Annotated in this window: 46 protein-coding genes and 1 tRNA gene (2 of these 47 only partly in view); 26 read left to right on the top strand and 21 right to left on the bottom strand. The window is 56.2% G+C overall.

Annotated elements, in window-relative coordinates:
• Positions 1-1,109: the 3' portion of a ligand-gated channel protein gene (locus tag E0L16_RS06725; RefSeq protein WP_047367964.1), read on the top strand. The gene continues 877 nt to the left of window position 1, outside the view; only the last 1,109 of its 1,986 coding nucleotides appear in the window; the start codon falls outside the window, past its left edge; the stop codon is at positions 1,107-1,109.
• Between the two features lie 54 nt (positions 1,110-1,163).
• On the opposite strand, the gene E0L16_RS06720 is transcribed toward E0L16_RS06725, so the two are convergent.
• Together E0L16_RS06720 and yieE are read right to left on the bottom strand one after the other, a co-directional pair.
• Complete coding sequence (locus E0L16_RS06720) at positions 1,164-2,633, bottom strand: amino acid permease (protein ID WP_063450324.1); 1,470 nt, start codon at positions 2,631-2,633, stop codon at positions 1,164-1,166.
• A 180-nt stretch (positions 2,634-2,813) separates the two neighbouring features.
• Entirely contained in the window at positions 2,814-3,680 is an 867-nt protein-coding gene (yieE, locus tag E0L16_RS06715; RefSeq protein ID WP_063943443.1) for a DNA-binding transcriptional regulator YeiE, read from the bottom strand.
• Between the two features lie 97 nt (positions 3,681-3,777).
• Between yieE and E0L16_RS06710 the strand changes: the two genes are divergently transcribed.
• Both E0L16_RS06710 and nfo read left to right on the top strand, forming a co-directional pair.
• Positions 3,778-4,824 (top strand): YeiH family protein, encoded by a 1,047-nt coding sequence (locus tag E0L16_RS06710; protein WP_131636576.1) that lies wholly within the window; start codon positions 3,778-3,780, stop codon positions 4,822-4,824.
• A 64-nt stretch (positions 4,825-4,888) separates the two neighbouring features.
• Positions 4,889-5,746, top strand: coding sequence for a deoxyribonuclease IV (gene nfo / locus E0L16_RS06705; RefSeq protein ID WP_131636575.1), 858 nt, complete (start codon positions 4,889-4,891; stop codon positions 5,744-5,746).
• Positions 5,747-5,820: 74 nt separating this feature from the next.
• Here nfo and fruA read toward each other — a convergent pair whose 3' ends face one another.
• The 3 genes from fruA to fruB are packed head-to-tail and all read right to left on the bottom strand — an operon-like array spanning position 5,821 to position 9,591.
• Positions 5,821-7,506, bottom strand: coding sequence for a PTS fructose transporter subunit IIBC (gene fruA / locus E0L16_RS06700; RefSeq protein WP_063868295.1), 1,686 nt, complete (start codon positions 7,504-7,506; stop codon positions 5,821-5,823).
• Between the two features lie 16 nt (positions 7,507-7,522).
• Complete coding sequence (gene fruK / locus E0L16_RS06695; protein WP_063450329.1) at positions 7,523-8,461, bottom strand: 1-phosphofructokinase; 939 nt, start codon at positions 8,459-8,461, stop codon at positions 7,523-7,525.
• Entirely contained in the window at positions 8,461-9,591 is a 1,131-nt protein-coding gene (fruB, locus tag E0L16_RS06690) for a fused PTS fructose transporter subunit IIA/HPr protein (protein ID WP_131636574.1), read from the bottom strand. Before fruB ends, fruK begins: the two co-directional genes overlap by 1 nt.
• Positions 9,592-9,612: 21 nt before the next feature.
• Here fruB and E0L16_RS22000 point away from each other — a divergent pair, with 21 nt between their 5' ends.
• Together E0L16_RS22000 and setB are read left to right on the top strand one after the other, a co-directional pair.
• Complete coding sequence (locus E0L16_RS22000; protein WP_165498399.1) at positions 9,613-9,846, top strand: hypothetical protein; 234 nt, start codon at positions 9,613-9,615, stop codon at positions 9,844-9,846.
• Positions 9,847-9,949: 103 nt separating this feature from the next.
• Positions 9,950-11,131 (top strand): sugar efflux transporter SetB, encoded by a 1,182-nt coding sequence (gene setB / locus E0L16_RS06685; RefSeq protein WP_063450331.1) that lies wholly within the window; start codon positions 9,950-9,952, stop codon positions 11,129-11,131.
• Here setB and E0L16_RS06680 read toward each other — a convergent pair.
• Positions 11,128-11,382 carry a YkgJ family cysteine cluster protein gene (locus E0L16_RS06680; protein WP_131636573.1) on the bottom strand — a complete coding sequence of 85 codons (255 nt, stop codon included), beginning with the start codon at positions 11,380-11,382 and terminating at the stop codon, positions 11,128-11,130. The two genes, setB and E0L16_RS06680, sit on opposite strands and share 4 nt — an antisense overlap.
• A gap of 164 nt (positions 11,383-11,546) precedes the next feature.
• Here E0L16_RS06680 and yeiP point away from each other — a divergent pair, with 164 nt between their 5' ends.
• On the top strand, positions 11,547-12,119 hold the full coding sequence (gene yeiP, locus E0L16_RS06675) for an elongation factor P-like protein YeiP (RefSeq protein WP_014884579.1): 573 nt from the start codon (positions 11,547-11,549) through the stop codon (positions 12,117-12,119).
• Between the two features lie 115 nt (positions 12,120-12,234).
• Here yeiP and uxuA read toward each other — a convergent pair whose 3' ends face one another.
• On the bottom strand, positions 12,235-13,425 hold the full coding sequence (gene uxuA, locus E0L16_RS06670; RefSeq protein ID WP_131636572.1) for a mannonate dehydratase: 1,191 nt from the start codon (positions 13,423-13,425) through the stop codon (positions 12,235-12,237).
• 205 nt (positions 13,426-13,630) lie between these two features.
• Between uxuA and E0L16_RS06665 the strand changes: the two genes are divergently transcribed.
• The 9 genes from E0L16_RS06665 (at position 13,631) to yejF (ending at position 25,222) form a co-directional block, all read left to right on the top strand.
• Entirely contained in the window at positions 13,631-15,097 is a 1,467-nt protein-coding gene (locus E0L16_RS06665; RefSeq protein WP_131636571.1) for a mannitol dehydrogenase family protein, read from the top strand.
• A 123-nt stretch (positions 15,098-15,220) separates the two neighbouring features.
• On the top strand, positions 15,221-16,207 hold the full coding sequence (locus tag E0L16_RS06660; protein WP_131636570.1) for a CobW family GTP-binding protein: 987 nt from the start codon (positions 15,221-15,223) through the stop codon (positions 16,205-16,207).
• 33 nt (positions 16,208-16,240) lie between these two features.
• A complete protein-coding gene (locus E0L16_RS06655) occupies positions 16,241-16,954 on the top strand; it encodes a phosphatase PAP2 family protein (protein WP_131636569.1) in 714 nt (237 codons plus the stop codon).
• A gap of 415 nt (positions 16,955-17,369) precedes the next feature.
• Positions 17,370-17,939 (top strand): bifunctional murein DD-endopeptidase/murein LD-carboxypeptidase, encoded by a 570-nt coding sequence (gene mepS, locus E0L16_RS06650; protein WP_003859364.1) that lies wholly within the window; start codon positions 17,370-17,372, stop codon positions 17,937-17,939.
• Between the two features lie 128 nt (positions 17,940-18,067).
• A complete protein-coding gene (locus tag E0L16_RS06645; RefSeq protein ID WP_063868286.1) occupies positions 18,068-19,621 on the top strand; it encodes a cyclic di-GMP phosphodiesterase in 1,554 nt (517 codons plus the stop codon).
• Positions 19,622-19,696: 75 nt separating this feature from the next.
• Positions 19,697-21,502 (top strand): extracellular solute-binding protein, encoded by a 1,806-nt coding sequence (locus tag E0L16_RS06640; protein WP_131636594.1) that lies wholly within the window; start codon positions 19,697-19,699, stop codon positions 21,500-21,502.
• A 9-nt stretch (positions 21,503-21,511) separates the two neighbouring features.
• Positions 21,512-22,606, top strand: a complete 1,095-nt coding sequence (locus E0L16_RS06635; RefSeq protein ID WP_131636568.1) for a microcin C ABC transporter permease YejB — start codon at positions 21,512-21,514, stop codon at positions 22,604-22,606.
• Positions 22,606-23,631, top strand: a complete 1,026-nt coding sequence (locus E0L16_RS06630; RefSeq protein ID WP_107533400.1) for a microcin C ABC transporter permease — start codon at positions 22,606-22,608, stop codon at positions 23,629-23,631. The genes E0L16_RS06635 and E0L16_RS06630 overlap by 1 nt, the downstream gene beginning before the upstream one ends.
• A 1-nt stretch (position 23,632) precedes the next feature.
• Positions 23,633-25,222, top strand: coding sequence for a microcin C ABC transporter ATP-binding protein YejF (yejF, locus tag E0L16_RS06625; RefSeq protein WP_131636567.1), 1,590 nt, complete (start codon positions 23,633-23,635; stop codon positions 25,220-25,222).
• Between the two features lie 3 nt (positions 25,223-25,225).
• Here the strand turns inward: yejF and E0L16_RS06620 are convergent, their stop codons facing one another.
• The 3 genes from E0L16_RS06620 to rsuA all read right to left on the bottom strand — a co-directional run bounded on the left by E0L16_RS06620 (position 25,226) and on the right by rsuA (position 27,769).
• Positions 25,226-25,570 (bottom strand): YejG family protein, encoded by a 345-nt coding sequence (locus tag E0L16_RS06620; RefSeq protein WP_003859372.1) that lies wholly within the window; start codon positions 25,568-25,570, stop codon positions 25,226-25,228.
• A 276-nt stretch (positions 25,571-25,846) separates the two neighbouring features.
• On the bottom strand, positions 25,847-27,046 hold the full coding sequence (locus E0L16_RS06615) for a Bcr/CflA family multidrug efflux MFS transporter (RefSeq protein WP_063868273.1): 1,200 nt from the start codon (positions 27,044-27,046) through the stop codon (positions 25,847-25,849).
• A 15-nt stretch (positions 27,047-27,061) separates the two neighbouring features.
• Positions 27,062-27,769 carry a 16S rRNA pseudouridine(516) synthase RsuA gene (gene rsuA, locus E0L16_RS06610; protein WP_063868272.1) on the bottom strand — a complete coding sequence of 236 codons (708 nt, stop codon included), beginning with the start codon at positions 27,767-27,769 and terminating at the stop codon, positions 27,062-27,064.
• A gap of 151 nt (positions 27,770-27,920) precedes the next feature.
• On the opposite strand from rsuA, the gene radD reads away from it, so the two are divergent.
• Both radD and rplY read left to right on the top strand, forming a co-directional pair.
• Positions 27,921-29,681, top strand: coding sequence for a DNA repair helicase RadD (radD, locus tag E0L16_RS06605; RefSeq protein ID WP_131636566.1), 1,761 nt, complete (start codon positions 27,921-27,923; stop codon positions 29,679-29,681).
• Positions 29,682-29,806: 125 nt separating this feature from the next.
• Positions 29,807-30,091: a 50S ribosomal protein L25 gene (gene rplY, locus E0L16_RS06600; protein ID WP_063450345.1), complete on the top strand. Its 285-nt coding sequence runs from the start codon at positions 29,807-29,809 to the stop codon at positions 30,089-30,091.
• 51 nt (positions 30,092-30,142) lie between these two features.
• On the opposite strand, the gene yejK is transcribed toward rplY, so the two are convergent.
• Positions 30,143-31,150 carry a nucleoid-associated protein YejK gene (gene yejK / locus E0L16_RS06595; RefSeq protein ID WP_131636565.1) on the bottom strand — a complete coding sequence of 336 codons (1,008 nt, stop codon included), beginning with the start codon at positions 31,148-31,150 and terminating at the stop codon, positions 30,143-30,145.
• 134 nt (positions 31,151-31,284) lie between these two features.
• Between yejK and E0L16_RS06590 the strand changes: the two genes are divergently transcribed.
• The 3 genes from E0L16_RS06590 to E0L16_RS06580 all read left to right on the top strand — a co-directional run bounded on the left by E0L16_RS06590 (position 31,285) and on the right by E0L16_RS06580 (position 33,442).
• Positions 31,285-31,512, top strand: coding sequence for a YejL family protein (locus tag E0L16_RS06590; protein ID WP_063450346.1), 228 nt, complete (start codon positions 31,285-31,287; stop codon positions 31,510-31,512).
• A gap of 19 nt (positions 31,513-31,531) precedes the next feature.
• Entirely contained in the window at positions 31,532-33,292 is a 1,761-nt protein-coding gene (gene yejM / locus E0L16_RS06585) for an LPS biosynthesis-modulating metalloenzyme YejM (protein WP_063450347.1), read from the top strand.
• A 73-nt stretch (positions 33,293-33,365) separates the two neighbouring features.
• A tRNA-Pro gene (locus E0L16_RS06580) sits at positions 33,366-33,442 on the top strand.
• A 68-nt stretch (positions 33,443-33,510) separates the two neighbouring features.
• On the opposite strand, the gene E0L16_RS06575 is transcribed toward E0L16_RS06580, so the two are convergent.
• On the bottom strand, positions 33,511-33,771 hold the full coding sequence (locus E0L16_RS06575) for a DUF2534 family protein (RefSeq protein ID WP_045343803.1): 261 nt from the start codon (positions 33,769-33,771) through the stop codon (positions 33,511-33,513).
• Positions 33,772-33,974: 203 nt separating this feature from the next.
• Here E0L16_RS06575 and eco point away from each other — a divergent pair, with 203 nt between their 5' ends.
• Complete coding sequence (gene eco, locus E0L16_RS06570; protein WP_102750725.1) at positions 33,975-34,484, top strand: serine protease inhibitor ecotin; 510 nt, start codon at positions 33,975-33,977, stop codon at positions 34,482-34,484.
• A gap of 42 nt (positions 34,485-34,526) precedes the next feature.
• On the opposite strand, the gene mqo is transcribed toward eco, so the two are convergent.
• Positions 34,527-36,176, bottom strand: a complete 1,650-nt coding sequence (gene mqo, locus E0L16_RS06565) for a malate dehydrogenase (quinone) (protein ID WP_102750726.1) — start codon at positions 36,174-36,176, stop codon at positions 34,527-34,529.
• Between the two features lie 241 nt (positions 36,177-36,417).
• Between mqo and E0L16_RS06560 the strand changes: the two genes are divergently transcribed.
• A complete protein-coding gene (locus tag E0L16_RS06560; RefSeq protein WP_131636564.1) occupies positions 36,418-37,659 on the top strand; it encodes a SulP family inorganic anion transporter in 1,242 nt (413 codons plus the stop codon).
• On the opposite strand, the gene mgtE is transcribed toward E0L16_RS06560, so the two are convergent.
• From mgtE to E0L16_RS06530, 6 genes are all read right to left on the bottom strand, one after another.
• On the bottom strand, positions 37,622-39,058 hold the full coding sequence (gene mgtE / locus E0L16_RS06555; RefSeq protein WP_131636563.1) for a magnesium transporter: 1,437 nt from the start codon (positions 39,056-39,058) through the stop codon (positions 37,622-37,624). The genes E0L16_RS06560 and mgtE overlap by 38 nt on opposite strands.
• 139 nt (positions 39,059-39,197) lie before the next feature.
• Entirely contained in the window at positions 39,198-40,841 is a 1,644-nt protein-coding gene (locus E0L16_RS06550) for a multidrug ABC transporter permease/ATP-binding protein (RefSeq protein ID WP_063450352.1), read from the bottom strand.
• A 76-nt stretch (positions 40,842-40,917) separates the two neighbouring features.
• Entirely contained in the window at positions 40,918-41,568 is a 651-nt protein-coding gene (gene alkB, locus E0L16_RS06545; protein WP_131636562.1) for a DNA oxidative demethylase AlkB, read from the bottom strand.
• Positions 41,568-42,626 carry a bifunctional DNA-binding transcriptional regulator/O6-methylguanine-DNA methyltransferase Ada gene (gene ada, locus E0L16_RS06540; RefSeq protein ID WP_131636561.1) on the bottom strand — a complete coding sequence of 353 codons (1,059 nt, stop codon included), beginning with the start codon at positions 42,624-42,626 and terminating at the stop codon, positions 41,568-41,570. The genes alkB and ada overlap by 1 nt, the downstream gene beginning before the upstream one ends.
• Positions 42,627-42,698: 72 nt before the next feature.
• A complete protein-coding gene (gene apbE, locus E0L16_RS06535; RefSeq protein WP_131636560.1) occupies positions 42,699-43,754 on the bottom strand; it encodes an FAD:protein FMN transferase ApbE in 1,056 nt (351 codons plus the stop codon).
• 114 nt (positions 43,755-43,868) lie between these two features.
• A complete protein-coding gene (locus tag E0L16_RS06530; protein WP_063450356.1) occupies positions 43,869-44,960 on the bottom strand; it encodes a porin OmpC in 1,092 nt (363 codons plus the stop codon).
• A 745-nt stretch (positions 44,961-45,705) separates the two neighbouring features.
• Between E0L16_RS06530 and rcsD the strand changes: the two genes are divergently transcribed.
• Together rcsD and rcsB are read left to right on the top strand one after the other, a co-directional pair.
• Positions 45,706-48,378, top strand: coding sequence for a phosphotransferase RcsD (rcsD, locus tag E0L16_RS06525; protein WP_063450357.1), 2,673 nt, complete (start codon positions 45,706-45,708; stop codon positions 48,376-48,378).
• 16 nt (positions 48,379-48,394) lie between these two features.
• Entirely contained in the window at positions 48,395-49,045 is a 651-nt protein-coding gene (rcsB, locus tag E0L16_RS06520) for a response regulator transcription factor RcsB (protein ID WP_003859405.1), read from the top strand.
• 84 nt (positions 49,046-49,129) lie between these two features.
• On the opposite strand, the gene rcsC is transcribed toward rcsB, so the two are convergent.
• Both rcsC and gyrA read right to left on the bottom strand, forming a co-directional pair.
• A complete protein-coding gene (rcsC, locus tag E0L16_RS06515; RefSeq protein ID WP_102750732.1) occupies positions 49,130-51,976 on the bottom strand; it encodes a two-component system sensor histidine kinase RcsC in 2,847 nt (948 codons plus the stop codon).
• Between the two features lie 134 nt (positions 51,977-52,110).
• A complete protein-coding gene (gyrA, locus tag E0L16_RS06510; RefSeq protein ID WP_112791567.1) occupies positions 52,111-54,747 on the bottom strand; it encodes a DNA topoisomerase (ATP-hydrolyzing) subunit A in 2,637 nt (878 codons plus the stop codon).
• 146 nt (positions 54,748-54,893) lie between these two features.
• Between gyrA and ubiG the strand changes: the two genes are divergently transcribed.
• Together ubiG and nrdA are read left to right on the top strand one after the other, a co-directional pair.
• On the top strand, positions 54,894-55,622 hold the full coding sequence (ubiG, locus tag E0L16_RS06505; RefSeq protein WP_131636559.1) for a bifunctional 2-polyprenyl-6-hydroxyphenol methylase/3-demethylubiquinol 3-O-methyltransferase UbiG: 729 nt from the start codon (positions 54,894-54,896) through the stop codon (positions 55,620-55,622).
• 348 nt (positions 55,623-55,970) lie between these two features.
• Positions 55,971-57,671 carry the 5' portion of a class 1a ribonucleoside-diphosphate reductase subunit alpha gene (gene nrdA, locus E0L16_RS06500; protein WP_023300610.1) on the top strand. It continues 585 nt past the right edge of the window, so only the first 1,701 of its 2,286 coding nucleotides appear in the window; its start codon is at positions 55,971-55,973; its stop codon lies off the right edge, out of view.

Genomic DNA, 57,671 nt, shown 5'->3' with positions numbered 1-57,671 from the left:
ATTACGACGACTTCAATACCACCAGCTATATCCAGCAGGAAGAGACCAATAATCCAGGTCGCAAAATGCGCTCGTATAACACCACCTTCAACAACCAGAACCAGATTTTCCTCGGCGATCATACGTTGACCCTCGGCGGGCAGTATCGGTATGAGAAACTGCGTGACAAGGGCAATCAGCTGGAAGCGGCGGACGGCCTGAACAAACTGACGCGCTGGAGCTGGGCCCTGTTTGCCGAAGATGAATGGTCAATGACGGAAAGCTTTACGTTGACCGGCGGCCTGCGTATGGACAAAGACCAAAACTACGGGACGAACTGGACGCCGCGCGGTTACGGCGTATGGCACCTGGCCGATCACTGGACGTTGAAAGGCGGGGTTTCGGCTGGCTATCGTGCGCCGGATCTGCGTCAGTCGTCTGCCAGCTGGGGCCAGGTAACGGGTGGCGGCCGTCTTGACGGTATCATCGTCGGCAACCCGGATCTGAAACCAGAGAAGAGCCTGAGCGAAGAGCTCGCCCTGCTCTGGGATAACAACGATAACCTGAATGCCGGCGTGACGCTGTTCAATACCGACTTCAAGGACAAGATTACGGAAGTTCGCCGCTGTAACAGCAGCGCCGATCCCGCCTGTACGATTGGCGATCACAGCTATGATTTCGTGAGCGACCGGGTCAACGTGGATAAAGCCAACATGCGCGGCGTGGAGTCCTCCTTCGGGTGGAAAATCTCGCGCGATGTAAACTGGACCGCAAACTATACCTATACCGAATCCGAGCAGAAGAGCGGTCAGTTCTCAGGCAAGCCGCTGAACAAGATGCCGAAGCACATGTTCAACACCACCCTGGACTGGCAGGCGACGCCCGACGTCGGTTTCTGGAGCCGTCTGAACCTTCGCGGTAAAACGTCTGAGTACCTGAGCCGCACGTCAATGTCACAGGGCACGCCGTCCTACACTCAGGTTGATGTTGGTCTGCGCTACAACGCGAACAAAAACCTGTTGGTTACCGCCGGTGTGTATAACGTGCTTGATAAGCAGATTGACTACGACACGTATGACACCGTGCTGGACGGGCGTCGCTATACGGTTGGCATGACTTACAGCTTCTGATCTGCCCATAAAAAAGCCCGCTCGGTTGAGCGGGCTTAAAGAGAGGAAGTGCGGTTATTGCTTAAATCGTTCAGGGAAATCCATTTCACTGTAGCGAACGAAGCGTGTTCCTTTCGTCAGCTTGTAGCCAAACCAGATGAGCAGGAACAGCGGGATACCAATGTAGGTGGCCGTAACGGCGCCCCAGTCAATGGTGTCCGCAAGGAAGGCCTCATAGTTCTGACCCAGAGTAATGATCAGGCACAGAACGAAGGCGAAAATCGGCCCCAGCGGGAAGAACCCTGAACGGTACGGCAGGTTATTCAGATCATGACCCTGCATGACGTAGCCGCGACGGAAACGGTAGTGGCTGATGGCAATACCCAGCCAGGCGATGAAGCCCGTCATACCGGAAGTGTTAAGCAGCCACAGGTACACCGTCTGGTTGCCGAACATGGAGGTCAGGAAGCACAGACCCGCAATCACCGTGGTCGCATACAGCGCGTTGCGCGGCACGCCACCGCGAGACAGTTTCGAGAAGATACGCGGCGCTTTGCCGTCGCAGGCCAGGGTATAGAGCATACGGGTGGAGGCGTACATGCCGGAGTTACCCGCAGACAGTACCGCCGTCAGGATCACCGCGTTCATCACCGCCGCCGCAGAGAGCAGGCCCGCGTGCTGGAAGACCAGGGTGAACGGGCTGACGCTGATGTCTTTCACATCGTTACGCAGCAGGCTTGGATCGGTATACGGAATGATCAGGCTGATAATCAGGATAGCGAACACGTAGAACAGCAGAATACGCCAGAACACCTGACGCACCGCGCGCGGAATGGTCTTCTCCGGGTTTTCGGATTCACCGGCCGCGATACCAATCAGCTCCGTGCCCTGGAAGGAGAAGCCGACAATCATCGCCACGCCAATCATCGCCGAGAAGCCCCCGGCAAACGGCGCGTCGCCAATGGTCCAGTTACTCCAGCCCGCCGGTTCGGCCCCTTTGAAAATACCAACGATCATCGCCACACCGACGACGATAAAGATGATGACGGTTGCCACTTTAATCAAAGAGAACCAGTATTCCGCTTCGCCAAACCCGCGCACGGAGATGTAGTTCAGCAGGAAGATAACGGCCAGGAACAGCGCGCTCCAGATCCAGCCAGGCGTGTCCGGGAACCACCAGGTCATCACCAGCTGTGCGGCGACGAGGTCCACGGCGATAGTCACCGCCCAGTTGTACCAGTAGTTCCAGCCCAGCGCGAAGCCGAAGCCTTCCTCAACGTATTTTTGTCCGTAGGTCGAAAACGACCCCGATACCGGCATGTAGGCCGCCAGTTCGCCCAGGCTGGTCATCAGGAAGTAGACCATCAGGCCAATCAGGATATAAGAGAATAGTGCCCCACCCGGGCCGGCTGCCGAAATCGTTGCGCCAGAGGCAACGAAAAGACCTGTACCGATGGATCCGCCAATGGCGATCATCGTCAGGTGACGCGCCTTGAGTTCGCGACGTAGCGCGGGCGCTTCTGTGGTTTTAGTTTCTGAAACCATGTGAAAATGCTGTCCATTCAATAAATGAGGCGCGATTGTAGCAGACGATCCGCGTTCCTTCCGGCAGAAATGCTCAGTTATAAGAGAGCTTCATGACTCGGCCAGGATTATAAGTAAAGCATAAAAATGTGGGGTGGTAAGCGAACATAGCCCCGGTAAGCGAAGCGCCACCGGGAAATGTTAAATGGCGCAGTAGCGCAGAAAGCGCTGGAGCGAACTGGAAAGGTGTTTCTGACGATGATGGATGCACCACAATGTACGCACCAGCTTCGGCAGCGGAACGGGGATCTCAACCAGCGAGCCGGTTTCCAGCTGTTCGGCAATCACCCGACGGGAGAGACAGCTGATGCCCAGACCATGACGCACGGCGTGCTTGATGGCCTCCGAGTTACCTAGCTCCATTCCCAGCTGGAACTGCGGCAGATGGGACAACAGCAGATAATCGACGATTTCACGCGTACCGGAGCCCTGCTCGCGCAGGATCCACTGGGCCTGCGCCAGCCGTTCCAGCGTGACCTCGCCCTGTAACAGAGAGGAGGCCGGGGAAGCGAATACCACCAGCTCATCCTCCAGCCAGGGTTCCGCAATGATATCCACGTTGTGGCAGGGCCCTTCGATAAGCCCGATGTCCACGCGGAAATCAATGACCGCGTTAATGACGTCCTGGCTGTTGCCGACGCTCATCTCCAGCGGCAGGGTCGGAAAATCACGGCGGTAGCGGGCGATCACTTCCGGCAGAATGTAGTTACCGATCGTGCTGCTGGCAAAAACGCGAATAGCGCCGTTGTCCTCGCGGAACAGCTGCTCGATCTCCGTCGCCTGCTCCAGCAGCGCCAGCGCGCGCGGGTACAGCAGTCGGCCATGTTCGTTCACCACCAGCCGCTTCCCTACCCTGTCGAAAAGCTGGACGCCCAGCTGCCCTTCCAGATCAGTCAAGGCCGCACTGACGGCGGACTGCGAGAGCGCCAACATTTGTGACGCCTGGGTCGTCGAGCCGCTTTTAAGCACTTCGGCAAAAACTTCCAGCTGACGCAATGTAATGTGCATGGTTGCTTACCACTTATAAAGATTGATTATAAATATATAATCAATTTTATTTTTAAGCCAGAGCGCCGTAACCTTTAGCCAGACAAAGGAGAAGGTTATGTCAGAAATCACCTTACAACATCATCGTACAGTGTGGCACTTCGCGCCGGGTCTCGCGCTCAGCGCCGTAGTTACCGGGGTTGCCTTATGGGGCGGCAGTATACCGGCGGTTGCCGGCGCAGGGTTCAGCGCCTTAACGCTGGCCATTCTGCTCGGCATGGTGGTGGGGAATACCGTTTATCCGCACCTCTGGAAATCCTGCGACGGCGGCGTGATTTTCGCCAAGCAGCATCTATTACGTCTCGGGATTATCCTTTACGGCTTCCGACTCACCTTTTCGCAGATTGCGGACGTGGGCGTCAGCGGGATTGCCATTGACGTCCTGACCCTTACCAGCACCTTTTTACTGGCGTGCTTCATTGGCCAGAAGATCTTTGGGCTGGACAAACAGACCAGCTGGCTGATCGGCGCGGGCAGCAGCATCTGCGGCGCCGCCGCGGTGCTGGCGACGGAGCCGGTCGTTAAGGCCGAAGCCAGTAAAGTGACGGTCGCCGTTGCAACGGTGGTCATCTTCGGTACGCTGGCGATCTTCCTCTATCCGGCCATGTACCCGCTGGTGGCGCACTGGTTTAGCCCGGAAACCTACGGCATCTATATCGGCTCAACCATGCACGAAGTGGCGCAGGTGGTGGCGGCAGGTCACGCCATCAATCCGGAAGCGGAAAACGCGGCGGTCATCGCCAAAATGCTGCGCGTGATGATGCTGGCCCCGTTCCTGATTTTCCTCGCGGCGCGGGTTAAGCAGCTGGCTCCGGCAGGCGGCAGCGAGAAAAGCAAAATCACCATCCCCTGGTTTGCGATCCTGTTCATCGTGGTCGCTATCTTCAACTCCTTCCACCTGCTGCCAAACGCGGTGGTGGAGATGCTGGTGACGCTCGATACGGTGCTGCTGGCGATGGCGATGGCGGCGCTGGGGGTGACCACTCACGTCAGCGCGCTGAAAAAAGCCGGTGCGAAACCGCTGCTGATGGCGCTGGTGCTCTTCATCTGGCTGATTGTGGGCGGCGGCGCGATTAACCTTGCCGTGCACAGCCTGATGGCATAAACCATCTCGTCCTTCTCCTGTTAACCCGTTATCATAGGCGTTTCGGGTTAACAGGAGTCTTTTCATGAAATATGTTGGAGCGCACGTTAGCGCTGCCGGTGGCCTTGCGAATGCCGCCATTCGCGCCGCTGAAATCGAGGCGACCGCTTTCGCCCTGTTCACCAAAAATCAGCGCCAGTGGCGCGCAGCGCCCCTCACCGCAGAAGTGATTGACGATTTCAAAGCCGCCTGTGAAAAATACCATTACGGGCCGGGCCAAATCCTTCCCCACGACAGCTATCTGATTAACCTCGGGCATCCGGTGCAGGAAGCGCTGGATAAATCCCGCGAGGCGTTCCTTGATGAAGTGCAGCGCTGCGAACAGCTGGGGCTGACGCTGCTGAACTTCCATCCGGGAAGTCATCTGATGCAGATTGACGAAGACGCCTGTCTGGCGCGCATTGCCGAGTCGATCAACATGACGCTGGATAAAACCCAGGGCGTGACGGCGGTGATCGAGAATACCGCCGGTCAGGGCAGCAACCTCGGCTTTATGTTTGAGCATCTGGCGGCGATCATCGACGGCGTGGAGGATAAATCCCGCGTGGGCGTGTGCATTGATACCTGCCACGCGTTTGCCGCCGGGTATGACCTGCGCACCACCGAGGCCACGAAAAATACCTTCGAGGAGTTCGAGCGCGTTGTTGGCTTTAAATATCTTCGCGGTATGCACTTAAACGATGCGAAAAGCGGGTTCGGCAGCCGCGTTGACCGTCACCACAGCCTGGGCGAAGGCAATATCGGCCACGATGCGTTCCGCTTCATCATGCAGGACGCCCGCTTCGACGGCATTCCGATGGTGCTGGAAACCATTAATCCGGACATCTGGGCGGAAGAGATTGCCTGGCTGAAGGCCCAGCAGACCGCTGAACAGGCGGCATAAAAAAAGCCGGGCGCTTAACGCGACCCGGCTTTTTTGTAGGTCGGGTAAGGCGAAACCGCCACCCGACACCTCATTCAGGCTGCTTTTGCTACCGCTTCCGCTTCCGGACGCTTCAGCACCGCGTAAGACAGACCCGCCACCAGCGTACCGGCGACAATCGCCAGCAGATAACCCAGCACCGGAGTAATCGCGCCAGGGATCAGCAGAACGAACAGACCGCCGTGCGGTGCCATCAGCTTCGCGCCAACCGCCATGGAGATAGCGCCAGTGACCGCGCCGCCCACGATACAGCAGGGCAGAACGCGCATTGGATCGCGCGCCGCAAACGGGATTGCGCCTTCGGTGATGAAGCACAGGCCCAGCACCAGCGCCGCTTTGCCGCCTTCCTGCTGCGCTTTATCGAACTTACGACGGGCAATGAGCGTCGCCAGGCCGAGCGCCAGCGGTGGCACCATACCTGCCGCCATGATCGCCGCCATCGGCGCGTAGGTCTGGGTACTCAGCAGGCCAACGCCAAAGGCATAAGCCGCTTTGTTTACCGGACCACCCATGTCGGTACACATCATACCGCCCAGGATAGCGCCCAGCAGAACCGCGTTCGCCGTTCCCATGGTTTGCAGCCAGTGGGTCAAGCCTTCCAGAATGCCCGCGACCGGTTTACCAATCAGGTAGATCATCGCCAGGCCCACGACCAGGCTTGAGATCAGCGGAATGATCAGGATAGGTTTCAGCGCTTCCATACTCTGCGGCAGCTTCAGCTTCGAGCTGATCAGCTTCGCCACGTAACCCGCAAGGAAACCGGCAATGATACCGCCGATAAAGCCAGAACCTGTGCTCACGGCCAGCATACCGCCGATAAGACCCGGGGTCAGGCCCGGACGGTCAGCAATGGAGAAGGCGATAAAGCCCGCCAGCACCGGCACCATCAGCGCGAACGCGGAGCCGCCGCCAATCTGCATCAACGCCGCCGCCAGCGTGCCCGGCTCTTTAAACGCCTCGATACCAAAGGCGAAGGAGAGCGCAATGCACAGGCCGCCCGCTACCACCATCGGCAGCATGTAAGACACGCCCGTTAACAGGTGACGATAGGCACCCGCAGACTCTTTCTTGCCTTCGGCTGGCGTTTTCGCCGCACCGGTTGCCTGATAAGGTTTGGCTTCCGCCAGCGCTTTATCAAACTCCTGCGCGGTTTTCTTCAGCGCCAGGCCGGTAGAGGTGCGGTACATCGGCTTACCGGCAAACTTCGCCAGATCCACTTCGATATCGGCCGCCACAATCACCAGATCGGCTTCTGCCACCTCTTCCGGCGTGATGGCATTGCCTGCGCCCACAGAGCCGCGGGTTTCAACCTTCACCCACCAGCCGCGTTTTTTCGCTTCGGTTTCAATGGCTTCAGCCGCCATAAAGGTATGAGCCACGCCTGTCGGGCACGCCGTTACCGCGACAATGCGTTTCGGGCCAGTGGCAGCAACCGGCGCCGCCTCAACGGGGGCGCTGTAGACCGTCGCATGGCCTTTTGCTTCGCTCAGAAACAGTTCAGGGTGAGCCACCGCGCGATTAATATCGCCCAGCCACACCTTTTTGCCGTTCAGGGCGCTGTCAGCGGGGATTTTGTCACCCAGAACAATCGCCATTTCGGCATCACCCGGGTTATCAATGATATCCAGGTGCGCTTTTTGTGCCGCCGCGCCCAGCAGGGTCTTCGCCATATAGGCACGAGCCTGTCCGAGACCGGAGTCAATGATCAGCAGCGTTTTCATTATTCCTCTCCTGCTGTTAGTTAAAAGGTTTTAAGTCAACGCGCGCCATCATCGCGGCTAACTGGGTACGATCGGTAATGCCGACGTTGCTCTGGCTCACGGCCAGGGCCGCCACGGCGGTAGCAAGACGTAAGGTGTGTTCGCTGGATTCGCGCATCAGCAGGCCATAGATCAGGCCGCCAACCATTGAATCCCCGGCACCCACGGTGCTGACCACTTCCATTGACGGCGGTTTGGCAATCCACTCCCCGGAGGCGTTCACCCACAGGGCACCTTCTGCGCCAAGCGAAATCACCACGTGAGCAATACCCTGCTCGCGCAGCGCATGGGCAGCTTCAATCACATCTTTTAATTCTGGCAGCTTACGGCCCGCCCAGATCTCCAGTTCACGGCGGTTAGGCTTAACCAGCCACGGAGAGGCTTTCAGACCGGCGACCAGCGCGTCACGGCTGCTGTCGAAAATAATGCACGGGCACTGGCTGCGCAGGCGCGTCATCCAGTCGGTGAACGCTTCCGGGCTGACGCCGGACGGCAGGCTGCCGCTGACGCACACCATGTCAAACTGGCCCAGCCAGCTCAGGGAATCGGCAACGAAGCGCTCCCAGTCAGCCGGCGTCACTTCGAAGCCGGAGAAGTTCAGATCGGTCACTTCACCGTCTTTCTCGGTCAGCTTAACGTTGATGCGGGTACGGCCCTGCACAACCTGAAAACGGTTGGCGATGCCCAGCTCGCTGAACAGCTGCTGAAAGCCGTCCTGGTTATCTTTGCCGAGGAAGCCGCCAACGGTGACGTCGATGCCGAGATCTTTCAGCACTTTCGCCACGTTAATGCCTTTCCCTGCGGCATGCAGGCCGGTAGTCCGAACCAGGTTGACTTCGCCACGCTCAATTTCCGGGCAGAAGCCCACCAGATCGTAAGCCGGGTTCAGCGTAATGGTTGCAACACGTCTGCTCATTATGCGCCCTCCCCCAGACCGGCCGCGATGGCATCGCCAATCGCCTTCAGCGCCTGTTCAGCATCTGCACCCTGCGCGGTGAAACGCAGACGATGGCCTTTCTTCACGCCCAGCGCGACAACTTTCATCAGGCTGCGCCCGTTGGCAGGTTTACCCGAACCGTCCAGATTGGTCACGGTGATCTCACTTTCAAATTGTTTGATGGTATTCACCAGCATGGTGCCCGGACGGGCATGCAGGCCGTGTTCGTTACGCACCACGTACTCTGCGCTCAGCAGGTCGTCCGTCAGCGCATCGTCGCTGGTCAACAGGGCCAGCACCGTCGCCGCGTCGGCGTTCAGCAGTTTTTCAGCTTTATTGTTCAGCAGCAGATCGCTCAGACGCTTCAGCACGGCAACCGGCTGGTCGTCAGCCATGGCGACAGTCACCAGCATCGCGGCGCGCTCGCCGTCTGTCTCAAAAGCAACAGCCGCCCGGCTGACGGCGATAGCGCTACGCAGGTTGCCTTCAGCACTGTCGTTCAGCCAGATGCCCTGCCCCAGGTTTAAAGGCTTATCATTGATGGTGCGCGTCACAAAAGTGGTATCCGCCGCCCCCACCTCTTTCAGTCGAGCCGCGTTCAGCGCCTGGAGCGTCAACAGATCGGACGCCACGACGTCCAGCGTCAGGGTTTCATTGTCCAGCTTCAGTGCTTCGCTCTGTTTTTCGCCCATCAGCAAAGCACGCAGCTCTTCAGCCGTGGTCGCAGATTTAAGCTGTTCCGCCACGGCATCATCGCTCAGCACGTGCGTCAGCTGACGCAGCAGGCCCAGGTGTTCATCACCGCTGGCCGCGATGCCGATCGCCACGTAAGCCACCTGACCCTCGCCCCACAGTACGCCCTGCGGGAACTGGAAGACCTGCACGCCGGTTTTCAGCACCTGATCGCGGGTGTCGGTGGTGCCGTGTGGGATAGCAATACCGTTACCGAGGAACGTGGACGTCTGCTGCTCGCGCGCCAGCATGCCGTTGACGTAGCCGTCAGCCACGTTGCCTGCCTGCACGAGCGCAGCAGCAACCTGGCGAATAGCCTCTTCTTTATTCCCGGCCTGTTCGCCCGGGTGGATATCCTGAACAGATAACTGGAACATGATTCTCCTCTCCTGCTGAAATTGAATCGTTTCAGCTTAACTGAGAAAATAAGCGCTAAACTGCTTCATCTCGACGTGCAAGATAGCGCTGAAACGTTTCAAGAAGTCTTGTCTTTTCTACAACAGGTTGCAAGAAAAGTTACATTTCTTGTTGCAGAATTTAGAAGTGCAGCACATTTCTTCTTCAGCTCAGGGGAATTTGCTGATGTTCAGCAAACAGGTTCAGCACGCTTCAGCGAGGCGGCGCGAAAGTGAAATGCCATTTTGATTTTTTGTAGCAATCTTGACTTTACCCTCTGTTTATTTAATGACGGGCGGCGTAAACTCCGCCTCTCTCTGTTACTCGCAAAGACTGAACATGCATAACACCCCCGCTGCCGCCTCACCAAAGCCCTTTGATTTGACGTCAACGGCGTTTTTGATTGTTGCTTTCCTCACCGGTATTGCCGGTGCGTTACAAACGCCTACGCTGAGCCTGTTTCTGACCAACGAAGTTCACGCCCGTCCGGCGATGGTCGGCTTCTTCTTTACCGGGAGCGCCATCATTGGCATTTTCGTCAGCCAGTTTCTTGCCGGTCGTTCAGACAGAAAAGGCGATCGCAAAAGCCTGATCGTTTTTTGCTGCCTGCTCGGGGTGTTTGCCTGTCTGCTGTTTGCCTGGAACCGTAACTACTTCATTCTGCTGTTTGTGGGCGTCTTCCTGAGCAGCTTCGGCTCTACCGCCAACCCGCAGATGTTCGCCCTTGCCCGTGAGCACGCGGACCGCACCGGGCGGGAAGCGGTGATGTTCAGCTCCATACTGCGTGCTCAGGTGTCGCTGGCCTGGGTAATTGGTCCCCCGCTCGCCTACGCGCTGGCGATGGGTTTTGGCTTTACGGTGATGTACCTCAGCGCAGCCGTGGCCTTCGTGGTGTGCGGCGCGATGGTCTGGTTCTTCCTGCCCTCCATGCGTAAAGAGCCGAAAGTGGCGACCGGCACGCTGGAGGCGCCGCGACGTAACCGGCGCGACGCGCTGCTGTTATTCATTATCTGTACCCTGATGTGGGGAACGAACAGCCTCTATATCATTAATATGCCGCTGTTTATTATTGATGAGCTGCATCTGCCGGAGAAGCTGGCCGGGATCATGATGGGAACCGCCGCAGGGCTTGAAATCCCAACCATGCTGATTGCGGGCTATTACGCGAAGCGCTTCGGCAAGCGCTTTTTGATGCGCATCGCCGCCGCTGCCGGGCTGCTGTTTTATGTCGGTATGCTGACGGTCCATACGCCAGCGCTGCTTCTTGCTTTACAGCTGCTGAACGCCATTTACATCGGCATTCTGGCCGGTATCGGCATGCTCTATTTCCAGGATCTGATGCCGGGTCAGGCGGGCTCTGCCACCACCCTTTATACAAATACCACCCGTGTGGGCTGGATTATTGCAGGCTCACTGGCAGGCGTGGTGGCTGAAATCTGGAACTATCACACGGTGTTCTGGATTGCGCTGGTGATGTGCGTCCTGACGCTGAGCTGCCTGACGCGCATAAAAGACGTTTAAGGCGCGGTGAGCGCTTCCAGCTTAAGCAGATAAGTAATGGCCTGCTGGCGCGTACTGCCGCACATTTCGGCGGTTGGCTGTAGCCCGGAGCACACTTTCGGGCGTAACGGCGAGCCAAAGATCATGCACAGGTTGGATTCCGAGAGCTGAACGCAGCGGGTATTGGCAGGCTTGCCGTCCGGCATGCCTGGAATGGGACTTGAGATGGACGGTGCGGTACAGCACGCGCCACAATCGGAACGACAATCCATACATGCTCTCTGTGGGTGGCAAATGCCCGCGTGGTCGGGCATTGCGCGCACAGTAACACCTTTTATGTATTGATAGCAAAAGCCACGAATTCCGCTTGCCTGAAAGGCCGCGCGCGAGTAATTTGGCGCGATATTTTTTACCTCCCGTATACAGGATTACTGCAATGCCAAGAGCGAACGAAATTAAGAAAGGTATGGTACTGAATTACAACGGCAAACTGCTGATTGTGAAAGATATCGACATTCAGGCACCAAGCGCCCGTGGCGCAGCAACGCTGTACAAAATGCGTTTCGCCGACGTCCGTACCGGCCTGAAAGTGGAAGAACGTTTCAAAGGTGACGATATCGTGGATACCGTGACCCTGACCCGCCGCTACGTTGATTTCTCATATGTCGACGGTAACGAATACGTGTTCATGGATAAAGAAGATTACACCCCGTATATCTTCACCAAAGACCAGATCGAAGAAGAGCTGCTGTTTATTCCTGAAGGTGGAATGCCGGACATGCAGGTGCTGACCTGGGATGGCGTGCTGCTGGCGCTGGAGCTGCCGCAGACCGTTGATCTGGAAATCGTGGAAACGGCGCCGGGCATCAAAGGCGCGTCTGCAAGCGCGCGTAACAAACCGGCTACCCTGACGACCGGTCTGGTCGTACAGGTGCCTGAATACCTGTCAGCGGGCGAGAAGATCCGCATCCATATCGAAGAAAAACGCTATATGGGTCGCGCTGACTGATAGTGGCGTTTGCCGGGTGGCGGCTTCGCCTTACCCGGCCTACAAATACACAAAAACCGGCTTCAGAGCCGGTTTTTCGTAGGCCCGGTAAGCGAAGCGCCACGGGCAATTCCGTTTACAGAAGCTCAGGATATTTGGTCATTTTCAGCGCCAGCTCAATACCGCGCACTTCCGCCATGCCCTTCAGACGACCAATCGCCGAATAGCCCGGATTCGTTTTCTTGCGCAGATCGTCCAGCATCTGGTGCCCGTGATCCGGACGGAACGGGATAGGACGCACATCGCCCGCCTGTTTACGCCGTACTTCTTCAGCCAGAATGGCATCTACCACCGCAACCATATTCACGTCACCGCCAAGATGCGCGGCTTCGTGGAAGGTTTTCGGGTTCTCTTCCCGGCAGGTTGCGCGCAGGTGGGTAAAGTGAATGCGATCGCCGAAGGTTTCGATCATTCGCACCAGATCGTTATCCGCACGCACGCCATAAGAGCCCGTACACATGGTAAAGCCGTTGTAGATGCTATCCACCGTCTCCTTCAGCCACTGCATATCGTCGATTGTCGACACGATACGCGGCAGGCCAAGGATAGGGCGCGGAGGATCGTCCGGATGGACCGCCAGGCGCACGCCCGCTTCTTCGGCCACCGGCACGATAGCGCGCAGGAAGTGCGCCATGTTTTCACGCAGCTGGTTTTTATCGATATTGCCGTATTCCGCCAGGCGCGCGCGGAACTGGTCGAGGGTGTATCCTTCTTCCGCCCCCGGCAGGCCCGCGATGATATTGCGGACCAGCTTGTCTACGTCCGCTTCACTGGCGGCTTTAAACCACGCCAGCGCCTGCTGCTGCTCTTCGGCGGTATAGTCGGCTTCCGCGCCTGGACGCTTCAGAATGTGCAGCTCGAAAGCCGCAAACGCGATTTGATCGAAGCGCAGCGCTTTCGAACCATCGGCCATTTCATATTCCAGGTCGGTACGCGTCCAGTCCAGAATCGGCATAAAGTTATAGCAGACGGTATCAATACCGCAGGCCGCCAGGTTACGAATGCTCTGCTGATAATTCGCAATCCAGGTTTCACACTCGCCGGAGTGGGTTTTAATGTCTTCGTGAACCGGAATACTTTCCACGACAGACCAGGTTAACCCCTTCTCAGCCAGCTGTGCCTGACGCTTTTGAATTTCCTCAACCGGCCACACCTGACCGTTCGGAATATGATGCAGCGCCGTGACTACACCCGTTGCGCCAGCCTGACGCACATCATCAAGAGAAACCGGATCGTTCGGCCCGTACCAACGCCAGGTTTGTTCCATTGCCCCACCCTCTCAAGTTGTTATACCAATATGTGTTAGCTCAATGACGACTACCATACATGTTTAATCGGAGTGGTCAACACAGCGCGCGACATTGATTGATCAAACTCACATAACAGGGATATTTACGGCTTACCAATTTAATTTGTTGTCATATAACTTTACACTGGCATTGTTAATTAATGGTTAATCAGGTGTGTACTACATGAAGACTATTGCCTCCACCGCGCTTCCTGCTCATGTCCAGCAGCCCCGCTACGATCGCCAGCAGTTACGCTCCCGCATCGTCCATTTCGGCTTTGGCGCGTTCCACCGGGCGCATCAGGCGTTGTTAACAAACCGGGTGCTGAACGCCAAAGGAGGCGACTGGGGAATTTGTGAGATTAGCCTCTTTAGCGGCGATGTCCTCATGAGCCAGCTCCGGGCGCAGGATCATCTTTTTACCGTGCTGGAGAAAGGTGCCGAAGGCAACCAGCCGATTATTATTGGTGCGGTAAAAGAGTGCCTTAACGCAAAACTCGACTCGCTGGCGGCCATTATTGAGAAGTTCTGCGAACCGCAGGTAGCAATTGTCTCCCTCACCATAACCGAAAAAGGCTACTGCATCGATCCGGCGACGGGAAAGCTGGATATGCAAAACAGCCGCATCCTTCACGATCTGGAGCACCCGTCTGAGCCGCATTCCGCGCCGGGAATTCTGGTCGAAGCGCTTTATCGCCGCCGCGAACGGGGCCTGCCGGCGTTTACCGTGCTCTCCTGCGACAATATCCCCGACAACGGTCACGTGGTGAAAAACGCCGTACTCGGCATGGCCGCAAAGCGTTCCGCAGAGCTGGCCGGATGGATAGAGACGCACGTGAGCTTCCCCGGCACCATGGTCGACCGAATCGTGCCCGCCGCCACCGACGCCTCGCTCGCGGAAATCACCCGGGAGCTGGGGGTTGACGATCCCTGCGCCATCAGCTGTGAACCGTTCCTTCAGTGGGTGGTGGAAGATAATTTTGTCGCCGGGCGCCCGGAGTGGGAGGTTGCAGGCGTACAGATGGTTGACGACGTCCTGCCCTGGGAGCAGATGAAGCTGCGGATGCTGAACGGCAGCCACTCCTTCCTCGCTTATCTGGGCTACCTTGCCGGTTACGCGCACATTAATGAATGCATGCAGGACGACAGTTTCCGCGAGGCAGCCCGCAGACTGATGCTGAATGAGCAGGCCCCTACGCTGCGCATCACCAACGTCGATCTGACGGCGTATGCCGACAGCCTGCTTGACCGCTTCGCCAACCCGGCGCTACAGCACCGTACATGGCAAATCGCCATGGACGGCAGCCAGAAGCTGCCTCAACGCATGCTGGATGGGATCCGCGTCCATCTTGAACGTAAGACCGCCTGGCCACTTCTGGCGCTGGGGGTGGCGGGCTGGATGCGCTACGTCAGCGGTACGGATGAACAGGGCAACGCCATCGACGTGCGCGACCCTCTCAGCGAAAAGTTTCAGGCGCTTGCTGAAGCCAGCAGCGACGCGGAACGCGTTAATGCCCTGCTGGCGCTTAAAGAAATCTTTGGCGATGACCTGCCGCAAAACCCGGTGTTTGTCGAGGCGATAACCGGAGCGTACCAGCGCCTCGTCCGGCTCGGCGCGCGTCAGGCCGTTATCGAAACGTTAAAAATTTAGCGATTATTGCGTTTAAGGCGAACGGTTATGCGCTCCGTTCGCCCTCCCTCTTCTCAATGCCCGTTTTTTTCGTCAGGATGATAGATAATTGTTACGACATCACAATTATCTATCGGAGCGCACGTGACCAAAACCAACCTGATCACCGGTTTTCTCGGCAGCGGTAAAACTACGTCCATTCTGCATTTGCTGGCCAATAAAGATCCGGCGGAAAAGTGGGCCGTGCTGGTCAACGAATTTGGCGAAGTGGGGATCGACGGCGCGTTGCTCGCCGACAGCGGCGCAATGGTGAAAGAGATCCCGGGCGGGTGCATGTGCTGCGTGAATGGTCTGCCGATGCAGGTCGGCCTGAATACGCTGCTGCGCCAGGGTAAGCCGGACCGCCTGCTGATAGAGCCCACCGGCCTGGGTCATCCGAAGCAAATCCTTGATTTACTCACCGCCCCGGTATACGAGCCATGGCTTGAGCTGCGCGCGACGCTTTGCCTGCTTGATCCCCGCCAGCTGCTGGATGAAAAAGCGATCGGTAACGACAATTTCCGCGATCAGCTCGCCTCGGCAGACATTATCGTGGCGAATAAATCCGATCGCGCGACGGCCGAGAGCGAGGCCGCGTTCGAAGCCTGGTGGCAGCAGGCTGGCGGTGGACGTCGGTATGTTCAGACAACCCAGGGCAACATTGATGGCGCCCTGCTCGACCTTCCCCGCCTCAACCAGACGCAACTGCCCGCCAGCGCAGAGCATTCGCACAGCCACGGCGCGAAACAAGGACTGGCCGCACTGAGCCTGCCGGAACATCAGCGCTGGCGCCGAAATCTGAACAGCGGCCAGGGGCACCAGGCGTGCGGATGGATCTTCGATGCCGATACGGTTTTCGACACCATTGGTATACTGGAGTGGGCGAGACTGGCTCCGGTTGAGCGGGTAAAAGGGATCATGCGCACCCCGGATGGTCTGGTTCGCATTAACCGTCAGGGCGAGGATTTCTTCATAGAAACCCAGAACGTCGCACCGCCCGACAGCCGGATAGAGTTAATTAGTGCGGTTAATACCGACTGGAATGCCCTCCAGTCAAGCCTGTTGAAGCTTCGTTTAAGTTTGGGCGGCTAACGTTGCCGCTGGTTTTATTCAGTGCTGAAGACTATGACGACTCGACTTCCTGCTATTTTATTGCTTAATGCTGCCGGCCTGGCGATCTTTTTCTCCTGGTATCTTCCGGTGGATCACGGTTTCTGGTTCCCGCTGGATTCTGGTCTTTTCCACTTCTTTAACCAGGCGCTGGTGAAGAGCGAGGCCTTCCTGTGGCTGGTCGCGATCACCAACAACCGCGCCTTTGACGGCTGTTCGCTGCTGGCAATGGGCTGCCTGATGCTCTCCTTCTGGCTGAAAGAAGACAAAACGGGTCGTCGCCGTATTCTGATTATCGGCCTGGTGATGCTGCTGACCGCCGTGATTATCAACCAGCTGGCGCAGCATCTGATGCCGGTTAAACGCGCCAGTCCGTCGCTCTCTTTCCCGAACATTAACCGCGTCAGCGAGCTGCTGCATATTCCAACCAAAGATGCCTCGAAGGACAGTTTCCCGGGCGACCACGGTATGATGCTGCTGATTTTTGCTGGCTTTATGCTGCGCTATTTCGGTAAAAAAGCCTTCGCCATCGCCCTGGTTATTGTTGTGGTATTCGCATTCCCGCGGGTAATGATTGGCGCGCACTGGCTGACCGATATCGCCGTGGGCTCATTCACGGCGGTATTGATTGGCTTACCCTGGGTACTGATGACCCCGTTGAGCGATCGCTTAATAGGTATTTTTGATCGCTATCTTCCCGGCAAATTTAAACAAGTCGGAAACAAATAAATAACGCAAATTAACACCATTCATCAGGGATTGTTTTCGATCCCTGACTCCCTTCTTACCGGCGTCATTCACCCCTGTCATCTTCCCGTCATACTATTCATGATTAAAATGAAGCAATTGCAGGGATTAGCGTCAGGAATGGCGGCGTTTTGAGCATTTCCACGCTGTAACGTTGTGTATCACAATTTCTTATAAAAAAAGGGACTTTTTTGCTCGCAATACCCTGAGCAATCGGTTAACCTCGAACTCGTTTTGCCCCACTGAGACAATTATTATCGTGGTGAATAATTTTGTGCGTTGCGCCACAGTTTTCACCATAAAGAATTGTCTCATTGTGAACAGATAATTAGTCTCGTCACGGTTGGCATTTTTATAACGATATTTTCGTTAAGGACTTCAAGGGAAAACAAACAAAATGGTCAAATCTCAACCAATCTTGAGATATATCTTGCGGGGGATCCCGGCGATTGCAGTGGCGGTTCTGCTTTCGGCATGTAGCACAACGAACACCGCGAAGAATATGCATCCTGAGACGCGTGTTGTGGGAATGGAAGATTCCTCTTCACTGCAAGCCTCTCAGGATGAATTTGAAAATATGGTACGTAATCTCGACGTTAAGTCGCGCATTATGGATCAGTATGCTGACTGGAAAGGCGTGCGTTACCGTCTGGGCGGCAGCACCAAGAAAGGCATCGATTGTTCTGCGTTCGTACAGCGTACGTTCCGCGAGCAGTTTGGGTTAGACCTTCCGCGTTCTACCTATGAACAGCAGGAAATGGGCAAGTCCATTTCGCGTACTAAACTGCGCACGGGAGATTTAGTCCTGTTCAGAGCGGGTTCAACCGGTCGGCACGTTGGCATCTATATCGGTAACGATCAGTTTGTCCATGCTTCCACCAGCAGCGGCGTGACGATTTCCAGCATGAACGAACCTTACTGGAAGAAACGCTACAACGAAGCTCGCCGCGTTCTGAGCCGTAGTTAATCTTGCTGTCGTATCGTTGGTTATCCCTTGGCTGGCGATACGATAAAAAAAAGCACTGCTCCGGCAGTGTTTTTTTTTGCCCGTTACACTGATAGACATCCAGCGGCATTTCAGGAATCACGACATCTATGTTTACCCGCTACTTCTCCAGCAACCGCAAAATACTGTTTCTCAGTTTTCTTACGGGGTTATTCACCGCCCTGCTTCTGGGTGCGTTACAGTTTTACTGGAGTTATCACAAGCGAGAAGTCAGGTTCGACACCCTCATTACGGATTTAAGCGTCTATATGGAGGGCTATTTTGACGAGCTCAAAACGTCTATTGATACGCTCCAGCCGCTCACGCTGAACAGCTGTGACGAAGTCAGCGCGGCGCTGACCTCACGCGCGGCCTTCAGCATTAACGTGCGCGCCTTTTTGCTGGTCAGGGATAAACAGGCCTTCTGCTCTTCGGCAACAGGTCCGATGAATACCCCGATGGAAACGCTTATTCCTCAATTACATATCAGCAAACCTGTTGATATCGCGCTCCTGCCGGGCACGCCCATGCTGCCGGATAAGCCCGCGATTGCCATCTGGTATCGCAATCCGCTGGTAAAAGACGGCGGCGTGTTTACTTCCGTCAACCTCAACCTGTCGCCATACCTTCTCTACACCTCGCGTCAGGATGAGTTTGCCGGCATTGCCATCGTCATAGGCGATTCTGCGTTATCCACCCGGTCCGAAATGCTGGTTCAGGCGAGTGATTTGCCTGACGTCCCTGCGCGCACCGCCACGCTGAAAAATATTCCTCTGACCGTTAACGTCTATGCGCAGGCCTGGACGACAGATGAAGTGCTGTACGCCGTCTTTTTCGGCCTGGTCTGCGGCATCGCGGCGGGTCTGCTGAACTTTTATATTCTCACTATCCGTTTGAATCCCGGGAAAGAGATCCTCACGGCCATCAAGCGCGACCAGTTTTACGTGGTCTATCAACCCGTCGTGGATGCGCAGTCGCTCAAAATGACCGGGCTGGAAGTCCTGATGCGCTGGAAGCATCCGGTGATGGGTGAAATCCCACCGGACGCCTTTATCACTTTCGCCGAAGCGCAGAAGCTGATCGTTCCGCTGACGCTGCACCTTTTTGACCTGATCGTTCGCGATGCCCCGGTTCTGCAAACGCGGCTTCCGCCCGGCGCCAAGTTCGGGATAAACATCGCGCCCGGTCATCTGCATGCGGAAAGCTTTAAAGAGGATATGCTCGCCTTTGCCGCTGCCCTGCCACCCGATCACTTCCAGATAGTGCTGGAAATAACCGAGCGCGACATGATTAACCACCGCGAGGCTAATCAGCTGTTCGAATGGCTGCACGATGAAGGTTTTGAAATCGCCATCGATGATTTTGGCACCGGCCACAGCGCGCTGATCTATCTTGAACGCTTCACCATGGATTACCTGAAAATAGATCGCGGTTTTGTCAACGCCATCGGGACGGAGACCGTCACCTCGCCGGTGCTTGACGCGGTGCTGACGCTGGCGGGACGCCTGAATATGTTAACCGTCGCCGAGGGCGTTGAAACACCTGAGCAGGCGGCGTGGCTGCGCGAGCATGGCGTGAACTATCTTCAGGGCTACTGGATCGGCCGCCCGATGCCGCTGGAGGAGTTTAAGACGTGGCAGCCCGACGTCACGCTCGGGGAATAATTTCACAATCGCGGCGCAGTCACTTATTATTCTCCTCAACCGAGCCTGCCTGTGAACAAAGGGATCCGCCGCACGATGATTATGCGCGTTGTAGTGATGCTGTTGGCGCTGGTGAGCCTGTCGAGCCAGGCGCAGTCCATCAAAGAAAGCACGGCCTTTGCCGTCATAGGCGAGCCGAAATACGCGGTCAACTTTACTCACTACGATTACGTGAACCCCGCCGCACCCAAAGGCGGGAACGTGACGCTTTCCGCCACGGGAACGTTTGATAACTTTAACCGCTTTGCCCTTCGCGGCGTGGCGGCAGCCCGAACCGAATCCCTCTATGACACGCTGTTTGTCACCTCCGACGACGAGCCCGGCAGCTATTATCCCCTGGTTGCCGAGAACGTGCGTTACGCCGATGATTTTAGCTGGGCAGAAATCGCGATCAATCCGCAGGCGCGTTTTCATGACGGCTCCCCGGTTAGCGCCCGCGACGTGGCGTTCACCTTTCATAAATTTATGACCGAGGGCGTACCGCAGTTTCGTCTGGTGTACAAGGGCACCACGGTGAAAGCCATCGCCCCGCTGACCGTGCGAATCGAACTGAGTGAGCCGAACAAAGAGAACATGCTGAGCCTGTTCTCCCTGCCCGTCATGCCTGAATCCTTCTGGAAAAACCATAAGCTGAGCGACCCCCTCTCTACCCCGCCGCTGGCCGGAGGACCCTATCGCATTACCGACTGGCGCATGGGCCAGTATGTGATCTATTCCCGCGTAAAAGATTATTGGGCTGCCGCGCTGCCGGTAAACCGTGGCCGCTGGAACTTCGATACCCTCCGCTACGACTACTACCTCGATGACAACGTGGCCTTCGAGGCGTTTAAGGCAGGCGCGTTTGATTTACGTGTCGAGAACAGCGCCAAAAACTGGGCTACCCGGTATATCGGAAAAAACTTCGCGAAAGGCTATATCGTTAAAGACGAACACAAAAATGAATCTGCGCAAGATACGCGCTGGCTGGCATTTAACATCCAGCGTCCGGTGTTTTCCGATCGTCGGGTGCGTGAAGCCATTACCCTGGCGTTTGATTTTGAATGGATGAACAAAGCGCTGTTCTACGGAGCCTACAGCCGGGCGAACAGCTATTTCCAGAATACCGAATACGCCGCCCGTGATTATCCCAACGCGGATGAACTGGTTCTGCTGGCCCCGATGAAAGCGCAGCTACCGCCGGAGGTGTTCACCCGCGTATTTGAACCGCCCAAATCCGACGGAAACGGGTTCGACCGTGAAAATCTGCTGAAAGCCAGCAAGCTGCTGGATGACGCCGGGTGGGTGCTGAAAAACCAGCAGCGGGTGAATGCCAAAACCGGTAAACCCCTGAGCTTCGAACTGCTGATTGCCTCCGGCGCGAACGACCAGTGGGTGCTGCCCTTTAAGAAGAACCTTGCCCGGCTTGGGGTGATCATGAATATTCGCCAGGTCGATATCGCGCAGCTTACCAACCGCAAGCGCAGCCGCGATTACGACATGATGCAGAGCCTGTGGGCCGCGCAGCCGTGGCCGAGCTCAGATCTGCAAATCTCCTGGGCATCGGGCTATATCAACTCCTCTTACAACGCACCGGGCGTCAAGAGCCCGGTGATTGACGCGCTGATTGCGAAAATCGTGGCCGCTCAGGGCGATAAAGAGAAACTTCTGCCGCTCGGGCGCGCGCTTGACCGGGTGTTAACCTGGAACTATTACATGCTGCCGATGTGGTACATGGGTGAAGATCGCGTGGCCCGCTGGGACAAATTCTCCCTGCCCGCCGTTCGCCCGGTTTATACGCTTGGTTTTGATACGTGGTGGTATGACGTGAATAAAGCCGCAAAACTGCCCGCAGCGCGGCGTTAAGGAGTGACGATGGGCGCTTATCTTATCCGCCGGCTGCTGCTGGTGATCCCGACCCTGTGGGCCATCATCACCATTAACTTTTTTATCGTGCAGATTGCCCCCGGCGGCCCGGTGGACCAGGCGATTGCGGCAATCGAATTTGGTCACGCTGGCGGCATGCCAGGCGGCGGCGGTGAAGGGATGGGCGCCAACCATGCCCGGACGGGCGTAGGCAATATCAGCGAAAGCCACTACCGGGGCGGCCGTGGACTGGATCCGGAGGTGATCGCCGAGATCACCCACCGCTATGGTTTCGACAAGCCGCTGCACGAACGTTATTTCAACATGCTCTGGGATTACGTCCGTTTCGATTTTGGCGACAGCCTGTTTCGCAGCGCCTCGGTGTTAACCCTGATCAAACAAAGCCTGCCGGTGTCCATCACGCTCGGGCTGTGGGGAACGCTGATAATCTATCTGGTCTCCATTCCGCTGGGGATCCGCAAAGCGGTCCACAACGGTAGCCGTTTCGATATCTGGAGCAGCACGTTCATTATTATTGGCTACGCTATCCCGGCGTTTCTGTTTGCCGTGCTGCTGATTGTCTTTTTTGCCGGCGGCAGTTATTTCGACCTCTTCCCGCTGCGCGGGCTGGTCTCCGCAGATTTCAGCACGCTGCCGTGGTATCAGAAAATCACCGACTACTTCTGGCACATCACCCTTCCGGTGCTGGCGACGGTTATTGGCGGCTTTGCGGCGCTTACGATGCTCACCAAAAACGCTTTTCTCGATGAGATCCGCAAGCAGTACGTGGTCACCGCCCGCGCCAAAGGCGTCGGTGAAAAGCAGATTATGTGGAAGCACGTTTTTCGTAACGCCATGCTGCTGGTGATTGCCGGTTTTCCCGCCACGTTCATCAGTATGTTTTTTACCGGCTCGCTGCTGATAGAAGTGATGTTCTCTCTCAACGGATTAGGGCTGCTGGGCTATGAGGCCACCGTCTCCCGTGATTATCCGGTGATGTTTGGCACACTGTACATTTTCACCCTGATCGGCCTGCTGCTGAATATCATCAGCGATATCAGCTATACGCTGGTCGATCCCCGTATCGATTTTGAGGGCCGCTGATGTCGCGTTTAAGCCCCGTCAATCAGGCCCGCTGGGCTCGCTTTCGCCACAACCGTCGCGGCTACTGGTCGCTGTGGATCTTCGCCGTCCTGTTCGCCTTAAGTCTGTGTTCGGAACTGATTGCCAACGATAAACCCCTGCTGGTGCATTTCAAAGACCGCTGGTACGTGCCGGTACTTACTACCTATAGCGAAAGCGATTTTGGCGGTCCGTTTGCGACGCCAGCCGAGTATCAGGATCCCTGGTTACGTGAACAGATCGCGCAGCACGGCTGGGCGATCTGGGCACCGATTCGCTTTGGCGCGAACAGCATAAACTATGCCACCTCCACCCCCTTCCCTTCCCCGCCTTCCTCGCAGAACTGGCTGGGAACGGACGCGAACGGCGGCGATGTGCTGGCGCGCATTCTTTACGGCACCCGCATCTCGCTCCTGTTTGGACTGATGCTGACGCTCTTTTCCAGCATCATGGGCGTCGTGGCGGGCGCCGTGCAGGGCTATTACGGTGGAAAAATCGATTTGTGGGGGCAGCGCGTGATTGAAGTCTGGTCCGGTATGCCGACGCTGTTTCTGATAATCCTGCTTTCCAGCGTGGTTCAGCCTGGCTTCTGGTGGCTGCTCGGGATCACCGTCCTGTTCGGCTGGATGGCGCTGGTCGGCGTGGTGCGCGCGGAGTTTCTGCGCACGCGAAATTACGACTATATTCGCGCTGCGCAGGCGTTAGGCGTGAGCGATCGCGCAATCATCTTCCGCCATATGCTTCCCAATGCGGTGGTGGCGACCCTCACCTTCTTGCCGTTTATTTTGTGTAGCTCCATCACCACCCTGACGTCACTCGATTTTCTGGGCTTCGGTTTGCCGCTGGGCTCACCGTCCCTTGGCGAACTGCTGTTACAGGGCAAAAATAATCTTCAGGCCCCCTGGCTGGGCATCGCCGCATTCCTTTCCGTGGCGGTGCTGCTTTCCCTGCTGATTTTTATTGGCGAAGCCGTGCGCGATGCCTTCGATCCCAACAAGGCGGTATGACATGACCCGGCCTCTTCTGAGCATAGAAAACCTGTCGATTGCGTTTTCAAAGCAGGGCGAATCACGCACGGTAGTGACGGATTTATCGTTGCAGATCCAGCGCGGAGAGACGCTGGCGCTGGTTGGGGAATCCGGTTCCGGTAAAAGCGTCTCGGCACTTTCGGTGCTGCGCCTGCTCCCTTCCCCGCCGGTCAGCTATCCGCAGGGAGACATTCTGTTCCATGGGCAATCGCTGCTGAATGCGGATGAGCAAACCCTGCGCGGCATTCGCGGCAATAAAATTGCCATGATTTTCCAGGAGCCGATGGTGTCGCTTAACCCTCTGCATACGCTGGAAAAACAGCTCTATGAAGTGCTGTCACTTCATCGGGGGATGCGGAAAGAGGCGGCGCGGGGTGAAATTCTGGACTGCCTGGAGCGCACCGGCATTCGTCATGCGGCGAAACGACTGAACGATTTCCCGCACCAGCTTTCCGGCGGCGAGCGCCAGCGCGTGATGATCGCGATGGCCCTGCTGACGCGCCCCGAACTGTTGATTGCGGATGAACCCACCACCGCGCTGGACGTCACGGTGCAGGCGCAAATTCTGCAACTGCTGCGCGAGCTTCGCGACGAGCTGAACATGAGCCTGCTGTTTATTACCCACAACCTGAGCATCGTGAAAAAGCTCGCTGACGCGGTGGCCGTGATGCAAAACGGCCGCTGCGTGGAACAGAACAGGGCATCCGCCCTGCTGAGCGCGCCTCAGCACCCGTATACCCGGCGCCTGCTGGACAGCGAACCTTCTGGCGACCCGGTTCCGCTTAACGCCGACAGCGCGCCGTTGCTGAAGGTTGAGGGGCTGTCGGTGTCATTCCCGATCCGCAAGGGCATTTTGCGCCGCGTGGTTGATCATAATCATGTCCTGAAAAACATGAGCTTCTCTCTGCGTGCGGGTGAGTCGCTTGGGCTTGTGGGCGAATCCGGCTCGGGCAAAAGCACCACCGGCCTGGCGCTGCTGCGCCTGATTGCCTCGCAGGGAGACATTCTCTTTGACGGCATGCCGCTGCAAAACCTGAGCCGCCGCCAAATGCTGCCCGTCTGCCCGCGCATGCAGGTGGTATTTCAGGATCCGAACTCTTCGCTGAACCCGCGGCTAAGCGTGTTGCAGATTGTCGAGGAGGGCCTGCGCGTCCACCAGCCCGCGCTGACGGCACAGCAGCGCGAAAATGAGGTGAAGCGGGTGCTGGCGGAAGTCGGGTTAGATCCCGAAACCCGCCACCGCTACCCGGCAGAGTTTTCCGGCGGCCAGCGCCAGCGTATCGCGATTGCCCGCGCGCTGATCCTGAAACCGGAGCTGATCGTGCTGGACGAGCCGACGTCCTCGCTGGACCGCACCGTGCAGGCGCAGATCCTGACGCTGCTGAAGGGGCTACAGGAAAAGCATCGGCTGGCCTATATCTTTATCAGCCACGATTTACAGGTGGTGCGTGCGCTTTGCCATCAGGTGGTGGTATTGCGGCAGGGAGAGGTTGTTGAGCAAGGAGAGTGCCAGCGCGTATTTACCGCGCCGACGCAGGATTACACGCGCCAGCTATTGTCCGCTGACTAGCACTCAGAAGGGATATTGACCGGAGAACGGTTCGGCAATCGCCACGCCGAAGTTTTTCAGGCGGCAGGTCGCGGCAAACTCATCCTGGCTGTTAACAAACAGGCACGGCTCACCTTCGCATTCCAGCACGGAGCTGTCTACTTCGATGTCCGTCAGCGCCTGGCTGAGACGTTCCATAACCGGCCACGCGTTTTCATCGCTCGGGCTGAGCAGCTTGAGCGCCACCAGGCAATTATCCTCCCCTGCAACGCTTTGCGGAATCGGTTCAACTTTCGAACCTGCAAAACCCGTCGACCAGCGATAGCTCTGGGGTAAGCGATGGACAATGGAGAGTTGTAATGTATTCACGTTCAGTTCCCCGGAAGCAAATTTACTTCACAATTTATTTACATTTATAGTAACACATCATCGCCAACCTGCACTGTTTAGCGGATTTTATAGGCGTCACAGGCTCGCGTCGGCGCTATATGTACCCGTTTCTGCGATCTAACTCAACCTTTTTAAATACAATGATGTGACTTTTTACATAAATAGATTTTACATAAAAGAAACAAACACAGGGTAAACGAACGAAGGGTTGGTTGATATGGGTCAACAAAAAGGCCCGTATCGGGCCTTAAGCGTTCATTTATGCGCCGTCTTACGCGGCCGGCTGGCATACAGATAGAAGAGGATGGAGCTGGTCGCGCAGAGGGCGATCGCCCACAGCATCGGCCAGGCGGTATTAAACGTCGCCATTGAGAGCAGCGCTCCGACTATCGCGCCAATCCCGAAGCGGAACGTCCCTGCCAGCGACGAGGCGGTGCCCGCCATATGCGGGAATTCGTCGAGGATCACCGCCATCGCGTTGGACGAGACCATCGACACGCATCCGACAAACGCCGCCACGCCCACCACCAGCGCCCAGAAGCCGACGCCTAACAGCGCGCTCACCACCAGCCAGATAGCCATCACGAACTGGATCCACAGCCCGGCGCGGAACATATTAAGCGCCCCGACCCGCCGGACAAAGCGGCTGTTGATAATGGTCATGACAAACAGGAACACGATATTCAGCGCGAAGTAGTAGCCAAAGTGCTGGGGTGACACGTGGTTCAGTTCGATGTACACAAACGGCCCCGCGCTCAGAAACGAGAACATCCCGGCAAAGCTAAAGCCGCTGGCCAGCATATAGCTCAGCACGCGCTTGTGGCGAAACAGCGAGGCAAAGTTGCCAAGCGTGGTGCGAACGTGAAACTTCTGGCGTCGCTCGACCGGCAGCGTTTCATCGATAAAGACGAAGATCATGACCGAGGCCAGCAGCGCGGCAATCGCCAGGATCCAGAAAATCGCATGCCAGCTGAACCATACCAGCACCGCCCCACCCACCATGGGAGCAACCAGCGGCGCAATGGTCGTGACCAGCATGACAAACGACATCATGCGCGAGAACTCTTCCTTCGGGTAAACGTCACGCATCAGCGCGTTGATGACCACGCTTGCCGCAGCCGCCGCCAGGCCATGGAAGAAACGCATCACGATCAGCTGATCGATACTCTGCGCCAGCGCACAAGCCACCGCCGCCGCGGCAAATATCAACGTTCCGCCCAGAATAACCGGTTTACGCCCCAGGCTGTCAGCCATTGGGCCATAAAAAAGCTGGCCGAGCGCGAACCCAAGGATGTAGGTGCTGAGCGTCATCTGCGCGCTGCCCGCCGGTACGCCAAACTGCGCGGAAATCACCGGCAGCGCGGGCAGATACATATCGATAGACAGCGGCATCAGCATGGCCAGCAGGCCAAGGATAAACACAATTTTAAACGACGAGTGTGGCCTGGTGGTCACAGGGTTCTCCTGAATTTAGCGTGAAGGCAGCCCGACGCTGGCGATCTCTTCTTCCGTCAGCGGGCGATATTCCCCTGGCGCCAGGTCGGGATCGAGCTCAATCGCGCCGATACGTTCACGATGCAGCCCCACCACGTGGTTGCCCACGGCGGCAAACATACGTTTCACCTGGTGGTAGCGGCCTTCACTAATGGTCAGACGGACGTCCGTTGGGGTGATGACTTCCAGCACCGCCGGTTTGGTCAGATCTTTTTCATTATGCAGCTGAACGCCTTTCGCGAATTGCTCTGCCGTGTCATCCGAGACCGGCGACTCCAGCGTCACCCGATAGGTTTTCTCACAGTGATGGCGCGGGGAGGTGATGCGGTGCGACCACTGCCCGTCATCGGTCATCAGCACCAGGCCGGTGGTATCAATATCCAGACGCCCTGCAGCATGCAGCTTGTGCGCCACAGGCTCATCCAGGAAGTAGAGCACCGTCGGGTGATCCGGATCGTCCGTTGAACAGACGTACCCTTCCGGTTTGTTGAGCATGAAGTAGCGCGGGCCATTCTGCTGGGTCAGCGGGTTGCCGTCATACTCCACCTCGTGGTCGGGCTGGAGTTTAAAAGCGCTGTCTTTCACAATGTCGCCGTCCACGGTTACGCGGCTGGCGCGAATTTCACGCCCGGCAATAGCGCGGCTTACGCCGAGTTGCTGAGCGATAAACTTATCAAGTCGCATGAAATCTTTTTAGCCTTAATGGTGCTGGAAGTCGGACTACGCGTCCGAAAAAGAAGCAGTCAGAAACAGTTCAGTATAATGGTCTGGTTGCGCCACTCAAGGGAAAAAGTTTCGTGGCATACTATATGCGAGTTAACTGAATAGAGAAGCCATGACTTTCACACTACGCCCCTATCAGCAGGAAGCCGTTGATGCCACCCTCGCCTGGTTTCGCAAGCACCGGGAACCCGCCGCCATCGTGCTCCCGACCGGAGCCGGTAAAAGCCTGGTGATTGCCGAACTGGCGCGCCTGGCCCGCGGGCGCGTGCTGGTGCTGGCGCACGTCAAAGAGCTGGTGGCGCAAAACCACGCCAAATACTGTGCGCTCGGCCTGGAGGCCGACATTTTTGCTGCCGGGCTGAAGCGCAAAGAGAGCCACGGAAAAGTGGTGTTTGGCAGCGTACAGTCGGTGGCCCGCAACCTGGACCTGTTTCGCAGCGAGTTTTCCCTGCTGATTGTCGACGAATGTCACCGCATCAGCGATGACGACGACAGCCAGTATCAGCAAATCCTCACTCACCTGAAAGCGGTGAATCCTCAGATACGTCTGCTTGGCCTGACCGCCACGCCGTTTCGTCTGGGCAAGGGCTGGATTTATCAGTTCCATTATCACGGCATGGTGCGTGGCGACGAAAAAGCCCTGTTCCGCGACTGTATCTATGAGCTTCCGCTGCGCTACATGATCAAGCACGGCTACCTGACGCCGCCGGAACGGCTGGATATGCCGGTCGTGCAGTATGATTTCAGCCGCTTACAGGCGCAGAGCAACGGGCTGTTCAGCGAGGCGGATCTTAACCATGAGCTGAAAAAACAGAAGCGGATCACGCCGCATATCATCAGCCAGATTGAAGAGTTCGCGCAAACGCGTAAAGGGGTGATGATTTTTGCTGCCACCGTCGAACATGCGCGCGAAATCACGGAACTGCTGCCCGCCGACGACGCGGCGTTAATTACCGGTGAAACCCCCGGGCCGGAGCGCGACAGCCTGATTGAGGCCTTCAAAGCCCAGCAGTTCCGCTACCTGGTGAATGTCTCCGTATTAACCACCGGGTTTGACGCCCCGCACGTCGACCTGATTGCGATCCTGCGCCCGACCGAATCCGTCAGCCTGTATCAGCAGATTGTCGGGCGCGGGCTGCGCCTGGCGCCGGGCAAAACCGACTGCCTGATCCTCGATTACGCCGGTAACCCGCACGATCTCTACTCCCCGGAAGTGGGCACGCCAAAAGGCAAAAGCGACAACGTGCCGGTACAGGTATTTTGCCCGGCCTGCGGGTTTGCCAACACCTTCTGGGGCAAAACCACCGCCGACGGCACGCTGATTGAGCACTTTGGCCGCCGCTGTCAGGGCTGGTTTGAAGACGACGACGGTCATCGCGAACAGTGCGACTTCCGCTTCCGCTTCAAAAACTGCCCGCAGTGCAACGCCGAGAACGACATCGCTGCCCGCCGCTGTCGGGAGTGCGACACGGTGCTGGTCGACCCGGACGACATGCTGAAAGCGGCGCTGAAGCTGAAGGATGCGCTGGTGCTGCGCTGTTCCGGCATGGCGCTACAGCCCGGCGCGGATGAAAAAGGCGAGTGGCTAAAGATTACCTATTACGACGAGGACGGTGCAGACGTCAGCGAGCGGTTCAGGGTTCAGACGCCCGCCCAGCGAACCGCATTCGAACAGCTTTTTATCCGCCCGCATACCCGCACGCCCGGCGTGCCGCTGCGCTGGATAACCGTGGCGGATATCGTGCACCAGCAGGTGCTGCTGCGCCATCCCGATTTCGTTGTCGCCCGCAAAAAAGGCCAGTTCTGGCAGGTGCGTGAGAAGGTCTTTGACTATGAAGGGCGCTTCCGGCGGGCAAACGAATTACGCGGTTAGCGGGACTTTTCGTTGATGCGCGCGCCATTTGAGTATAAAATGCCGCCCGCTTCACATCCGTGAGGCAGAACACTCACCTGCTGCTGGGTCGCCTGTAGCAGGGTTTTAAATACAGAGAGAAATCAATGTTCACTATCGAAGCAGAAGTACGTAACGTGCAGGGTAAGGGTGCGAGCCGCCGCCTGCGTACCGCTAACAAGTTCCCGGCTATCGTTTACGGTGGCGAAGCTGCTCCAGTTGCTATCGAACTGGATCACGACAAAGTATGGAACATGCAGACTAAAGCTGAATTCTACAGCGAAGTTCTGACCATCGTTGTTGGCGGTAAAGAAGAAAAAGTGAAAGTTCAGGCTGTTCAGCGTCACCCGTTCAAGCCAAAACTGTCTCACATCGACTTCGTTCGCGCGTAATCGCAAACCTGTCGAGAAAAACCCCGCTACTGCGGGGTTTTTTTATGGCCGTTATTTACCGCCTGTGGTGCGACGCTGGAGCTGATCGCGCAGGTTCGGCGGCGTGCCTTTAATGGTCAGCGTGTCGGTGGCCGGATCCCAGAAGATACGTTCCCCGAGCAGCATGGCATCAAAGTTAATGGTTAACCCACCGCCGCTGCCGGCAAATTTCGTCAGCTGACGCAGGGTGCTGCGATCCGCCGGGAAGCTCTCTTCCAGCTCATAGCCTTTGTCCGCAGTAAATTCCTGGAAGCTGACTTCGCTGACGCCCGCCAGCTCTTTGGACAGCGACTCCAGCTCGATCTCTTCCCCGGCCTGTAACTGCTCGTTGCAGTAGCTGTAAACCTGCTGACGCACGTTCTGACGCTCAGACTTATCAAGCTGCGCCTCAGCCGTAAAGTCATCCACCGCCTGGAGCAGACCTTTGTTCTGCGCTTTGGCGTTCAGCCCTTCGCTGGCGCCGAGGAAATCCATAAAGAAATCCGCCACTTTGCGGCCCACGCGGCCTTTGAGGAAGGTCAGGTAGCGCGTCGATTCCGGGTTGGTTTCCCATTCGGTTAAATCGATACGCGCCACAATATCCGCATGGTTGATATCCAGATAGTGCGTTGAGCTGATGTCCAGCTGCTCGTTCACGCGCATGCTGCTTAAGTTATTCAGCACGGTTACCAGCAGATACTCTACCGCCAGATAACGGTAGTGGCAGAACAGGACGATACCGCCATCGGCGAAGGGATATTTCGCCAGTTCGTCACGCAGACGGCCCGTGGCAGCGCGGCTGAACGCCAGGAAATCCTCTTCGCCCTGACGTTGCAGGCGCAGGCTATCCGCCAGCTCGCTCTCTTCGCTGAACAAGCCATAGGCTTTATTTTTCGCGCTGTAGACGCGATGCAGCTCCGCCATCATCTCGACAACGGTAGGCGTTGGTTCCAGTAACGAATCGCGCAGCACCACTTCAAGGGTTTGCTCATCACGCTTGATAAGCTGGTGCAAGGCAATCTGGTTGATTTCCAGACTCATGATAAACTCTCCTTTTAGACCGGGCGGTATTCAACCACCACCAACGCATGTGTGCAACAGAAGATAAAAAAGGGGAAAAAAAGCTGTTGCTACGGTAATATGTCGCCCTTCTCTCAACAAACTGATTTTGATTTATGCCACAACATTCCCGCTACAGTGACGAACACGTTGAACAACTGCTCGGTGAGCTGGTCAACGTACTGGAAAAACATAAAACGCCAACCGATCTCTCCCTGATGGTTTTGGGAAATATGGTTACCAATCTGATTAATACCAGCGTTGCTCCGGCTCAGCGTCAGGCGATCGCCAAATCTTTCGCCCAGGCATTGCAGTCCTCCGTTAGCGACGACCAGGCACACTAAGGGAAACGAACAACAGTTTATGGTGACGAATCGTCAGCGCTACCGTGAAAAAGTCTCCCAGATGGTCAGCTGGGGGCACTGGTTTGCCCTGTTCAACATTCTGTTGGCGATGGTGCTCGGCTGCCGTTATCTGTTTGTGGCGGACTGGCCAACCACGTTAACCGGGCGAGTCTACTCGTGGATGAGCCTTGTTGGTCACTTTAGCTTTCTGGTTTTCGCCACCTATCTGCTGATCCTGTTCCCTCTGACGTTTATCGTCATGTCGCAGCGGCTGATGCGCTTCCTGTCCGCTATCCTTGCGACGGCGGGCATGACCCTGTTGCTTATCGACAGCGAAGTCTTCACCCGGTTCCACCTGCACCTGAACCCTATCGTCTGGGAGCTAGTGATTAACCCGGATCAGAACGAGACCGCGCGCGACTGGCAGCTGATGTTTATCAGCGTGCCGATTATCCTGCTGATTGAAATGCTGTTCGCCACGTGGAGCTGGCAAAAACTCCGCAGTCTGACCCGACGCCGCCATTACGCGAAGCCCGTCGCGGCGCTCTTTTTTGCCTCATTTATCGGTTCGCACCTGATGTATATCTGGGCAGATGCGAACTTCTACCGCCCGATTACCATGCAGCGCGCGAATCTGCCGCTCTCCTATCCGATGACGGCGCGTCGTTTCCTGGAAAAACACGGCCTGCTGGATGCGCAGGAGTACCAGCGTCGTCTGGTGGAACAGGGTAATCCGGAAGCGGTTAGCGTGCAGTATCCTTTGAGCGATCTGAAATATCGCGACATGGGCCGCGGTCAGAACGTGCTGCTGATTACCGTTGATGGCCTGAACTATTCTCGCTATGAGAAACAGATGCCAGCCCTGGCTGAATTCGCGCAGAACAACATCGCATTCACCCAGCATATGAGCTCCGGTAATTCGACCGACGCGGGTATTTTCGGCCTGTTCTACGGCATTTCACCGAGCTATATGGACGGCGTGCTGTCTGCCCGTATTCCGGCCGCGCTGATTACCGGGCTTAATCAGCAGGGCTACCAGCTGGGGCTGTTCGCCTCCGATGGCTTCAACAGCTCGCTGTACCGCCAGGCGCTGCTGTCTGATTTCTCACTGCCTGCCGCGCAGAGCCAGTCTGACGATCGGACCGCTGACCAGTGGATAGACTGGCTGAAGCGCTATGCGCAGGAAGATAACCGCTGGTTCTCCTGGGTTGCGTTTAACGGCACAACGCTTGATGACAGCAATCAGAAAGGCTTCGCGCGCCGCTATAGCCGTGCGGCGGGTGACGTCGATGCGCAGATTGGCCGCGTGCTGACCGCCCTGCGCGACGCGGGCAAGCTGGACAATACGGTCGTCATTATTACGGCGGGACACGGCGTGCCGCTCGGCGACGAGGCGAAGGGCATGGAATGGTCGCGTCCCAACCTGCATGTTCCCCTGGTGATCCACTGGCCGGGCACGCCCGCGCAGCGCATCAACATGCTGACCGACCATAAAGACGTCATGACCACGCTAATGCAACGGCTGCTGCACGTCAGCACGCCGGCGAATGAGTACTCTCAGGGACAGGACCTCTTTAGCGCCACGCGCCGTCATAACTGGGTCACGGCTGCCGGCGGAAATACGCTGGTGGTGACCACGCCGACGCTGTCCCTGGTGCTCAACAGCAACGGGAATTACCAGACGTATAATCTCGAAGGTGAGAAGCTCAAAGATCAGAAACCGCAGCTCAGTTTGCTGTTGCAGGTGCTGACAGACGAGAAGCGCTTTATCGCTAACTGATTATTTATGAATCAGTTAGCGCTGCTTTCCCCTTGCAATCAAAAAGGAATCGAGTAGTATTCCTTTTATGCGTCGGCACGTAGCGCAGCCTGGTAGCGCACCGTCATGGGGTGTCGGGGGTCGGAGGTTCAAATCCTCTCGTGCCGACCAAAAATACACAAAAAAAAACCAGCCGCTTATGGCTGGTTTTTTATTGCCTGTACCCACATGCAGTAGGGTCAGTGCTTCTCACGCCCACCGAGAAAGAAAATCCCCAGCGGAATCGCAAGCAGGACGGTGAACACCAGACTGTAAACAAAGATCATCGCCGATTGCAGGACAAACATGCTGGTTGTCCACGCAGAGAGCGGAATGTTGTACTGCTCGATCACACCGACAATGGTTGCGCGCCCCACGCATGCGGCAGCAATCATAAATACAACCAGTAACGCCAGCAGGAACTTGCGGCCTTCAGGTGTCTTCAGTTTTTCCCCTACCATCTCTCCCCCCTTTACAGATAAATAACAATAATTAACGCGTAAAATAACACGATCGCCGCCCCGACTCCAACGCAGCATTAAACACCACAAAAAGAACACTAAAGCAGTGTATTACTCCATTTAAATTGAAAACATGAGTAAATTGCGCCAACCATTCACGTACGTTATGTTAGTCTTTACCGGATCGTTTTGACAAAAAAGGAATGACAGTGAAAAACGCACCTAAATTTGCCATCGCCCTTCTTGCCGCTGCGTGCGCCAGCACCAGCGCTTTTGCCAGCGAAACTCAGAAAGAGCAGCCGCTGGAAAAAGTTGCCCCGTATCCGCAAGCGGAAAAAGGGATGAAGCGCCAGGTTATTCAGCTCCCGGCCCAGCAGGATGAAGCAAATTTCAAAGTTGAGCTGTTAATCGGCCAGACGCTGGAAGTGGACTGCAACCAGCATCGTCTGGGCGGCAAGCTGGAAAGCAAAACGCTGGAAGGCTGGGGTTATGACTACTATGTCTTCGACAAAGTAACGTCACCGGTCTCTACCATGATGGCGTGTCCGGACGGCAAGAAAGAGAAGAAATTTATTACCGCGTATCTGGGTGATAACAGTCTGCTGCGCTATAACAGCAAGCTGCCAATTGTCGTCTATACGCCGGAAAACGTAGATGTGAAATATCGCGTGTGGAAGGCGGATGAGACGGTAGGACAAGCGGTAGTTCGTTAAAAAAAAGCCGGGTGGCGCTCACGCTTACCCGGCTTTTTTACGCTACAGCGCGATATCCGCAACCGGCTTGTTTTCTGCCTGTGGCTTCAGCTCCGCCTTTGGCGCCGCATCCGCAGCCTGCGGTTTGACGTATTGCAGTTGCAGTACGCGGCTGGTGTATTCCAGCTCTTGCTCCGTGGCGTCAACGTTACCGTTCAGCTTCGTACCGTAAGATGGAATAATGGTTTTCAGCTTCGCCTGCCATTCCGGGCTGGACACTTTATCCTTAAACACTTTTTCCATCAGGTGCAGCATGATTGGCGCAGCGGTAGACGCACCCGGGGATGCCCCCAACAGCGCGGCAATGGTGCCATCCTTATCGCTCACCACTTCGGTACCCAGACGCAGCACGCCGCCCTCTTTCGGATCGCGCTTGATGATCTGTACACGCTGACCCGCCTGCCACAGACGCCAGTCTTCTTTCTTCGCCTGCGGATAGTACTCTTTCAGCGCCTCGAAGCGTTCGTCATCAGAAAGCATCACCTGGCTAATCAGGTATTTCACCAGATCAAAGTTATCCAGCCCAACGTCCATCATAGGTTTGACGTTCGACGTCGTGGTCGCGCTCAGCAGATCCCACAGGGAACCGTTTTTCAGGAACTTGGTAGAGAAGGTAGCGAACGGCCCGAACAGCACCACGCGCTTACCGTCCAGCATACGGGTGTCGATATGGGGAACGGACATCGGTGGCGCGCCAACGGAGGCCTGACCGTACACTTTAGCCAGATGACGGTTAACCACTTCCGGGTTTTCCGACACCAGGAACTGGCCGCCGACCGGGAAGCCCGCGTAGTCGTCAGCTTCCGGAATACCGGACTCCTGCAACAGTTTCAGCGCCGCACCGCCCGCACCGATAAAGACGAACTTCGCCTTAATGACATGCTCGGCTTCGTTGTTTTTCAGATCGGCAACGGTCACGCTCCAGCTGTTATCCGCGTTGCGCTTGAAACCACGCACTTCGGAGCTGAGTTGCAGGTTGAAGTTCTCTTTTTTCTTCAGAGAGGCCACCAGCTGACGGGTGATTTCACCGTAGTTAACGTCAGTACCAATTTCAGTGCGGGTCGCCGCCACTTTCTGGTTTGGATCGCGTCCTTCCATGACCAGCGGTGCCCACTCTTTGATTTGAGCGTGATCTTCAGAGTATTTCATCCCGCGGAACAGCGTGCTCTGTTGCAGGGCAGCGTAACGCGCGCGCAGGAAATTGACGTTTTGATCGCCCCACACAAAGCTCATGTGCGGTACGGTGTTGATGAAGGAGTGCGGATTGTGCAACACGCCGCTGTTCACCTGGTGAGACCAGAACTGGCGTGAGATCTGGAACGCTTCGTTGATCTCTACCGCCTTCTCGATACTAATGGAACCGTCCTTTTTCTGCGGCGTATAGTTCAGTTCCATAAGTGCCGAGTGCCCCGTCCCGGCGTTATTCCAGCCGTTAGAGCTTTCCTGCGCCACGCCATCAAGGCGCTCGACCATGGTCATGGACCAGTTCGGCTCTAATTCCTGAAGATACGTGCCCAGCGTAGCGCTCATGATGCCGCCACCAATTAAAAGGACATCCGTTTCCTGCTCTTTTGGTGCGTCAGCTTTCGCCGCCAGCGAGACGGCGTTCAGCCCCACGGCCAGTGAAAAGAGCACGGCAGTCATTTTTTTCATCATTTATGCCTTAGTTGAATAGTGCTTGATGCGTAGAAATTACAGGTGAAACACGCTGCGGGGGCACGGTAACAACTTTTAAATATTGTTTAAAGGTTACGAAATTATTGTAATTGTGAAATTTAATGATGGATTGTTTGTGGGGTTTTGACAGGCAGGCTGGCACCAGGCGATTTTCCTGGCTATCATGCTGCACTTTGTGATCGCGCGCACGGAAGCCTGCCCCTACTAGCGAATTGTTATGTCATTACCCCACTCGTCTGTACCCCACGAAGGCCACGTCGCCACCGTTTTACGTTCGCCTCAACGTCTGATGCGCGAAACCCTGGCCGGCGTGATTACCGCGCTGGCGCTGATCCCGGAAGTGATTTCGTTTTCCGTGGTTGCGGGCGTGGACCCGAAAGTGAGCCTTATCGCCTCCGTGGTGCTCTGTTTTGCTCTTTCCCTGCTTGGCGGGCGTCCGGCCATGGTGACGGCGGCGGCGGGCTCCGTCGCGCTGGTTATTGGTCCGATGGTTCATCAACACGGCGTACAGTACATTCTGCCTGCGGTAGTGATGGCGGGCGTGATTCAGATCCTGTTCGGCGCGCTGGGTATGGCGCGGCTGATGCGCTTTATTCCCCAGTCGGTGATGACCGGGTTTGTTAACGCCCTTGGCATTTTGATTTTCTTTGCCCAGGTTCCCCATTTCTGGAGCCGAAGCCCGCTGATTGTGGGCCTGTTCGTGCTGACGCTGCTGATTGTGCTGTGGGTGCCACGCTATATCAAAAGCGTCCCCTCCCCGCTGATTGCCATTGTGGTGCTGACGCTGTTTACCGTCACCAGCGGACAAATTCTGCCAACGGTGGGTGATGAAGGCTCCATGAGCGGCGGTTTGCCTGGCTTTACGCAACTGCTGGTGCCGCTTAACCTGGAGACGCTGAGCATCATCTGGCCGTGCGCGCTGAGTATCGCCTTCGTTGGCCTGCTGGAATCGCTACTGACGGCTAAGCTGGTGGATGAACTGACCGTGACCCCTTCAAGCAAGCGCCGCGAGAGTATCGGGCTGGGCGTAGGAAATATCATGGCCGGGTTCTACGGCGGCATTGCGGGCTGTGCGATGATTGGGCAAACCATCGTTAACGTGGAGATGGGCAAAGGCAGAAGCCGTATCTCCACCCTTGCGGCAGGCGTTGTGCTGCTGGTACTGGTCACGGCGCTCAGCGAGGTAATGGCTAAAATCCCGATGGCGGTACTGGCGGGTATTATGGCAATTGTGGCCGTCAAGACCTTTAGCTGGCACAGCGTTCAGCCCGGAACGCTGAAAAACGCGCCGGTGGCGGAAACCGTCGTGATGCTGGTGACGGTTGTGGCAACGGTTTCCACCGGTAACCTGGCGATTGGCGTGCTGGGCGGGATTGTGATGATGTTCATCCTCCCTGCCCGACTGAAGCAAAAGGCGCTGGCTACAGAAGAAAAATCGTCGCCAGTCCAAGAAAAATAAAGAAACCGCCGGTATCGGTAATGGCGGTGATCATCACGCTCGACCCCACTGCGGGGTCGCGCCCCAGACGGGTCATCGTCAGCGGGATAATCACGCCCATCATCGCCGCCACCAGCAGGTTCAGCACCATCGCCAGCATCATGACCCCGCCGAGCGCCATATCATCGTACAGCCACCAGGTGATGCCGCCCATGATGCCGCCCCAGACCAGGCCGTTAATCAGCGCAACGCCCATCTCCCTGAAAATCAGCCACGAAAAATTACCCGGCTGAATATTTTCCAGCGCCAGGGCGCGAACGATCATGGTGATAGTCTGGTTACCGGTATTCCCCCCGATCCCCGCCACAATAGGCATCAGAGAAGCCAGGGCTACCAGTTGGGAAATGGTATGTTCGAAGCCATCTATGACGCGGGAGGCCACAAACGCGGTGCATAAATTGATGGCGAGCCACGCCCAGCGCGTTTTGACGGCCTTGCCGACGGAGGCGTGAACGTCATCTTCGGCACTGATCCCACCAAGGGCTCGCAGGTCGTTATCGGTCTCTTCATAGACCACATCAACGATCTCATCGATGGTCAGACGCCCCATCAGTTTGCCCACGGAATCCACCACCGCGGCGCTCACCAGGTCATCACGTTCGAAGGTACGCGCCGCTTTTTCGGCATCGTCTTCCGGCGAGAACACCATCGGCTCGGTTTCCATCACCTCACTGACCCGCTGCTGGGTGCTGTTCAGCAGGATCGTTTTAAGCTCCAGCTCGCCGAGCAGGGTTTTGTCCCGCGAGGTGACAAACAGTTTGTCGGTGTTGTCCGGCATGCTGCCGAGCCGACGAAGGTAGCGCTGCACCGTGCCCAGGGTGACGTCCTGACGCACGGTGATAACGCCAAACTCCATGATTGCGCCGACGCTGTTTTTCTCGTAGTGCATCACCTGACGCACGCGCGCCCGCTCCTCGGCAGGCAGAGAAGCCAGCAGGCGACCGGTCAGGTTTCGCGGAAGGTGCTGTACAAGGTAGATCTGCTCGTCGATATCCAGCGTTTGCAGGGCGTCGAGAATGTCCCGGTCGCTCATCTCATCGATAAGGTCATCCCAGACGTTTTCCGACGCTTCAAGCAGCACCTGACCGCGCTCGTGATCCTGCACCAGCCGCCACAGGGCGTGGCGCTCCTCGGAAGGCAGCGCCTCCAGCGTATCCGCCAGATCCGGGGGCGGTAAATGTGCTACCAGCGCACCTACCTCAGCAATATCGTCGGCCAGCGTGCCGACATCATATTGCTCAGCCAGGGTCAGCTTACCCAATAACGTTGACGTCACCGCTTTATCGGTCGTCAGGAGCCAGATGAGGCGCGCACGCTCCTGGTCACGCTGCCTTGCGCTGTTTTTCTTTAATAACGACATTAATCATAAATCCATGAAATAGGTTGGCTTTAAGCATAGCGCGGGGATATGTAAATAAGAATAAACGGCGTGTCGGGATGGAGAAAAAATCGGCATATATGAAAAATTAACGTGCCGGGCGCACCCGGCACAATCGCACTCAGGCCGTACGCGCCACCGCATCCCGTGACGCAGCATCGCGCTCGTCACCGGTCAGCTCGCTCAGCTTGCCGTCACGCATCTCCAGCAGACGGTCGGCGTGAATGAAGTAGTGATCGTCATGGCTGATGGCAAAGATGGTTTTCCCCATCGCCTGCATCAGCGGCAGCAGCACCTGATAAAACTCGCGGCGGAAGTGCGGGTCCTGATCGGCGGCCCACTCGTCCAGCAGGATGATGTCGCGCTCCTCGGCCAGCGCCAGCAGCAGCGCCACGCGTTTCTTCTGCCCTTTCGACAGCCTGAGATTGAGGATTTTGCCATCCTGGAGCTCCAGCTTGTGTGACATTTGCAGGTGCGCAAGCCACTTCTCCACCAGCGCCGGATCGGCCTGCTGCCCTTCCGGACCCAGCAGCTGATCGAACAGCCAGACGTCGGTAAATACCGCCGAGAAGAGCTTGCGGTAGTCCTCCGGTTTCTCCGCGCTCAGCGCGTTGCCATCCAGCAAAATTTCACCCGACTGCGGCTGATAGAGCCCCGTCAACAGCATCGCCAGGGTGGATTTGCCGCTGCCGTTGCCGCCGATGAGGAACAGCAGCTCGCCACGGTGAAGGGTCAGGTTTATCGGCCCCACGGAGAACGCGCTCTCCTGATAGCGGAAGGTAACGTTACGCAGCTCAAGCGTTTGCCAGTTCGGGAAGGCCTGCGGACGCGGGAACTCGGCCTTAAACGGCGCAAGGTCGAACTTCTTCAGCTTGTTAAAGGCGACCTGAGCGCTCAGCAGCGTCGGCAGTGCGCCAACGGCCGACAGCAGCGGCGTGCGTAAAAACAGCAGCGTCAGGGAATACGTGGCCGCCACGTTGGTATCCGCCCACCCCAGGCTATTCGCCATCCAGAACACCAGGCCAATGGCGCCAAGCATCATAATGTTGGACCAGTTCACGGCGCTCAGGTGGAACGTATCGGCGCGAATAATATGATGACGATATTCGTGCGCGTCAGGAATATAGAGGTTGTTGAAGATGTGCTCGGCGCGCTCGCGGTTCAGCGTCAGCTCTTTGCGCCCTTCCAGCACCGTCTGGTAGTCGTTATAGAGCTTGTCTTCCGTTTCGCGCAGCACCGCCATGTGCTTATAGACCCGGGAGACCAGCAGGAACCCGCCCCAGATGGTGATCGCAATCCACAGCGCCGTCACGGCCAGCATTTTGCTGGAGAGCCAGGCGAGATAGGCCGCCGAGCCAAAGGTCAGGATGATCCCCTGCACCAGCTCCGGCAGACGTACAAACGCGATGGTAATGGCGCGCACGTCGCTGGTCAGCCCCGCCAGCAGAGAGGCGCTTCCCAGCTGTTCGATGCGCTCAACCTGGGTGTCGAGAATACGTTTGATGAACTCACTGCGTAGACGGAAAACGAAATGGTGGCCGAGTGCGGTCAGCGCCAGCTGCGATCCGAGCGTGACCGCCATCAGCAGCAGCAGTAATCCCAGAAATTCCGGCAGGACGGAGAGTGACGTGTCGACCATTTCGATCAAACGCACGTTAATGAAGGCAATCAGGCCAATCCCCAGCGCCGCGCTGGCAAGGCTTAGCGCCATTACCGCGATGAAAGGCCAGCGGTACTGCCGCCAGACAAGAAGAAGTAGTTGCATGCAGAGCAATCCGGACAAGAAAAATCAGCCAGCAGTGTAAACTGCCTTTCACACACATCAAGAATAATTCTTATTTTTATTCTCTGTACGCTGCCTGCCGGAACGTAAGGTTGTAGCGAAACGCCCCCGCCACCGGGTGTTCGCCATTTTTAAGCGGCTGAATACCATGGTAAAAAAGCCGTGACTCACCGCCCCAGACCACCACATCCCCATGCTCCAGCATCAGCCGTTTTAGCGGGTCGTTGCGCCGCAGCCCGCCAAACTGAAAGATAGCGGGCAGCCCAAGGGATACCGAGACAATCGGCGCGCGCAGATCCGGCTCGTCCTTATCCTGATGCAGGGAGAGTTTTGCCCCGACGGCATAGCGGTTGATGAGGCAGGCGTCGGGTCGAAAATCAGGATAGCCGGCCGCGACGGCGGCATCATGGCACAGCGCCTGAAACGCCTCCGGCATTGGCGGCCACGGCTGCCCCGTCAGCGGATCGTTCGGCGCATATAAATAGCCCCGCGCATTCGTCGCCCATCCCAGTTCGCCGCAGTTGGTCATCGCCACGGACATGGTATACCCGCCCGGCGTGACCATATGGCGAAACGGCGAACGGGCGGTGACGGCATCAATACCGTCGAACAGCGCCGCCGCGCGGGAAAGCGCGAAGCGTCTCAGGATCGTCGCCCCCGGCGCGAGCGGCTCCTGCCAGGGTTCAGCCTCCGCAAAAAGATCGAGCATTATCCCTCCTGTTTATTCGCCTCACGTTTTAATAATAGTACCTTACGCGCTGCCCCCCAGCGATAGCCCGAGAGCGCACCGTCGTTACGCACCACGCGGTGACAGGGGATCACAATCGCCAGTTTATTGGCCCCGCAGGCCCCCGCCACGGCGCGCACGGCGTTGGGTTTGCCAATGGCCTTCGCCACCTGCTGATAGCTTGCCGTTTCACCGCAGGGGATAGCCCGTAGCGCCTGCCAGACCTGCTGCTGGAAGGCGGTACCGCGGATATCCAGCGGCAGCGTCAGGGGCATTGCGCGGCTGTCGACAGAGGCAATCACCTGACGGATCCGCCCGGCAAACGCACCTTCCATCGGTTCACGGACGGCAAGCGGAAACAGTGAAAGCAGCTCGGCCGTCAGCGCGGCGTCGTCATCCCCCAGCAGTATCGCGCAGATCCCGCGCTCGCTTTCCCCCACCAGACAGCGGCCCAGCGAGCAGTCGCTGATGGCATAGCGAACCGCGGCATCCCCGTTGCGGTACTGTCTGGCCGTCATGCCCAGCGCGCCATCGGCTTTACGGTAGTAGCTGCTGCTGTCCGGGAACCCGGCGGCCAGAACGGCATCGGTGATTTTACCGCCCTGCGCAAGCGTGCTGCGCAGGCGTTGTTCGCGCGCGGCCTGCTGCCAGGCTTTCGGCGTCATGCCGGTAACGGATTTAAACAAGCGGTGGAAATGGAACGGGCTCATGGCAACCTGCTGCGCCAGCGCGTCAAGGTTCAGCGCGGCATCCTGCTCAAGCAGCCGGCAGGCCAGCGCAATACGGGCCTTTTTCTGCGCCATAGGATCGTCCTGGTCCGGCAAACAGCGTTTACAGGGACGGTAGCCCGCCAGCCCTGCCTGGTGAGCATCAGGATAGAAGCAGACATTTTTACGCAGCGCGTGGCGGGCGCGGCAGGACGGGCGGCAATAAATGCCGGTCGTCTGCACGGCAAAAACAAACTGGTTATCCGCATGAGGATCGCGGGCCAGAACGGCCTGCCAGCGATCCTCATCAGTGAGATAGGTTGTGTTTTTCATCATCGGCTCCTCTTACAAGCATACGCTTAGCCTGCCTGAACGCCACCGAACAAAAACCCGCAACCTTGCTTTTTAATTTTTCTCGCTTACCAGGAAGCTGTTGAACTGCGGTGAACTCCAGGTTTTAAACCCGTCAGCCTCTTTGGTGATCATATAGACGGCCAGCCCTTCCTGGCGCACCACCTCTTTGGCTTTCTCCGTGCCGAGCACCATCAGTCCGGTATCCCAGGCGTCCGCTTCCAGCGCGGTTGGGGCTATCACCGTAACGGACACCAGATTGTGGGTGATGGGGCGTCCGGTTTGCGGATCGATAACGTGCGAAATACGTTTGCCGTCCAGTTCGTAATAGTTGCGGTAGCTGCCGGAGGTGCTGATACCGTGCCCGTTGATGTCGACAATCGCCTGCACCGCGTTCTGCTGGTCGGTTGGTTTCTGAATAGCCACCCGCCACGGCCTGCCGCTGGCGTTCATGCCCCGGCTGACGAGCGCGCCCCCTACGGAAACCAGGTAACGGGGAATGCCTTCCTGCGCCATCAGGGCCGCAAGATGGTCCGCCGCATACCCCTCGCCTACCGTAGAGAGATCCACAAACAGATCGGGAATATCCTTTTGCAGGTATTGCTGACCGTACTGGCCGATCACCGACAGATGCTGTAACCCTGTACGGGCGCGGGCGTCGTCGATGGCGGCCTGATCGGGGGTAGCCACCGGCTGTTTGTCAGGGCCAAATCCCCACAGATTGACCAGCGGCCCCACGGTCACATCCATTGCGCCGTTGGTTTTGTAGCCTACGCGCATAGATTCCGTGACGATATCGGCCATCGCTTCGCTCACCGGCCACAGCGAGGTGCTGCTGGAGCGATTGAAACGCATCAGCGCTGAGTCATTTTTATACGTCGAGAGCAGCTGATCGTCGGCATCCAGCTGCGCCTGAATTTTTCCGCGTAATTCTTCAGCGCGGGATTTATCAATATCCATCACGCTGACGCGCCAGAAGGTCCCCATGGTTTTCCCTTCCAGCACCGTCGCGGCTGGCGCCTCGATTTTTGCGGGCTGCGTAGAAGAGTCACACGCGGTCAGGAGTAAAACAGTCGCCAGAAAGCTGGCGCGCAAAAAAGTCATTTCCATTGGTTATTATCCTCATGCCAGGGCGGCAAGAGTACACTAAAACAGCGTATTTGTAAGACCCTAAAAAAGCATGAAAAAAGGGGCCTGATGGCCCCTTTGTTGCAGTATGAGCAATTAGAACTGGTAAACCAGACCCAGCGCTACGATATCGTCGGTGCTGATACTGGTGCGGCGAGTGAAGTCGTTTTCATCCAGCAGGTTGATTTTGTAATCAACGTAGGTGGACATGTTTTTGTTGAAGTAGTAAGTCGCGCCCACGTCAACATACTTCAGGATATCCTGATCGCCATAGCCTTCGATGTCCTTACCTTTAGATTGCAGGTAAGCCACGGATGGACGCAGACCGAAGTCGAACTGATACTGAGCAACCACTTCGAAGTTCTGTGCTTTGTTAGCCCAGCCCTGATCGCCAACGCGGGTCGCGTTGTAGGTCTGAGAATACTGTGCAGCCAGGTAGATGTTGTTCGCGTCGTATTTCAGACCGCCGGTGTAGGTCTCAGCACGATCGCCGTTACCGAAGTAGTTTGGCGCGTTCTGGTCATCAGTACGTTTAGAGCTGGTGACAGCCGTACCGAGTGCGAAGCCTTCGCCCAGATCGTAGGTCAGAGAGCCGCCGTAGCCGTCACCGTTCTGACGCAGCGCGTCACGACCGTTATTGGTCTGGCCTTCACCGCTTGGGCTGCCGTTTTTACCCTGGTACTGTAACGCAAAGTTCAGACCATCAACCAGACCGAAGAAGTCCTGGTTACGGTAGGTCGCGAAGCCGTTACCGCGCTGCTGCATGAAGTTGTCAGAACCGTAGGTGTCGCCGCCGAATTCCGGCAGAACGTCGGTCCAGGAAGTGACATCGTAAACAACGCCGTAGTTACGACCGTAGTCGAATGAACCCGCATCAGCGAATTTCAGACCAGCGAACGCTACACGCGTCCATGAGTTGTTTTCGTTCTCGCCAGAGTTGCCCTGGATCTGGTATTCCCACTGGCCGTAACCGGTCAGCTGATCGTTAACCTGAGTTTCGCCTTTGAAGCCCAGACGCATGTAGGTCTGGTCGCCGTCTGCACCGTCGTCATCGGAGAAATAGTGCAGGCCATCCACTTTACCGTACAGATCTAATTTGTTGCCGTCTTTGTTATAAATTTCAGCCGCATTTGCTGCGCCTGCCACCAGCAGAGCTGGTACCAGGAGGGACAGTACTTTAACTTTCATTTTATTAACCCTCTGTTATATGCCTTATTATTTACCACTGCTTACTGGTCAACCCTCTTAACCAGTCGGCAAGTTCATTCTCCTCAAAAATGCAGAATAATCCAACAGGAATATGATACGAAAACTTTGAAGATGTTTCACTTTACCATCAAGATGTTTCAATTTGTAAATTTCAAGGAACTTTCACAGAGCATCAAAAGTTTAAAAATATAGCACGGATAATCAAAACAAAAATATATCGTAGAAATTTCAATAAATTAACTTAAAAAACAGTACCGCACTGAATGACAAAAAAATTCCCTTCAACACCACTAAAATAACTCTCGCTATCATCATTAACTTTATTTATTACCGTCATTCAGTTCTGAATGTCTGTTTATCCCTAATTGAACCGGATGCTTCGCATTCGGTTTTTTTTTACCTTTCTTTACGTCAGCAGACATTTAATGTGCTACCCGCCTGTAATGATAACGACTATTAACTAAATTCAGCGTTGGCGTTTACAGAATTTCTTTTTTTGTAGCCGCAATTAATTTCTTGTTAATTCGTGCTATTTTTCAGCCGTTGTGACGGCGTATTTGTACATTTGACTGGGTTTTGTACATCTTTTACCCGGATGTCGTTGAAGCGGGTTGCGACAGATAAAAAGTCAAGGTCATGCCGATAACGACGCTGGAAATTCGGTTATTACCCTTTATACTGCCCTATCCCATTACCGCGCGGCCATTACGGGTTAAACACATCAATGAGTCAGACAGAAACTACCGCCCCGAGCAAATTCTCCCTTCTACCGGGCAGCATCACCCGTTTCTTTCTTCTATTGATCGTTGTGCTGTTAGTCACAATGGGGGTGATGGTCCAGAGCGCCGTGAACACCTGGCTTAAAGATAAAAGCTATCAAATCGTCGATATCACCCACGCGGTGCATAAGCGCATTGATACGTGGCGCTATGCGACCTGGCAAATCTACGACAATATCGCCGCCGCGCCTGCCACCTCGTCAGGCGAAGGGTTGCAGGAAACGCGCCTTAAGCAGGATGTTTATTACCTTGAAAAACCGCAGCGCAAAACTGAAGCCCTGATTTTCGGTTCGCACGACAGCGCAACGCTGGAGATGACGCAGCGGATCTCCTCCTATCTGGACACCCTGTGGGGCGCCGAGACCGTTCCGTGGTCCATGTATTACCTGAACGGTCAGGACAACAGCATGATCCTGGTCTCTACCCTGCCGCTTAAGGACCTCTCGTCCGGCTTTAAAGAGACCACCGTTGGCAGTATTGTGGATTCCCGCCGGGCAGAAATGTTGCAACAGGCCAACGCGCTGGACGAGCGCGAAAGTTTTTCTTCGCTACGCCGCCTCGCCTGGCAGAACGGCCATTACTTTACGCTGCGCACCACCTTTAACCAGCCGGGCCATCTCGCGACCGTGGTTGCCTTCGATCTGCCGATTAACGATCTCATCCCGCCGGATATGCCGCTGGACAGTTTCCGTCTGGAGCCAGACAACAGCACCCAGAATATGCGCACGCCGTCGGACAAAGAAGGCGCGGACAGCGTCGCGATCTCCTTTAATGGCTCAAAAATCGAGATTGCCTCATCGCTCAATTCAACCGGTATGCGGCTGGTGTGGCAGGTGCCTTTTGGCACCCTGATGCTTGATACCCTGCAAAACATTCTCCTGCCGCTACTCCTGAATATCGGCCTGCTGGCGCTGGCGCTGTTTGGCTACAGCACCTTTCGTTTCCAGTCGGGCCGCCAGAGCGACTCGACATCGGTATCCTCAGGAACCAGCAACGAACTGCGCGTCCTGCGTGCCTTAAACGAAGAGATTATTTCCGTGCTGCCGCTGGGGGTGCTCGTTCACGATCAGGAAGCAAACCGCACGGTCATGAGCAATAAAATTGCCGACCACCTTCTGCCGCACCTTAACCTGCAAAATATTACGGCCATGGCGGACCAGCATCAGGGCGTTATCCAGGCCACCATTAATAATGAACTGTATGAGATCCGTCAGTTCCGCAGTCAGGTCGCCTCGCGCACGCAAATCTTCATTATTCGCGATCAGGACCGCGAAGTGCTGGTAAATAAAAAGCTCAAGCAGGCGCAAAGGCTGTACGAGAAGAACCAGCACGGCCGCGCCGCGTTTATGCAAAATATCGGCGATGCCTTTAAACAACCGCTGAAGTCACTCGCCACGCAGATTGCTGATTTAAGCACGCCGGAAAGCCGACAGCTAAGCAGCCAGGCCGACTCGCTGGTTCGTCTGGTGGACGAAATCCAGCTGGCGAATATGCTGGAGAACGACATCTGGAAGGGCACCCCGACGCTCTTCTCCATCCAGGATCTGATTGATGAGGTGGTACCGGAAGTGCTGCCGGTGATCAAGCGCAAGGGTCTCCAGCTGTTGATCAACAACCATTTACCGGCCAACGACGAGCGTCACGGCGATCGTGATGCCCTGCGCCGCATTCTGATGATGCTGATCCAGTATGCCGTCACCACGACGCAGATCGGCAAGATCACCCTGGAAGTCAGCACCGATGAATCCACCGACGATCGCCTGACGTTCCGCATTCTTGATACGGGCGAAGGCGTGACCGTCAGCGAAATCGATAACCTGCACTTCCCGTTCCTGAACGATACGCAGCGTGACCACTACGGTAAGGCGAATGCCCTCACCTTCTGGCTCTGCGATCAGCTGGCGCGCAAGCTGGGCGGCCATCTGAACATCAAGGCCCGCGAATCCCTCGGTACCCGCTACTCTTTACACGTCAAAATGGCGGCGAATCCACAGGAAGAGGATGAAGAGCGTCTGCTGGATGATGTGGTCGTGATGGTGGATGTGACCTCCAGCGAGATCCGTAATATCGTCGTTCGTCAGTTAGAAAACTGGGGCGCGTCCTGCATCACCCCGGACGAAAGGCTCGCGAGTCAAGAATTTGATCTATTTTTAACTGATAATCCGTCTAATCTTACTGCCTCAGGCTTGCTTTTAAGCGATGATGAGCCAGGCGTGCGGAAAATTGGCCCTGGGCAGCTGCGCGTCAACTTTAATATGAGCAATGCAATGCAGGAAGCTGTATTACAACTGATTGAAGAGAATCTGGCGCAGGAAGAGATCCTGGAGTCACCGTTAGGCGGCGATGAAAATGCAGAACTCCATGCCAGCGGATATTATTCGCTCTTCGTTGATACAGTACCAGATGATGTTAAGCGGTTGTATACTGAGTCCGCTGCGCAGGATTTTGCAGCGCTGGCACAGACAGCACACCGGCTTAAAGGGGTGTTTGCCATGCTTAATCTGGTTCCCGGCAAGCAGTTATGTGAAACGCTGGAACATCTAATTCGTGAGAAAGATGCCTCTGGCATTGAAAAATACATCAGCGACATTGACGCTTACGTCAAGAGCTTGCTGTAGCAAGGTAGCCTTATACATGAACAATATGAACGTAATTATTGCCGATGACCATCCGATTGTACTGTTCGGTATTCGCAAATCACTTGAACAGATCGAGTGGGTGAATGTAGTCGGTGAATTTGAAGATTCCACAGCTCTCATTAACAACCTGCCTAAACTTGATGCGCATGTGCTCATTACCGATCTCTCCATGCCTGGAGATAAATACGGTGACGGCATTACGCTCATCAAATACATTAAACGCCACTTCCCGGACATTTCGATCATTGTTCTGACCATGAACAACAACCCGGCGATCCTGAGCGCCGTTCTGGATCTCGATATTGAAGGGATTGTACTGAAACAAGGCGCACCTACCGATCTGCCAAAAGCGCTGGCGGCGCTACAGAAAGGGAAGAAATTCACCCCTGAAAGCGTCTCACGCCTGCTCGAAAAAATCAGCGCGGGTGGCTATGGCGACAAGCGTCTTTCGCCAAAAGAGAGTGAGGTTCTGCGTCTGTTCGCTGAAGGCTTCCTGGTCACTGAAATTGCCAAGAAGCTGAACCGCAGTATTAAAACCATCAGTAGCCAGAAAAAATCCGCGATGATGAAGCTGGGTGTGGATAACGATATCGCCCTGCTGAACTATCTCTCTTCCGTGACGCTGAGCGCAACGGACAAAGATTGATCTTCGCTGTTTACGCCGGGTGGCGCTCGCGCTTACCCGGCCTACAGCCGCAGGAGAAATAAAAAAGGCCCTTTCGGGCCTTTTTTATTGTCTTGCTTTTCGTACCCGCTCCGCATACACGGATAGGGTCTGCTTCAGGACATCCAGCGTGACCGGCTTCGACAGACAGCTGTCCATCCCGGACTCCAGACAGCGCTGTTTCTCCTCTGCCAGGGCGTTGGCTGTCACCCCGACCACCGGTAGCGTCAGCCCCAGCTGTCGGATACGCTGTGTCAGACGGTAGCCGTCCATGTTAGGCATGTTCACATCGCTGAGCACAATATCAATATGGTTCTTACTTAAAACGTTCAGGGCATCCACGCCATCATTGGCCGTTTTACACTGATAGCCCAGCGAGCCAAGCTGGTCTGCGAGCAGACGACGGTTAATTGGATGATCGTCGACAACCAGAATCATCATATCGTCGTTCACCGACGCCAGCTCATCAGGGGAGGCCAGCGCGGTCGCGCCATCGCTGTCCTCAAGCTGTACGCTGTAAATGCGCGCCAGCAGGCCCAACAGCTCGTGCGGTGTCGCCACGCTGTGCACCCACAGCCCAGGCGAACGCTCAATCGGAATACCGATATGGCGGCGACAGAACATCACCACCCCGCGTCCCGCCCACGCCTGGTCTGGCTCAACGTCGGTGATCAGCATGTCATCCGCGTCCGGCGTCTGGCCTTCATAGCGTGAGACCCGCACGCCGCTGCTGGTCAGCATCGAGGTCAGGAAATCGTGTAAGGAGGCGTTGTGCACCGCCAGCCAGCAGTGCTTATCGCTCAGCCCGTCGACCGTGGCTTTCGCCGGATAGTGTGCCGAATAGAGCGGAATACGGATGGTGAACTGGCTGCCCATACCCGGCTCGGTATCGACGGAGATATCCCCGTCCATCATGCTGATCAGCTTCTCACAGATCGCCAGGCCCAGCCCGGTCCCCTGGAAGTTGCGCTGTACGCCCGTTCCCACCTGGAAGAACGGATCGAACAGGCGAACAACCTCTTTCGCCGGGATGCCGACCCCCGTGTCGCGCACGCGAATGGTCAGGTACTCCCCTGCCCTACAGACATGCAGCACAATACAGCCGATATCGGTGAATTTGATGGCGTTGCTCAGCAGGTTCGAAATGACCTGTTGCAGACGCATCGGATCGCCATGCAGCGTCAGCGGCACATCCGGCTCGATAAAGCAGTACAGCCCCAGCTGCTTGCGCACCACCAGCGGCAGATAGTTGGCGCTGATATGGTTCATCACCTCGCGCGGGGAGAACTCACGCGGTTCTATTTTCAGCTGCTCAGACTCAATTTTAGAGAAGTCGAGAATATCGCTGATGATTTTCAGCAGCAGGCTGGAGGAGTTGTTCATGGCCGTCACCAGACGGTCGACCCCTTTCGGCAGCTCCTTGGTCTGAAGCAGATCGAGGTTACCGATAATGCCGTACAGCGGCGTACGCAGCTCATGGCTGACGGTCGCAAGGAACATCGACTTGGACTGACTGGCCTGCTCCGCCGCCTGCGCCATATCCTGCAATGACTCTTCCATCTTCACGCGCGCAGAAACATCCACCAGCACGCAAATCGCCACGTTTTCATTGCGGTAGCGCGAATGGACGAAGCTGATTTGCAGGTTGGTGTGGGTACTGGTCAGCACGTCCACAAAGTTAACCTGCTGACCGCAGATGATCTGCGTTAACCGCTGGCGGTCTTCATGCGTGAGCATGTTCAGGTAGTTATGGGCAAGCTCGTTACTGAGGATATTCGTCCCGTCCTGAGTACGCAGGATACAGATCCCCACTGGCGCCGAGGCGACAATCTTACGGTTAAACTGCTCGTGCTCTTCCAGACGCTGCGCATCCGCTTCCGCCGGAATAAAGATCCGCCGCTCATACATTCTCGCCAGCATAAACAGCGCCACGCCTACCGCGATGTTCAACAAAATGGCGTTAAGGATCAGGATGCGAATGCGCTCCAGCACCTTGTCCACCGGCAGCGAGTAGACAATGCTCAGCGACGACGGCGGCAAACTTTTCTTGAGCACCAGCTCGCGGAAACCGGAGGTATAGCCAAACCATGACCGCTCCTGCATCCAGCTGGGCTCCACCTTCAGGCGGTTTTCAGGCCCGGCAAGGGAGATGAGCGGGTGGCCGTTTTCATCCAGAATGGTCACCCCCATCGGCAGGCTGCCCGGCGTGAAGAAGTTTTCCATGCGGATGGTTTGTTCAATACCCAGCAGCGCTTGCAGGCGGTTGCCGAGATAAACCGGAGTCAGGGCATAGAAATAGCCGACGCCCATGCGCGGCCCCTGGCTTATCCAGAAGATGTTGTTTCCACGCTCTTCCTGAGGCGCATTACGGTATTTCACGATGCGCTCATGCAGGCTTTTCAGCGCGTCTTCGCGTTCGACGGGCATATCCCGCAGGCCGAAATCCGCCATGCAGAGGTTTTCGTTGCCAATCAGGTAAACGCGGTTCAGATCGTAGGCGGCGGAGAAGTTATCGCGCCAGTAGCGCATAAACCATGAAAGCGACTCCAGCGAGCCACGCCAGGCTTTGCCCATGGCTGAACAATCGGAGTCCGGGAAGAGCGGTTCGAAATCAGGTACTTCGGTTTTTTCATCTCGTCCACGAAGGGCCAGAATGCCGTTCTCCGCCGTCAGTCGATTTTCGGCAATATATTTAAGCTCTTTCATCACGTCAGACGTGCGCTGGATATAGCGCTGGGCCTGATCCGAGCTTAAGTTAAACTCCTGACGGATCTCCGCTTCTTTCTGGTGCAGCGCGTTAACGATGTAAAACACCGAGAGCAGCGCCACCAGTAACCAGAGCAGCAGCGCAAGCGCCCGAAACAGATAGCGAGAGACTTTTAGCGTGGTACGAAAGGAAACGAGGTATTTCAAAGGGGCGAGGCTCCGCCATCGGGGAAAAAAGAATGTGGTTAAGGTAGCGGTAAACGCGGCTTGTCGCAACGTTCACTTGTCTGCTTACGCAAAACAAAAGGGCCGGAAACCGGCCCTTTATGCGTCAGGAGACGTTACTCGTCAGCGTCATCCGCTGCGTCATCATCGGTGTCCGCTTCCGGGACGATTTCATCATCCCCTTCCGCGACGCTGCCGTCGATAGAGTCGAGCTCTTCGTCATCCACCGGCTCAGCAACGCGTTGCAGACCGACGACGTTTTCATCTTCCGCAGTACGGATGAGGATAACGCCCTGGGTGTTACGACCCACCACGCTGATCTCAGACACGCGCGTACGCACCAGCGTACCGGCATCGGTGATCATCATGATCTGGTCCGCGTCGTCCACCTGCACCGCGCCCACAACGGAACCGTTGCGCTCGGTGACCTTGATGGAGATAACGCCCTGCGTGCCGCGTGATTTGGTCGGGTATTCGCTTTCCGCCGTACGCTTACCGTAACCGTTCTGGGTGACGGTCAGGATTGCGCCTTCGCCACGAGGAACGATCAGGGAAACAACGGTGTCTTCACCCGCCAGCTTGATACCACGCACGCCGGTCGCCGTACGGCCCATGGCGCGAACGGCGTTCTCTTTAAAGCGCACCACTTTACCGGCCGCAGAGAAGAGCATCACTTCATCAGAACCGGACGTCAGATCCACGCCGATCAGTTCGTCGCCTTCGTTCAGGTTCACCGCGATAATCCCGGCAGAACGTGGACGGCTGAACTCGGTCAGTGCGGTTTTCTTCACGGTACCGCTCGCGGTCGCCATAAAGACGTTCACGCCCTCTTCGTACTCGCGTACCGGCAGGATGGCGGTGATACGTTCGTTCGCTTCCAGCGGCAGCAGGTTGACGATTGGACGTCCACGCGCGCCACGGCTCGCTTCCGGCAGCTGATAGACCTTCATCCAGTACAGACGGCCCCGGCTGGAGAAGCAGAGGATCGTATCGTGGGTGTTAGCCACCAGCAGACGGTCAATGAAGTCTTCTTCTTTAATACGTGCCGCAGATTTGCCTTTACCGCCACGACGCTGTGCTTCGTAGTCGGTCAACGGCTGATACTTCACGTAGCCCTGGTGAGACAGGGTCACTACCACGTCTTCGCGGTTGATCAGATCTTCAATGTTGATATCAGAGCTGTTGGCCGTGATTTCGGTACGACGTTCGTCGCCGAACTGATCGCGAACCAGCTCCAGCTCTTCGCGGATCACTTCCATCAGGCGCTCTGCGCTGCCCAGGATATGCAGCAGCTCGGCAATCTGTTCCAGCAGCTCTTTGTACTCGTCGAGCAGTTTTTCATGCTCAAGGCCGGTCAGTTTCTGCAAACGCAGATCCAGAATCGCCTGGGCCTGCTGTTCAGTCAGGTAGTACTGACCGTCACGCACGCCGAATTCCGGTTCCAGCCACTCAGGACGCGCGGCGTCGTCGCCGGCACGTTCCAGCATCGCCGCCACGTTGCCCAGATCCCATGGACGCGCAACCAGCGAGGCTTTCGCTTCTGCCGGGGTTGGCGCACGGCGGATCAGCTCGATGATCGGGTCGATGTTCGCCAGCGCAACGGCCAGTGCTTCAAGGATATGAGCACGATCGCGCGCTTTGCGCAGTTCAAAGATGGTACGGCGAGTCACCACTTCACGGCGATGACGCACGAACGCGCTCAGGATCTCTTTCAGGTTCATGATCTTCGGCTGACCGTGGTGCAGCGCAACCATGTTGATACCGAAGGAGACCTGAAGCTGAGTCTGGGAGTAAAGGTTGTTCAGCACAACTTCACCCACCGCGTCGCGCTTGATTTCAATCACGATGCGCATACCGTCTTTGTCAGACTCGTCACGCAGCGCGCTGATGCCTTCAACGCGTTTTTCTTTTACCAGCTCGGCGATTTTTTCAATCAGACGCGCTTTGTTCACCTGATACGGGATCTCGTGAACAATGATGGTTTCACGGCCGGTTTTGGCGTCCGCTTCCACTTCGGCGCGGGCACGGATGTAAATCTTGCCACGACCGGTGCGGTACGCTTCTTCAATACCGCGACGACCGTTGATGATCGCCGCCGTCGGGAAGTCCGGGCCCGGGATGTGTTCCATCAGCCCTTCAATGCTGATGTCTTCATCGTCGATGTAGGCCAGGCAGCCGTTGATCACTTCCGTGATGTTATGCGGCGGAATGTTGGTTGCCATACCGACGGCGATACCGGACGAACCGTTCACCAGCAGGTTTGGGATCTTCGTTGGCATAACGTCAGGAATTTTTTCCGTGCCGTCGTAGTTATCAACGAAATCAACCGTCTCTTTTTCCAGGTCGGCCATCAGCTCATGGGCAATCTTCGCCAGACGGATTTCCGTATAACGCATTGCCGCGGCGGAGTCGCCGTCGATAGAACCAAAGTTACCCTGACCATCTACCAGCATGTAACGCAGCGAGAACGGCTGCGCCATACGGACAATGGTGTCGTACACCGCGGAATCACCATGGGGATGGTATTTACCGATTACGTCACCAACGACACGGGCAGATTTTTTGTAGGCTTTATTCCAGTCATTGCCCAATACGTTCATGGCGTATAGTACGCGACGGTGTACCGGCTTCAGGCCATCGCGGACGTCCGGCAGCGCACGGCCAACAATGACCGACATCGCATAGTCCAGATAGGAGCTTTTCAGCTCTTCCTCGATGTTAACCGGTGTAATTTCTCTCGCAAGGTCGCTCATCTAACCGCTATCCCTCTACTGTATCCCGGATTCAAAGGTCGCAAATTATAACACAGCCGCGGTGATACAGGTAAACCTATACGCTTTATTCACAGGGATTGCCTGATATACTCATTTGTCTTGCTAAATAAGGAGTAAAAGCGCCCATGAATGCCGAAAAATCCCCGGTGGCTCACAACGTTGACCACGAAGAGATTGCCAAATTTGAAGCGGTGGCGTCCCGCTGGTGGGATCTCGAAGGTGAGTTCAAACCTCTGCATCGTATTAACCCGCTGCGTCTGGGCTATATCGCGGAGCGTTCCGGCGGTCTGTTCGGTAAAAAAGTGCTCGACGTCGGCTGCGGCGGCGGCATCCTGGCGGAAAGCATGGCGCGCGAAGGGGCCACCGTTACCGGCCTGGACATGGGCTTCGAACCCCTACAGGTTGCCCGTCTTCACGCGCTGGAGTCCGGCGTACAGGTAGACTACGTTCAGGAAACCGTGGAAGAGCACGCGGCAAACCATGCGCACCAGTACGACGTGGTGACCTGCATGGAGATGCTGGAGCACGTTCCCGATCCGCAGTCGGTGGTCAACGCCTGTGCAAAACTGGTGAAGCCGGGCGGCCAGGTCTTCTATTCGACGATCAACCGCAACGGCAAAGCCTGGCTGATGGCCGTGGTGGGCGCGGAATATGTGCTGCGCATGGTGCCAAAAGGGACGCACGACGTGAAGAAGTTTATCAAGCCTGCCGAACTGCTGGGCTGGGTTGACCAGACATGGCTTAAGGAGCAGCACATCACCGGCCTGCACTACAACCCGCTAACGGATAAATTCAAACTTGCCCCGGGCGTGGATGTTAACTATATGTTGCATACAACCGCCAAAAACGACTAACGTCATCCGTTATTCTTATAATGATTGCGCGACATCATGTTGCGCAATTCTGACCTCCCGTTGAAGAAATCAGCACTCGATCAAATTTTGAATTTTTTTTCTGGAATATTGACATCTCTTCCAGGCCTTATGGCACGAGGACTTAGCCTTTTTTACCCTTTCACAACCTCAATTTAACGTCAAAATCAACCCTTGTACTGAAAAGAATCCTTACTAGAATACTCACCATATAGCGTTATTCTTATCGCAAAACCCCTATATGTAGTATTTATCCACAGAGTTAGTCACAAGACGGATCTGTGGATAAGCGGGGGATATTTTTTATTTCACGGACAGGTAAAAACCCACATGAATCAGAGTCTGCTGGTGACAAAGCGCGACGGTACCACCGAGCGTATCAATCTGGACAAAATCCATCGAGTTCTCGACTGGGCAGCAGAAGGACTGAACAACGTATCTATCTCCCAGGTTGAACTGCGTTCTCACATTCAGTTCTACGACGGCATCAAAACGTCTGATATCCACGAAACCATTATCAAAGCAGCGGCGGATCTGATCTCCCGCGACGCACCGGATTATCAGTACCTCGCTGCGCGTCTGGCGATTTTCCACCTGCGCAAGAAAGCCTACGGCCAGTTCGAGCCGCCGAAGCTTTACGATCACGTGGTGAAAATGGTCGAGCTGGGCAAATACGACACGCATCTGCTGGAAGACTATACGGAAGAAGAGTTCGAGCAGATGAACGGGTTTATCGATCACTGGCGCGACATGAACTTCTCCTACGCGGCGGTGAAGCAGCTCGAAGGTAAATACCTGGTTCAGAACCGTGTGACCGGTGAGATCTACGAAAGCGCCCAGTTCCTCTATATTCTGGTGGCCGCCTGCCTGTTCTCGAATTACCCGCGTGAAACCCGTCTGGACTACGTGAAGCGTTTCTACGATGCGGTATCAACGTTCAAAATTTCTCTGCCTACGCCAATCATGTCTGGCGTGCGCACCCCTACCCGTCAGTTCAGCTCCTGCGTTCTGATCGAGTGTGGTGACAGCCTGGATTCCATCAACGCCACCTCCAGCGCCATCGTAAAATACGTTTCCCAGCGTGCCGGTATCGGCATTAACGCTGGCCGTATCCGCGCGCTGGGCAGCCCGATCCGCGGCGGCGAAGCGTTCCACACCGGCTGTATTCCGTTCTACAAGCACTTCCAGACGGCAGTAAAATCCTGCTCTCAGGGCGGCGTGCGCGGGGGTGCAGCAACCCTGTTCTACCCAATGTGGCACCTGGAAGTGGAAAGCCTGCTGGTTCTGAAGAACAACCGTGGCGTTGAAGGCAACCGCGTGCGTCACATGGACTACGGCGTGCAGATCAACAAGCTGATGTACACCCGTCTGCTGAAAGGTGAAGACATCACCCTGTTCAGCCCGTCCGACGTCCCGGGCCTGTACGACGCGTTCTTCGCCGATCAGGACGAGTTCGAGCGTCTGTACACCAAATACGAAAAAGACGACAGCATTCGCAAGCAGCGCGTGAAGGCGGTAGACCTGTTCTCCCTGATGATGCAGGAACGTGCCTCTACCGGTCGTATCTACATCCAGAACGTTGACCACTGCAACACCCACAGCCCGTTCGACCCGGTCGTTGCGCCAGTGCGCCAGTCTAACCTGTGCCTGGAGATCGCCCTGCCGACCAAACCGCTGGACGATGTGAACGACGAAAACGGCGAAATCGCCCTGTGTACGCTCTCCGCGTTCAACCTGGGTGCGATTAAGAGCCTGGACGAGCTGGAAGAGCTGGCCGTGCTGGCGGTTCGCGCGCTCGACGCCCTGCTGGACTACCAGGATTACCCAATCCCGGCGGCAAAACGCGGCGCAATGGGCCGTCGTACCCTGGGTATCGGCGTGATCAACTTCGCCTACTGGCTGGCGAAAAACGGCAAGCGTTACTCCGACGGCAGCGCCAACAACCTGACCCACCAGACGTTCGAAGCGATTCAGTACTACCTGATGAAAGCCTCCAACGAGCTGGCGAAAGAGCAAGGCGCGTGCCCGTGG

This window comes from Enterobacter quasihormaechei, assembly GCF_004331385.1.
In the GTDB taxonomy this organism is placed as follows: domain Bacteria; phylum Pseudomonadota; class Gammaproteobacteria; order Enterobacterales; family Enterobacteriaceae; genus Enterobacter; species Enterobacter quasihormaechei.
The sequence above is the reverse complement of the archived record's forward strand: the minus strand, read 5'-3'. Positions and strand labels throughout refer to the sequence as shown.

Bases quoted from the DNA above. Each gene is read 5' to 3' on its own strand.
- E0L16_RS06550 (WP_063450352.1), bottom strand. From the start codon at position 40,841: ATGCAACTACTTCTTCTTGTCTGGCGGCAGTACCGCTGGCCTTTCATC.
- yieE (WP_063943443.1), bottom strand. From the start codon at position 3,680: ATGCACATTACATTGCGTCAGCTGGAAGTTTTTGCCGAAGTGCTTAAA.
- E0L16_RS06560 (WP_131636564.1), top strand. From the start codon at position 36,418: ATGTCATTACCCCACTCGTCTGTACCCCACGAAGGCCACGTCGCCACC.
- fruB (WP_131636574.1), bottom strand. From the start codon at position 9,591: ATGTTCCAGTTATCTGTTCAGGATATCCACCCGGGCGAACAGGCCGGG.
- E0L16_RS06640 (WP_131636594.1), top strand. From the start codon at position 19,697: ATGATTATGCGCGTTGTAGTGATGCTGTTGGCGCTGGTGAGCCTGTCG.
- E0L16_RS06720 (WP_063450324.1), bottom strand. From the start codon at position 2,633: ATGGTTTCAGAAACTAAAACCACAGAAGCGCCCGCGCTACGTCGCGAA.
- apbE (WP_131636560.1), bottom strand. From the start codon at position 43,754: ATGGAAATGACTTTTTTGCGCGCCAGCTTTCTGGCGACTGTTTTACTC.
- alkB (WP_131636562.1), bottom strand. From the start codon at position 41,568: ATGCTCGATCTTTTTGCGGAGGCTGAACCCTGGCAGGAGCCGCTCGCG.
- rcsD (WP_063450357.1), top strand. From the start codon at position 45,706: ATGAGTCAGACAGAAACTACCGCCCCGAGCAAATTCTCCCTTCTACCG.
- yeiP (WP_014884579.1), top strand. From the start codon at position 11,547: ATGCCAAGAGCGAACGAAATTAAGAAAGGTATGGTACTGAATTACAAC.
- E0L16_RS06665 (WP_131636571.1), top strand. From the start codon at position 13,631: ATGAAGACTATTGCCTCCACCGCGCTTCCTGCTCATGTCCAGCAGCCC.
- E0L16_RS06530 (WP_063450356.1), bottom strand. From the start codon at position 44,960: ATGAAAGTTAAAGTACTGTCCCTCCTGGTACCAGCTCTGCTGGTGGCA.
- ubiG (WP_131636559.1), top strand. From the start codon at position 54,894: ATGAATGCCGAAAAATCCCCGGTGGCTCACAACGTTGACCACGAAGAG.
- E0L16_RS06590 (WP_063450346.1), top strand. From the start codon at position 31,285: ATGCCACAACATTCCCGCTACAGTGACGAACACGTTGAACAACTGCTC.
- fruA (WP_063868295.1), bottom strand. From the start codon at position 7,506: ATGAAAACGCTGCTGATCATTGACTCCGGTCTCGGACAGGCTCGTGCC.
- E0L16_RS06575 (WP_045343803.1), bottom strand. From the start codon at position 33,771: ATGGTAGGGGAAAAACTGAAGACACCTGAAGGCCGCAAGTTCCTGCTG.
- rplY (WP_063450345.1), top strand. From the start codon at position 29,807: ATGTTCACTATCGAAGCAGAAGTACGTAACGTGCAGGGTAAGGGTGCG.
- rcsB (WP_003859405.1), top strand. From the start codon at position 48,395: ATGAACAATATGAACGTAATTATTGCCGATGACCATCCGATTGTACTG.
- E0L16_RS06655 (WP_131636569.1), top strand. From the start codon at position 16,241: ATGACGACTCGACTTCCTGCTATTTTATTGCTTAATGCTGCCGGCCTG.
- radD (WP_131636566.1), top strand. From the start codon at position 27,921: ATGACTTTCACACTACGCCCCTATCAGCAGGAAGCCGTTGATGCCACC.
- mgtE (WP_131636563.1), bottom strand. From the start codon at position 39,058: ATGTCGTTATTAAAGAAAAACAGCGCAAGGCAGCGTGACCAGGAGCGT.
- gyrA (WP_112791567.1), bottom strand. From the start codon at position 54,747: ATGAGCGACCTTGCGAGAGAAATTACACCGGTTAACATCGAGGAAGAG.
- E0L16_RS06635 (WP_131636568.1), top strand. From the start codon at position 21,512: ATGGGCGCTTATCTTATCCGCCGGCTGCTGCTGGTGATCCCGACCCTG.
- yejK (WP_131636565.1), bottom strand. From the start codon at position 31,150: ATGAGTCTGGAAATCAACCAGATTGCCTTGCACCAGCTTATCAAGCGT.
- eco (WP_102750725.1), top strand. From the start codon at position 33,975: ATGACAGTGAAAAACGCACCTAAATTTGCCATCGCCCTTCTTGCCGCT.
- E0L16_RS06630 (WP_107533400.1), top strand. From the start codon at position 22,606: ATGTCGCGTTTAAGCCCCGTCAATCAGGCCCGCTGGGCTCGCTTTCGC.
- mqo (WP_102750726.1), bottom strand. From the start codon at position 36,176: ATGAAAAAAATGACTGCCGTGCTCTTTTCACTGGCCGTGGGGCTGAAC.
- rsuA (WP_063868272.1), bottom strand. From the start codon at position 27,769: ATGCGACTTGATAAGTTTATCGCTCAGCAACTCGGCGTAAGCCGCGCT.
- setB (WP_063450331.1), top strand. From the start codon at position 9,950: ATGCATAACACCCCCGCTGCCGCCTCACCAAAGCCCTTTGATTTGACG.
- E0L16_RS06710 (WP_131636576.1), top strand. From the start codon at position 3,778: ATGTCAGAAATCACCTTACAACATCATCGTACAGTGTGGCACTTCGCG.
- nfo (WP_131636575.1), top strand. From the start codon at position 4,889: ATGAAATATGTTGGAGCGCACGTTAGCGCTGCCGGTGGCCTTGCGAAT.
- uxuA (WP_131636572.1), bottom strand. From the start codon at position 13,425: ATGGAACAAACCTGGCGTTGGTACGGGCCGAACGATCCGGTTTCTCTT.
- E0L16_RS06680 (WP_131636573.1), bottom strand. From the start codon at position 11,382: ATGGATTGTCGTTCCGATTGTGGCGCGTGCTGTACCGCACCGTCCATC.
- fruK (WP_063450329.1), bottom strand. From the start codon at position 8,461: ATGAGCAGACGTGTTGCAACCATTACGCTGAACCCGGCTTACGATCTG.
- yejF (WP_131636567.1), top strand. From the start codon at position 23,633: ATGACCCGGCCTCTTCTGAGCATAGAAAACCTGTCGATTGCGTTTTCA.
- E0L16_RS06645 (WP_063868286.1), top strand. From the start codon at position 18,068: ATGTTTACCCGCTACTTCTCCAGCAACCGCAAAATACTGTTTCTCAGT.
- yejM (WP_063450347.1), top strand. From the start codon at position 31,532: ATGGTGACGAATCGTCAGCGCTACCGTGAAAAAGTCTCCCAGATGGTC.
- ada (WP_131636561.1), bottom strand. From the start codon at position 42,626: ATGAAAAACACAACCTATCTCACTGATGAGGATCGCTGGCAGGCCGTT.
- mepS (WP_003859364.1), top strand. From the start codon at position 17,370: ATGGTCAAATCTCAACCAATCTTGAGATATATCTTGCGGGGGATCCCG.